This window comes from Massilia sp. MP_M2 (assembly GCF_039123635.1).
Lineage (GTDB): Bacteria > Pseudomonadota > Gammaproteobacteria > Burkholderiales > Burkholderiaceae_D > Telluria.
Map to the genome: position 1 here is coordinate 1 of NZ_JBCHJF010000006.1, position 57294 is coordinate 57294.

The 57294-nt window shown below is 62.9% G+C and carries 53 protein-coding genes and 1 tRNA gene (1 of these 54 only partly in view); 26 read left to right on the forward strand and 28 right to left on the reverse strand.

All coding sequences use genetic code 11. The features are described 5' to 3' along the window. The first annotated feature begins 390 nt into the window (after positions 1–390). Both RCH14_RS13995 and RCH14_RS14000 read left to right on the forward strand, forming a co-directional pair. Positions 391–882: a hypothetical protein gene (locus RCH14_RS13995; protein WP_343026708.1), complete on the forward strand. Its 492-nt coding sequence runs from the start codon at positions 391–393 to the stop codon at positions 880–882. 346 nt (positions 883–1228) lie between these two features. Continuing rightward, a complete protein-coding gene (locus RCH14_RS14000; RefSeq protein ID WP_343026709.1) occupies positions 1229–1552 on the forward strand; it encodes a hypothetical protein in 324 nt (107 codons plus the stop codon). A gap of 66 nt (positions 1553–1618) precedes the next feature. Here the strand turns inward: RCH14_RS14000 and RCH14_RS14005 are convergent, their stop codons facing one another. The 4 genes from RCH14_RS14005 to RCH14_RS14020 form a co-directional block, all read right to left on the reverse strand. After that, on the reverse strand, positions 1619–3184 hold the full coding sequence (locus RCH14_RS14005) for a GH39 family glycosyl hydrolase (protein WP_343026710.1): 1566 nt from the start codon (positions 3182–3184) through the stop codon (positions 1619–1621). 208 nt (positions 3185–3392) lie between these two features. Next, on the reverse strand, positions 3393–5621 hold the full coding sequence (locus RCH14_RS14010) for a beta-glucosidase (protein ID WP_343026711.1): 2229 nt from the start codon (positions 5619–5621) through the stop codon (positions 3393–3395). Between the two features lie 52 nt (positions 5622–5673). Further along, complete coding sequence (locus RCH14_RS14015) at positions 5674–7353, reverse strand: sodium:solute symporter family transporter (protein WP_343026712.1); 1680 nt, start codon at positions 7351–7353, stop codon at positions 5674–5676. An 88-nt stretch (positions 7354–7441) separates the two neighbouring features. Then, entirely contained in the window at positions 7442–10438 is a 2997-nt protein-coding gene (locus RCH14_RS14020) for a TonB-dependent receptor (protein ID WP_343026713.1), read from the reverse strand. A gap of 672 nt (positions 10439–11110) precedes the next feature. Between RCH14_RS14020 and RCH14_RS14025 the strand changes: the two genes are divergently transcribed. The 10 genes from RCH14_RS14025 (at position 11111) to RCH14_RS14070 (ending at position 21793) form a co-directional block, all read left to right on the forward strand. Next, on the forward strand, positions 11111–11461 hold the full coding sequence (locus RCH14_RS14025; protein ID WP_343026714.1) for a hypothetical protein: 351 nt from the start codon (positions 11111–11113) through the stop codon (positions 11459–11461). 141 nt (positions 11462–11602) lie between these two features. Next, the gene (gene fdnG / locus RCH14_RS14030) at positions 11603–14677 is read left to right on the forward strand and encodes a formate dehydrogenase-N subunit alpha (protein ID WP_343026715.1); all 3075 of its coding nucleotides are present in this window, start codon (positions 11603–11605) and stop codon (positions 14675–14677) included. A gap of 3 nt (positions 14678–14680) precedes the next feature. Beyond that, positions 14681–15610, forward strand: a complete 930-nt coding sequence (gene fdxH, locus RCH14_RS14035; RefSeq protein ID WP_343026716.1) for a formate dehydrogenase subunit beta — start codon at positions 14681–14683, stop codon at positions 15608–15610. A gap of 10 nt (positions 15611–15620) precedes the next feature. Beyond that, positions 15621–16250 carry a formate dehydrogenase subunit gamma gene (locus RCH14_RS14040; protein WP_343026717.1) on the forward strand — a complete coding sequence of 210 codons (630 nt, stop codon included), beginning with the start codon at positions 15621–15623 and terminating at the stop codon, positions 16248–16250. Positions 16251–16393: 143 nt separating this feature from the next. Then, complete coding sequence (gene fdhE / locus RCH14_RS14045) at positions 16394–17425, forward strand: formate dehydrogenase accessory protein FdhE (RefSeq protein WP_343026718.1); 1032 nt, start codon at positions 16394–16396, stop codon at positions 17423–17425. Between the two features lie 2 nt (positions 17426–17427). Continuing rightward, positions 17428–18885, forward strand: a complete 1458-nt coding sequence (gene selA / locus RCH14_RS14050) for an L-seryl-tRNA(Sec) selenium transferase (protein ID WP_343026719.1) — start codon at positions 17428–17430, stop codon at positions 18883–18885. After that, positions 18882–20801: a selenocysteine-specific translation elongation factor gene (gene selB / locus RCH14_RS14055; RefSeq protein ID WP_343026720.1), complete on the forward strand. Its 1920-nt coding sequence runs from the start codon at positions 18882–18884 to the stop codon at positions 20799–20801. The genes selA and selB overlap by 4 nt, the downstream gene beginning before the upstream one ends. Before the next feature lie 43 nt (positions 20802–20844). Next, a tRNA-Sec gene (locus RCH14_RS14060) sits at positions 20845–20940 on the forward strand. 23 nt (positions 20941–20963) lie between these two features. Then, positions 20964–21410, forward strand: a complete 447-nt coding sequence (locus tag RCH14_RS14065; protein WP_343026721.1) for a glycine cleavage system protein H — start codon at positions 20964–20966, stop codon at positions 21408–21410. Next, positions 21407–21793: a hypothetical protein gene (locus RCH14_RS14070; protein ID WP_343026722.1), complete on the forward strand. Its 387-nt coding sequence runs from the start codon at positions 21407–21409 to the stop codon at positions 21791–21793. The genes RCH14_RS14065 and RCH14_RS14070 overlap by 4 nt, the downstream gene beginning before the upstream one ends. Here the strand turns inward: RCH14_RS14070 and map are convergent. The 3 genes from map to RCH14_RS14085 form a co-directional block, all read right to left on the reverse strand. Then, a complete protein-coding gene (gene map / locus RCH14_RS14075; protein ID WP_343026723.1) occupies positions 21790–22563 on the reverse strand; it encodes a type I methionyl aminopeptidase in 774 nt (257 codons plus the stop codon). The genes RCH14_RS14070 and map overlap by 4 nt on opposite strands. After that, complete coding sequence (locus tag RCH14_RS14080; RefSeq protein WP_183552352.1) at positions 22560–22778, reverse strand: ParD-like family protein; 219 nt, start codon at positions 22776–22778, stop codon at positions 22560–22562. The genes map and RCH14_RS14080 overlap by 4 nt, the downstream gene beginning before the upstream one ends. Before the next feature lie 189 nt (positions 22779–22967). After that, positions 22968–26198 (reverse strand): di-heme oxidoredictase family protein, encoded by a 3231-nt coding sequence (locus tag RCH14_RS14085; protein ID WP_343026724.1) that lies wholly within the window; start codon positions 26196–26198, stop codon positions 22968–22970. A 306-nt stretch (positions 26199–26504) separates the two neighbouring features. On the opposite strand from RCH14_RS14085, the gene RCH14_RS14090 reads away from it, so the two are divergent. The 3 genes from RCH14_RS14090 to RCH14_RS14100 all read left to right on the forward strand — a co-directional run bounded on the left by RCH14_RS14090 (position 26505) and on the right by RCH14_RS14100 (position 28789). Further along, complete coding sequence (locus RCH14_RS14090; RefSeq protein ID WP_343026725.1) at positions 26505–27194, forward strand: hypothetical protein; 690 nt, start codon at positions 26505–26507, stop codon at positions 27192–27194. Positions 27195–27327: 133 nt separating this feature from the next. Further along, a complete protein-coding gene (gene cyoE / locus RCH14_RS14095) occupies positions 27328–28290 on the forward strand; it encodes a heme o synthase (RefSeq protein ID WP_343026726.1) in 963 nt (320 codons plus the stop codon). A 154-nt stretch (positions 28291–28444) separates the two neighbouring features. Beyond that, positions 28445–28789 (forward strand): hypothetical protein, encoded by a 345-nt coding sequence (locus RCH14_RS14100; protein WP_343026727.1) that lies wholly within the window; start codon positions 28445–28447, stop codon positions 28787–28789. A gap of 217 nt (positions 28790–29006) precedes the next feature. Here the strand turns inward: RCH14_RS14100 and RCH14_RS14105 are convergent, their stop codons facing one another. The 4 genes from RCH14_RS14105 to RCH14_RS14120 are packed head-to-tail and all read right to left on the reverse strand — an operon-like array spanning position 29007 to position 32101. Further along, entirely contained in the window at positions 29007–29720 is a 714-nt protein-coding gene (locus tag RCH14_RS14105) for a glycosyltransferase (protein ID WP_343026728.1), read from the reverse strand. Continuing rightward, a complete protein-coding gene (locus RCH14_RS14110; protein ID WP_343026729.1) occupies positions 29717–30322 on the reverse strand; it encodes an SAM-dependent methyltransferase in 606 nt (201 codons plus the stop codon). The genes RCH14_RS14105 and RCH14_RS14110 overlap by 4 nt, the downstream gene beginning before the upstream one ends. Beyond that, positions 30315–31088, reverse strand: coding sequence for a PIG-L family deacetylase (locus RCH14_RS14115; RefSeq protein ID WP_343026730.1), 774 nt, complete (start codon positions 31086–31088; stop codon positions 30315–30317). Before RCH14_RS14115 ends, RCH14_RS14110 begins: the two co-directional genes overlap by 8 nt. After that, entirely contained in the window at positions 31076–32101 is a 1026-nt protein-coding gene (locus RCH14_RS14120; RefSeq protein WP_343026731.1) for an acyl-CoA dehydrogenase, read from the reverse strand. Before RCH14_RS14120 ends, RCH14_RS14115 begins: the two co-directional genes overlap by 13 nt. Before the next feature lie 183 nt (positions 32102–32284). On the opposite strand from RCH14_RS14120, the gene RCH14_RS14125 reads away from it, so the two are divergent. Further along, complete coding sequence (locus RCH14_RS14125) at positions 32285–32743, forward strand: DUF2721 domain-containing protein (RefSeq protein ID WP_343026732.1); 459 nt, start codon at positions 32285–32287, stop codon at positions 32741–32743. 16 nt (positions 32744–32759) lie between these two features. On the opposite strand, the gene RCH14_RS14130 is transcribed toward RCH14_RS14125, so the two are convergent. Further along, positions 32760–33671 (reverse strand): alpha/beta hydrolase, encoded by a 912-nt coding sequence (locus tag RCH14_RS14130; protein WP_343026733.1) that lies wholly within the window; start codon positions 33669–33671, stop codon positions 32760–32762. Between the two features lie 167 nt (positions 33672–33838). Here RCH14_RS14130 and RCH14_RS14135 point away from each other — a divergent pair, with 167 nt between their 5' ends. Beyond that, on the forward strand, positions 33839–34387 hold the full coding sequence (locus RCH14_RS14135) for an ABATE domain-containing protein (RefSeq protein WP_343026734.1): 549 nt from the start codon (positions 33839–33841) through the stop codon (positions 34385–34387). Between the two features lie 114 nt (positions 34388–34501). On the opposite strand, the gene RCH14_RS14140 is transcribed toward RCH14_RS14135, so the two are convergent. After that, positions 34502–34882 (reverse strand): translational machinery protein, encoded by a 381-nt coding sequence (locus tag RCH14_RS14140; RefSeq protein ID WP_343026735.1) that lies wholly within the window; start codon positions 34880–34882, stop codon positions 34502–34504. Positions 34883–35062: 180 nt separating this feature from the next. On the opposite strand from RCH14_RS14140, the gene RCH14_RS14145 reads away from it, so the two are divergent. After that, positions 35063–35476, forward strand: a complete 414-nt coding sequence (locus tag RCH14_RS14145) for an Rrf2 family transcriptional regulator (protein ID WP_343026736.1) — start codon at positions 35063–35065, stop codon at positions 35474–35476. Between the two features lie 103 nt (positions 35477–35579). On the opposite strand, the gene RCH14_RS14150 is transcribed toward RCH14_RS14145, so the two are convergent. Beyond that, positions 35580–36590, reverse strand: a complete 1011-nt coding sequence (locus RCH14_RS14150; RefSeq protein ID WP_343026737.1) for a site-specific integrase — start codon at positions 36588–36590, stop codon at positions 35580–35582. A gap of 785 nt (positions 36591–37375) precedes the next feature. Here RCH14_RS14150 and RCH14_RS14155 point away from each other — a divergent pair. Both RCH14_RS14155 and RCH14_RS14160 read left to right on the forward strand, forming a co-directional pair. Further along, positions 37376–37963 carry a TMEM175 family protein gene (locus RCH14_RS14155; protein WP_343026738.1) on the forward strand — a complete coding sequence of 196 codons (588 nt, stop codon included), beginning with the start codon at positions 37376–37378 and terminating at the stop codon, positions 37961–37963. 55 nt (positions 37964–38018) lie between these two features. Then, on the forward strand, positions 38019–38726 hold the full coding sequence (locus tag RCH14_RS14160; protein ID WP_343026739.1) for an amidohydrolase family protein: 708 nt from the start codon (positions 38019–38021) through the stop codon (positions 38724–38726). Between the two features lie 142 nt (positions 38727–38868). Here the strand turns inward: RCH14_RS14160 and RCH14_RS14165 are convergent, their stop codons facing one another. The 3 genes from RCH14_RS14165 to RCH14_RS14175 all read right to left on the reverse strand — a co-directional run bounded on the left by RCH14_RS14165 (position 38869) and on the right by RCH14_RS14175 (position 42182). Next, positions 38869–39480, reverse strand: coding sequence for a 2-hydroxychromene-2-carboxylate isomerase (locus RCH14_RS14165; RefSeq protein WP_343026740.1), 612 nt, complete (start codon positions 39478–39480; stop codon positions 38869–38871). 669 nt (positions 39481–40149) lie between these two features. After that, positions 40150–41016 carry a hypothetical protein gene (locus RCH14_RS14170; protein WP_343026741.1) on the reverse strand — a complete coding sequence of 289 codons (867 nt, stop codon included), beginning with the start codon at positions 41014–41016 and terminating at the stop codon, positions 40150–40152. A gap of 620 nt (positions 41017–41636) precedes the next feature. After that, positions 41637–42182, reverse strand: a complete 546-nt coding sequence (locus tag RCH14_RS14175) for a hypothetical protein (protein WP_343026742.1) — start codon at positions 42180–42182, stop codon at positions 41637–41639. Between the two features lie 528 nt (positions 42183–42710). On the opposite strand from RCH14_RS14175, the gene RCH14_RS14180 reads away from it, so the two are divergent. Beyond that, positions 42711–42989: a hypothetical protein gene (locus RCH14_RS14180; protein ID WP_343026743.1), complete on the forward strand. Its 279-nt coding sequence runs from the start codon at positions 42711–42713 to the stop codon at positions 42987–42989. Between the two features lie 205 nt (positions 42990–43194). On the opposite strand, the gene RCH14_RS14185 is transcribed toward RCH14_RS14180, so the two are convergent. Next, positions 43195–44361 carry a site-specific integrase gene (locus RCH14_RS14185; protein WP_343026744.1) on the reverse strand — a complete coding sequence of 389 codons (1167 nt, stop codon included), beginning with the start codon at positions 44359–44361 and terminating at the stop codon, positions 43195–43197. Positions 44362–44557: 196 nt separating this feature from the next. Between RCH14_RS14185 and RCH14_RS14190 the strand changes: the two genes are divergently transcribed. Beyond that, a complete protein-coding gene (locus RCH14_RS14190) occupies positions 44558–44968 on the forward strand; it encodes a hypothetical protein (protein WP_343026745.1) in 411 nt (136 codons plus the stop codon). 68 nt (positions 44969–45036) lie between these two features. Here RCH14_RS14190 and pnuC read toward each other — a convergent pair whose 3' ends face one another. Beyond that, positions 45037–45651, reverse strand: a complete 615-nt coding sequence (gene pnuC, locus RCH14_RS14195) for a nicotinamide riboside transporter PnuC (protein ID WP_343026746.1) — start codon at positions 45649–45651, stop codon at positions 45037–45039. Between the two features lie 116 nt (positions 45652–45767). Then, entirely contained in the window at positions 45768–46262 is a 495-nt protein-coding gene (locus RCH14_RS14200; RefSeq protein ID WP_343026747.1) for a pyridoxamine 5'-phosphate oxidase family protein, read from the reverse strand. Positions 46263–46435: 173 nt separating this feature from the next. On the opposite strand from RCH14_RS14200, the gene nadB reads away from it, so the two are divergent. Genes nadB through RCH14_RS14215 form a run of 3 tightly spaced genes read left to right on the forward strand, consistent with a single transcriptional unit; the run spans position 46436 to position 49832 of the window. Further along, positions 46436–48046, forward strand: coding sequence for an L-aspartate oxidase (gene nadB / locus RCH14_RS14205; protein WP_343026748.1), 1611 nt, complete (start codon positions 46436–46438; stop codon positions 48044–48046). 1 nt (position 48047) lies between these two features. Beyond that, a complete protein-coding gene (locus RCH14_RS14210; RefSeq protein WP_343026749.1) occupies positions 48048–48947 on the forward strand; it encodes a DMT family transporter in 900 nt (299 codons plus the stop codon). 27 nt (positions 48948–48974) lie between these two features. After that, complete coding sequence (locus RCH14_RS14215) at positions 48975–49832, forward strand: NAD-dependent protein deacetylase (protein WP_343026750.1); 858 nt, start codon at positions 48975–48977, stop codon at positions 49830–49832. A gap of 95 nt (positions 49833–49927) precedes the next feature. Here the strand turns inward: RCH14_RS14215 and RCH14_RS14220 are convergent, their stop codons facing one another. The 8 genes from RCH14_RS14220 to queE all read right to left on the reverse strand — a co-directional run bounded on the left by RCH14_RS14220 (position 49928) and on the right by queE (position 56691). Beyond that, positions 49928–50248 carry a hypothetical protein gene (locus RCH14_RS14220; protein WP_183552409.1) on the reverse strand — a complete coding sequence of 107 codons (321 nt, stop codon included), beginning with the start codon at positions 50246–50248 and terminating at the stop codon, positions 49928–49930. A gap of 28 nt (positions 50249–50276) precedes the next feature. After that, positions 50277–51140 carry a carboxylating nicotinate-nucleotide diphosphorylase gene (gene nadC / locus RCH14_RS14225; RefSeq protein WP_343026751.1) on the reverse strand — a complete coding sequence of 288 codons (864 nt, stop codon included), beginning with the start codon at positions 51138–51140 and terminating at the stop codon, positions 50277–50279. After that, positions 51137–52270, reverse strand: a complete 1134-nt coding sequence (nadA, locus tag RCH14_RS14230; protein ID WP_343026752.1) for a quinolinate synthase NadA — start codon at positions 52268–52270, stop codon at positions 51137–51139. The genes nadC and nadA overlap by 4 nt, the downstream gene beginning before the upstream one ends. A 50-nt stretch (positions 52271–52320) precedes the next feature. Further along, positions 52321–53922: an ABC-F family ATPase gene (locus RCH14_RS14235; protein WP_343026753.1), complete on the reverse strand. Its 1602-nt coding sequence runs from the start codon at positions 53920–53922 to the stop codon at positions 52321–52323. Positions 53923–54025: 103 nt separating this feature from the next. Continuing rightward, the gene (gene ldcA / locus RCH14_RS14240) at positions 54026–54943 is read right to left on the reverse strand and encodes a muramoyltetrapeptide carboxypeptidase (RefSeq protein ID WP_343026754.1); all 918 of its coding nucleotides are present in this window, start codon (positions 54941–54943) and stop codon (positions 54026–54028) included. Positions 54944–55060: 117 nt separating this feature from the next. Further along, positions 55061–55579: a tRNA adenosine(34) deaminase TadA gene (gene tadA, locus RCH14_RS14245; RefSeq protein WP_343026755.1), complete on the reverse strand. Its 519-nt coding sequence runs from the start codon at positions 55577–55579 to the stop codon at positions 55061–55063. Further along, complete coding sequence (queD, locus tag RCH14_RS14250; RefSeq protein WP_183552419.1) at positions 55572–56018, reverse strand: 6-carboxytetrahydropterin synthase QueD; 447 nt, start codon at positions 56016–56018, stop codon at positions 55572–55574. Before queD ends, tadA begins: the two co-directional genes overlap by 8 nt. A 37-nt stretch (positions 56019–56055) precedes the next feature. Next, complete coding sequence (gene queE / locus RCH14_RS14255) at positions 56056–56691, reverse strand: 7-carboxy-7-deazaguanine synthase (RefSeq protein WP_343026756.1); 636 nt, start codon at positions 56689–56691, stop codon at positions 56056–56058. Positions 56692–56864: 173 nt separating this feature from the next. Between queE and RCH14_RS14260 the strand changes: the two genes are divergently transcribed. Beyond that, on the forward strand, positions 56865–57294 hold the 5' end (the start) of the coding sequence (locus tag RCH14_RS14260; protein ID WP_343026757.1) for a histidine kinase. It continues 521 nt past the right edge of the window; 430 of the gene's 951 nt are visible here — the first part of the coding sequence; the start codon lies at positions 56865–56867; its stop codon lies beyond the right edge, outside the window.

The following is a 57294-nucleotide window of genomic DNA, read 5'->3' on the forward strand; positions in this document are numbered from 1 at the left end:
CTCAATGGCACTCAGTCTGAACAGTGTCACCCCGACCGGCCACATCACCATTATTATCTACTGGTGCGCTGGCATCTTCAATATACGAGGTCTGATATTTAGACTCGAACTCTTCTTTAGTGCAGTCACCACGCATCCATCAGTGAACTTTTTATTCAGGTCGTGCCTGAATGTCACACTTGACCCTGCTCGCTGCTGTCGCCAGATTTTCAACCGAGCAAGCTGCCGCGCTGGGCCGACCCGCTGGCATCGGCCAAGGGCAGAATGTGACGAGGGGCTAGGAACCGAACCCGTTTGTATTTTCCTACGTGACAATCCGAGGATTTTCACGGAACGCCCTCTGTTACGCTTATTTCAATAAGCGCTTGATCTACACAAAGGAGTAAGCCGTTGAAGAACTGGCAGCGCCGTCTACTCGGCATATTGGCTCTCGGGGGCGGGGCAAGTGGCATCAGTTCAACCGTGAATGCAGTTGTTCAGGGTCAGGTTTTGGCAATAAGCGCCTTCATTCCTATCGTATTTGCCTTAGCGTTTTTTGTATGGGGCGTATGGTGTGGAGTGCTGATGCTCGAGGGCACTAAGAAAGCACTGTATCCGAATGCAGTCTTCTGGCTTGCTCAAACTCCTTTGTTGCAAACACCGGTTCTCGCCTACACTGCGTTTTGCGGTGCCCAGCTACAAGTCTTCGTTAAGCTGTCGCCGTTTGAAGCTGGAATCTCCAGCTCGCTACTAGGCGCGCAATTTGGCATGGGTATCGGGCAGCCAGGGGCGCGCATCACGGTCGGTGTGAACCTGTTCGCGCTTTGCGTTTCATTGTGGTTAATTCAAAAATGCAAACGCGCTGAGCAAAATTTGATCTTGGATGCCACCACATCAGCATGACGGCAACCAGATTTTTTGTGCAAATACTGGTTCTTAAGTTGCTGGTGAGCTTCTTCAAAATTGTACGTTACAGCAAGAGGTTAGCTATCAGTCAGCGGCTCGCTGGAACTTCTCAGATCAAAATGACTTGCTGAGGTAGACTGCTGCCGGTCGTAACAGCCCTTGACTTTCAGCCCGGCAATCGACGAAAGACTTTGTTTCTATTCCAATGCGAAACCACGTAAGACTACTTCTCCTTCTAGTCATAGTCTTATCTCCCTCATGCCGTGATTCGGACCGGATCGCTGAGGTTGAGCCCAAGCACTTAACGGCTGCCGAGCGTAGTGGCCAAGTATTTCGTGAACAGGTGCTCCAGCAATGGCACATTCGTCCGTCCGAATTTTTTCTGGAAATGGATAGCCTCTGCCGCAAGGCTTTTGTTGGAAAGTCTTTGCATGAAGTAAATTCAATGATGCGAGGTGCAGGGCAAGCCTTTGACCTTTCAAACACGAATCAGGCCGCAGCGTTGATACCCCCCGGCACGACTCCGTATGCTGGAGGGCTTGGTCTGCACAGTTCATTGATTTCAAGTGCGGGCTTTAACATCATGTTTTACACAGCCATCGCTGGCGTGCCTGAAAGGTTGGTTGTAAAAGACGTGACCTGTGGGATCCGACAGGTTTCACTCTAGCGATAGAAATGCAATCCACCAAAACGAGCGCGTGACTAATGGAGTCATCCAACACCGCACCACGCGTCACCGCACCGCGTTCAACTGCAGCAAATAGACATCATTCTCGCGCAGCGGCAATGCAGTAGCAAAGACGCCATCGCGCCCGACCGTCACTGCCTGCTGCGTCGACGGTTTCCCGGTCGCCGTCGTCTTCAACGCAGCGACCTGCGCACGAGTCAGCTGCTTCGGCGACCCCATGCCGATATACGCAGTGAACGCATCGTTCTGCTTGTAGCCGACCTGCGAGACCGTCATCGTGTAGGCTCCGGGCTTCAGGCCCCGCATTGCCACCTTGACCTGGCCTTTCGCCTTGGGCGGCAGGTCCTTGATGAAGTACTGCTGGTTGTTGATCCCCGCCGGCAGCGTGTGCGAGTAATCCCACAGCAGCACCTGTGCGTTGCCCTTTGCGTCGAGCGTCGCCGTCGAATCCTGGTCCGCGTTCTGTAGTTCACGATCGCCCAGCTGGTTGAGGAACTGGTAAGCAAAATAAGCCGGTTTCTTGATGCCCTGCGTGTTCATCAAACCGAACCCGCCATGGAAGGCCTCGAAGCGCGGACCGGCTTCTTCAAAAATGTCGGTAAACACCCAGTACGACATCGACTGCACGGCGCCAGTACTTTGTTTGAGCTTCTTCAGGATGTAGGCCGGCTGGTGGTAGCTGTCGTGGGTCGGATCGGACGGCGTGTACGACGAGCTCCATTCGGTGTAGTGCAGCTCGAGCTTCGGCATGCTGGACGCCGCGATCTCCTTGCGGTTCTTGAGCACGTCATTTGTCACGGCCATCGGGTCCTGGCTCAGGACCGTCCCGGTGGTGCCGAATTCGTCGAGGAAGCCCTGGTTCACGCCGTACGAGTGGGTGGAGACGAAATCGAGCGGGACGCCGTTCTTGCTGGCGTACCCGATCATCTCGGGAATCCAGGCGGCGCCGGCGGTGGCCGGGCCTCCCACACGGTACGACGCGTCGACGCTCTTGACGGCGCGCGCGGCGTGCGCGTACAGCTTGAAGTACTCGTCCTGCGTGCCGGCCCAGAAGCCGTCCAGGTTCGGTTCGTTCCAGACTTCGAAGTACCAGCTTGCCACTTCGGCCTTGCCGTAACGCTCGGTCCAGTGCGTCGTCAGCGCTTTGACCAGGCGTTCCCACTGCGCGTAGTCGCGCGGCGGCGTGACGTTGCCGCGCCACCAGAAGATGGTCTTGGTGCCGCTGGCCATCGCCGACGGCATGAAGCCCAGTTCCACGAACGGCTTGATGCCGACGCTCTGCAGGTAGTCGAACAGGACGTCGACGTACTGGAAGTTGTACTGCTCCTTGCCCTGCGCATCGATCCGGAACACGCCCATGTCGTCACTCAGCAGGCCATGCATGCGGATGTAGCGAAAGCCGGTGTCCCTGCGCAGTTCGGCCAGCTGCTGCTGCCAGTCGGCGCGCAAGCCCTCGTTGGCGCGGCCGGCGCCAACCGACAGGTTGAACATGCGATCGAGCTGGCCCTTGACCTGGGTGACATCGATGTCGATGTTGCGTTGCTGCGCATGGGCCACCGCTGGCAGGGCAAGCAGCGCCGCCAGCGTCATGGTGGTAATCGTCTGCTTCATGGGGTCTTTTCTCCGGATGTGGGCGAGGTTGCAGCCGACCGTGCAGGTGCCATGCGCAACAGCCCCCAGCGCGAGATCGGCATCGGCGAAACGGCTGGCGATCGTGTGCAGGATCGCCGACCTTTCGCGGTCGCGGTGCGGATCAGGCCACGCTGCTGGCAGGGCACGAGCGTTCAGTCTTACAGTCGTTGATCGCGTGGGTTTGCGATCAGCGCGCCCCGGCGGCAAACTCGCGCGCCGGCAGGCGCACCGTCACCGTGGATACCGGCGCATCGGCGGCCGTTGACAGGATCACGCGGTAGTCGCCGGCCGCGATCTTCCAGCGGTTGCTGGCGCCGTCGAACACTGCCAGCGTGCGCGGGTCGATCGTCACTTCGCTGGTGCGATTTGCGCCGGCGTCCAGTGCCAGCTTGTCCCAGCCACCGAGGCGCTTGGGCGCTTCCCAGCCGGCGCCCACTTTCGACACGTACACCTGCGGCACCGCCTTGCCGGCGCGCGCGCCGCTGTTGGCGACATTGAAGCGCACGCGGATACTGCCGCCCGTCGCGTCGGCCTTCAGGTTCGTGTAGGTGAAGCGCGTGTACGACAGGCCGTGACCGAACGCGAACAGCGGCTTGAGGCCTTTCAGGTCGAACCACTTGTAGCCGACGGCGGCGCCCTCGATGTCGTAGTCGACGTCAAAGCGCGTGTCCTTCGGCAGGTCGATGCCGTCAATTTTTGGTCGCGGCAGCTGGTTCTCGGCCAGCGGGAAGGTCTGCGGCAGGCGGCCCGACGCATCGACTTCGCCCGTGAGAACGCGCGCGATGGCTTCGGCGCCGTTCGTGCCCGGATACCAGGCTTCGACCACGCCGGCAACGTCGTTCACCCACGGCATCGTGACGGGCGTACCCGTTTGCAGCACGACGACGGTGCGGGCATTGGCCTTGGCCACTGCCGCGATCAGTGCGTCCTGCTTGTTCGGCAGCGCCAGCGTCGGCACATCGGCCGCTTCGGACGTCCACTGGGTCGCGAACACCAGCACCACGTCGGCACCCGCCGCGACTTTTGCGGCGGCGGCGGCGTCCTTGCCATCGTGCCAGGTGAGCTTGGCCTTGGTGCGCGCCGCCAGCGCCTTCATCGGGGAGCCTGGCAGGTAGACCATCGGGCCTGGCCACGCGGCCGGGCCTTCGTTCGGCACCGCCATGCCGCCGCGCGGATACACCTGCGCCGAGCCGCCGCCCGACAGCACGCCCTTGTTGGCGTGCCCGCCGATGATGGCGATGCGCTGTACGTCCTTTGCCAGCGGCAGCACGTTGCCCGTGTTCTTGAGCAGGACGATGGCCTCTTCGGCGTCAAGCTGAGAAATCTTGCCGTGGGCCGTGTAATCGATGTCCTCCGCCTGGACCTTGACCGGATGATCCAGCGCGCCGTGCGCGCCGAGCGCCCACAGGATGCGGGCCACCATGTCATCCAGACGCGCCTGCGGCACGTGGCCGTTTTCGACGGCTTCCTTCAGCGCGCCGTCGAAGTAGGGCGACTTGTCGAACGGGTAGCCCGACTGCTGATCCAGGCCCGCCAGCGCAGCCGGGATCGTCGAGTGGGCCGCGCCCCAGTCGGACATCACATAGCCCTTGTAGCCCCAGTCGCCCTTGAGCACCTTGTTGAGCAGGTGGTCGTTCTCGCAGCCATAGGGGCCGTTGATCCGGTTGTACGAGCACATGACCGAGCCGGGGTCGCCCCGTTCGATCGCGATCTGGAATGCCAGCAGGTCGGACATGCGGCCCGCGGCATCGTTGATCTTGACATTGAGGTGGTTGCGACCCGTCTCCTGGTCGTTGTACGCGTAGTGCTTGAGCGTCGAGACGATGTGGTTGGACTGCACGCCGCGAATCTGTTCGCCGGCCATGATCCCGGCCAGCAGCGGGTCTTCGCCCGTGTACTCGAAGTTGCGGCCGTTGCGCGGCTCGCGCGCCAGGTTCACGCTCCCGCCCAGCATCACGTTGAAGCCCGACAGGCGCGCTTCCTTGCCGATCATCGCTGCACCGTCGAACGCCAGTTGCGGATTCCAGGTAGCTGCCGTCGCAATCCCCGCCGGCAGCGACGTGCGCTCGCGCGCCTCCTTGCCCGGCTGCGAAGCCACGCCGATGCCGGCGTCGGTCAGCCACTGCGGCGTGATGCCCAGGCGTTCGATGCCCTTGATGAAACCGGCCGACTGGGGCAGGGCGCCTGCGGGCGCTTTCTGGCCCTTGAATTCGGTGCCGAAGTAGCCGAACACCATGCCGATCTTCTCATCGAGCGTCATCTGGCCCACCAGTTTGGCGGCGCGCTGTTGCGCCGCATCCGGTGCAGCAGTCGGCGTAACAGCCGGCGCAGCGGCCGGTGCCGCATGCGCCGCACCGAAGGCGAGGGCGGCGGCGAGGGCGATGGCCGAACGGCCGAAGGGCAAAGCTGGGTGCATGGGTATGTCTCCTTGAATTTTTTATGATGATGATGTTGGCAGCGCAGCGACCTTACCACCACGCGCTGTAGATCGCGGTCAAGGCGATGCAGATGACGGTCGCGCCGAACGCAAACCCCGGCTGCACCTTGAACATCGACGCTTCGACGACGACGCCCTTGCTTTGCTCGAGGCCGGCCTTTGGCCACAGTTTGCTGATGATGACCATGCCGATGATGACGGCGACGAACACGATCGCCATCCGGTCCACGAACGGGATCTCGTAGATGCCGGCGCTGTTCGGCACCGCGAAACCGATCGGCGCCAGCAGCGACAGGTCCATCAGGCCGGGCAAAAACTTGAGGATGATCGAGCCGATGAAGCCCCCGACCGTGGCAAACATCGCCGCGCTGGCCGTGGCCGGTGGCCAGAAGAAGCCCATCAGGAACATGGCCAGGATGCCGGGCGAGACGAAGCCCGTGTATTCCTGGATGTACTGGAAGCCGCCTTTCTTGTCGATGCCCATGAACGGCGCGATCAGCACCGCCAGCAGCATCGCCACGACCACGGTCACGCGCCCGATCCAGACCATGCGCTGCTCGGAGATCCCGTGGTTGAAGGCTTTCTTGTGGATGTCGAAGGTGTAGATGGTGGCGATGCTGTTGGCCTTGCCAGCCAGCGAAGCCACCACTGCCGCCGTCAGCGCGGCAAACGCAACGCCTTTGAGGCCCGTCGGCAGCAGCGTGAGCAGCACCGGGTAGGCGCGGTCGGGGTTGACGTCCGGGCCCACGCCCATCGATGCGCCCAGCACGCCCTGCTGGTGCAGCACAAAGGCCGCAATGCCTGGCAGGACGACGATCACCGGCATCAAGAGCTTGAGGCCGGCCGCGAACAGGATGCCCTTGCGCGCCGTGTGCAGGTCGGCGCCCAGCGCGCGCTGGATGATGTACTGGTTGCAGCCCCAGTAGTTCAGGTTCACGATCAGCATGCCGCCAATCAGGATCGAGATGCCTGGCAGGTCGAGGTAGTTCGGGTTGTCGCGCGTGAGCACCATGTCGAAGTGATCCGGCGCCACGCCCAGCAGGTGGTTGAAGCCGTCCATCACGCCCCCGCCGCCATTGTTCTGCGCGACCAGGTCGAGCGCGAGCCAGGTGGTCACCAGGCCGCCAAGCACCAGGCACAGCACCTGGATCACGTCGGTGTAGCCGATGACCTTCATGCCGCCCAGCGTGATGATGACGGCGAATACGGCCAGGAACACCATGCAGGTCCAGACGTCGATGCCGGCGATGGCGCCGATGGCCAGCGCGCCCAGGTACAGGATCGAGGTCAGGTTGACGATGACGTACAGCGACAGCCAGAACAGCGCCATGACGGTGGCAACGGTGCTGCCGTAACGCTGTTCGAGAAACTGGGGCATCGTGTAGATGCGGTTGCGGCGGTAGATCGGCATGAAGAACACCGCCACCAGTATCAGCGTGAAGGCGCCCATCAGCTCATAGACGGCAATCGCCATGCCCATCTTGAAGCCCGAGCCGCTCATGCCGATGAACTGTTCGGCCGAAATGTTCGACGCGATCATCGAGGCGCCAATGGCCCACCAGGTCAGTGAGCCTTCGGCCAGGAAGTAGTCGTGCGAGGCGGACGCGGAGCGCTGCTTGCGCTGGTAGACCCAGACGCCGTAGCCGGCCACGATGATGAAGTAGACGAAAAAGACGAACGTGTCCAGCGACGAGAAAGTCGAGCTTTGCATGAATCGGGTTTCCTGGAAAACAAACAGCCCGCTGACCTGCCGCGTGGGGCGGCAGGTCAGCGGGCGTCGGGATTACATCGGCATCGACTTAGAACGACATGCCCAGACGCACGCTGTAGCGGGGACCGCTGACGAACCATGCACGGCCCTTGTCGCCGATGTGGTGCGTCATGATCTGCTTGTACTTCGCGTCGGTCAGGTTGGTGCCCTGGAAGTCGAGGCGGAAGTTCTCGTTGAACTTGTAGCTGACGCCGCCATCAAGCTGGCCGTAGTCGTCGGCCCAGATCGGCAAGCCCCAGGCAATCACGTTCTGGCCGACGGTCGGGCTGTCCGGGTTGGTGTCGACGCCATTGGTGCCGTTGGTGCCGTTGTTGTTGTTACCCAGGAGGCTCTTCGAGCGCCAGCTGTAGGCCAGGCGCGCCGACCATGGGCCCTTGTCGTACAGCAGCGCCAGGTTGTACGAGTTGCGCGACAGGTATTCCAGCGGCAGGTCGCCGAAGGTGCGGCCATCGGTGTCGCAACCGTTCAGGTTCAGGTTCAGGTTGGCCGCGCCGCTCACGTTCGAGCAGTATTGCGAGAACACCGGGGTGTACAGGTCGCGCTTGCTCTTGACGTGCGTGTAGTTGGCCTGCACGCCAAAGCCCGACAGCCAGCCTGGCAGCCTGTCGAAGTACTGCTGGTACGCCATCTCGATGCCGCGCGCCGAACCCCGTGCGCCATTGACTGGCGTGGCTGTGTTGAAATCGATTACACGGCCGGCCGAGTCGGTCAGCTGGTAGGACGAATTCTGCTTGACGATGATGTCCTTCAGGCGCTTGTCGAACACGGCGAAGGTCAGCGAACCGGCCTGGGCGAAGTACCATTCGGCGGTCAGGTCCAGATTGCGCGAGGTAACCGGGCGCAAGAGCGGATTGCCGGCCGCTTCGCCGGTATGCGCGACCGAGGTCACGTTGGTGACCTGGCCGGCGCCGGTGCCGCTGGTCGTACTCTGAACACTCTGGCCCAGCGTGGTGTAGGCCTGCAACTGGCCGAAGTCCGGGCGCGACATCCCCTTGCCCAGTGCGAAGCGGAACTGCAGCTGGTCAGTCGCTTTCATGCGCAGGTTCAGACTCGGCAGCCAGTTGTGGTAGCTGTTCTCGTAATCCTGGCGACCCGCGAACGGGGCGATGGTCGGCACCCCCAGGCCCGTGGTGCCGCCTGGCGGGATGATGAAGGTCGAGTTGTACACGGTATAGCCGAACGACTTGTTGTCGGTCTTCACATAGCGCATGCCGATGTTACCGTCGATCGGCATCTTCAGGTCGTCAAACGCAAAGCGCAGCTGCGTGTAGAGCGCCTTGGTTTTTTCGGACTGCTCGTTGTCGCCCGATGGGTTGGCTTCGCCGAAGGCGGCGGCTTTCCATGGATCGCAGGTGTTGCCGGCCTGCGCGCACAGGACGTCGTGGTAGCTGTGCAGCTGGGCATAGGTGCTCGGGTAGCCGGCCACCAGCGACTGCGCAGGGAACACGACGGCAGGGACGCTGGCGTCACCGTTGAAGAAGTTCTTGAACTGGTTCACCGTCGTCGGTGCACTGAAGCGCGGGTCGCTCAGCGTTGCCAGCTGGTTGATCTGCCATGGCATCATCCAGCGCTGGGAAATGGCCGACCAGTTGTAGTTCGGGTTCGAGTTGATCGTCTTGGCATCGCGGTCGGTGAAGCGCACGCCGACGCGCAGGTCGCGCAGGACCGGGTGGTCGAAGTCATACTTGACGTCGCCCTTCCACGCGGTCTGCTCGGTGATGCTGCGGTCGCGGTGTTCCTGGGTGAAGGCCCAGAAGTAGTTGTTCGGGTCGCTCAGGCCGGCAGTCTGCGCCGCATCGAACATCAGTTTCGGGTAGCTGCCGGTCAGGTCCAGGTTCTGCTGCTGCATGATCGTGCCCAGCGCCACCGTCGAATCGAGACCCTCCGACTCGGCCTTCACGTGCTGGACGTCCGAGGTCAGCGTCCAGTTGCTTGCCGGCTTCCACTCGACGTTCCAGGCCACGTCGGTGGTCGACGAATCGCGGTTCGACGTGCGGGTATTGTTGCCGAACTCGATGCCGTTATTGGCCGGATTCGACAGGATGCCGCTCATGAACGCGCCGTTGGCATCGTACACGCCGTTGGTCACGCGCAGATTGGTCGGATTGCCTTCGGCCGAGAACAGCGCGTTCTCGTCCCACTGCATCTTGTACTTCGACTTGAAATAGGTCAGGTGGCTACGCAGCGAATTGTCCAGCTTCCACTGCAGCGCGGCGTAGGCGCCCTGGCGCTTGCGCTCGAAGTCCAGCGTGCGCCACTGCGCGCCTTTTGGAATCCATACCGTGCGGCCCGGCTCGGCATTGGCCACCGGGTAGTACGGCTCGACCTGGAACGCATCGGTGCGGGTATTGCTTTCGGAATTCGCGTAGTTCACGAGCACGCCGAATTCACCCATGTCGGTTTTCCAGCGATTCGAGTACATGAACGAGCCGGCCGGGTCCTTCTTTTTGTTCAGTTCGGTGTACGTGCCTTCGACGCTGCCCGAGATGCGCTGGCCCTTGATGTCGAACGGTAGTGCCGTGCGCAGGTTCACCAGGCCCGAGATGCCGCCTTCGATCTGTTCGGCGGACGGGTTCTTGTAGACGTCGACGCCGGCCATCAGTTCAGGCGGGACGTCCTCGAAGCTCAGTGCGCGGCCGCCATTGGACGAGAACGAGTCGCGGCCATTGAGTTCCGAGCGCACCCATGTCAGGCCACGGATCGACACGCCCGAGCCTTCGACCGAGAAATGTTCTGGGTCGGAGCGCGACATGGTGCGGTCGATGGTGACGCCGGGGATGCGTTCCAGGACTTCGGTGATCGATTTGTCGGGCAGCTTGCCGATGTCGTCGGCGACGATCGAATCGACGACCTCGTCCGAATTCCTCTTGAGTTGTTGCGCGCTATTGAGTGCTGCGCGCTGGCCGGTGATGGTCACGACCTGTGCGTCGGCAGGCGCCGGGGCGGCGTCCTGGGCAAACGCTGCGGACAACCAGCACAGGTGTGCCACGCCCACGGCAATCGCCGATCGATTCAACTGTTTCATTCTGTTGTCTCCGTCTTTGTTGTGAAGAGTCCGTCTATGGGACTCTTGTCTTGGTACGACCGTGCCTGGCAGGGGCGCAGGGGCGGCGTCCGTGCAAGCTGTAAAATAATATAACACCACATGTTATGCGCAACCATTTTTTGTTGGTGCATGTTGGTAAATACTATTTTTGCTATATCTCACTTGACGCGCGCCGGCGCAATTGATGCAAATGGGGTAGGGCGTTCGGTGGAATGACGCTGATGAAGGTCGCCGGCAAGCCGGCGGTGCAGCGGCAACGACGTCGCGCGCCATGAGGCAAGCGCGCTGCCAGTGCAGGGCTATCGCGTCGACGCGACGCACGAAGCCATGCCCAGCCTGTTGGCGTGCGAATCGCAGATTTGACGCTGCGCTGCACCGTGCACGAAGGCACGCTACACTAGCGCCCGCTTTTGTTGGTCCGGTAACTGACCGCAGCAATCTGGGGATGAGACAGGAAAGAAGTCGTTAAAACGGCCAAATTCGCGGTCGTGCAGTCTTTACATCCGCCTTTGACGAAAATTTTGTCTTATAAGCGGGTCAAAACTCACGGAAAATCACCCTTTGCGAACGGCTGTGCGTAAAATACTTATTCAAGTACTTCCGCATTTCCGCTATATTTTCAGTTGTATCTCTAAGTCAATGGATATTGCAATGATCTATATCAAACAAACTGCGCTTACCCTGCGCAATGCAGCCATTGTGGCGACGGCTGTATTCGCCCTGGCCGCGTGCCAGAAGAAGGAAGCGACTGCTCCGGTGCAGACGCCGGATGTCGCTGGTCCGAACGGCGCCGCCATCGATCCGCACGCGGGCCTCAAATCCGAATCGGCCAGCGCCCCTGCGGCAGTGGCAGAAACCGGGCCGGCCGAAGGCGGTACGGCGATTGGCGGCATGGTCGCCGGCCAGGATGCAGACTCGAACAAACCCCGCGACAGCGGTGCTTCAGAACCAACGGGTGGCGATGGCGCCACCACGCAGGCAGCGACCCCGCCGGCAAAATAATTGCCGGCGTGTCCAACGGCGCGCACACCGGCGCTGGCAATACGGGCACCGGTAACGGTCAGGATGGAAAGAAGGCCAGGGCGACGACCCTGGCCGACCCTATTCTGATGTGCGCAATCCATTACTAGTAGGAGAATCTAGATGGGCATGAACAGAAGGCAGTTCCTCCGCGTAAGCGGTGCGGGACTTGCCGCCTCCACCATCGTCGCGCTCGGCTTCTCGCCGTTGCCGGCGATGGCAGAAACGCGGCATTACAAATTGGCGAAAGCCAAGGAGACGCGCAACACGTGTCCCTACTGCTCGGTGGGCTGCGGCCTGCTGATGTACAGTCTGGGCGACGGCGCAAAGAACGTCACTGCGGACATCATCCACATTGAAGGCGACCCGGATCACCCGGTCAATCGCGGTACGCTGTGCCCGAAAGGCGCCGGCTTGCTCGACTTCGTCCATTCGCCGAACCGTCTCAAGTTCCCGGAAGTCCGCGAACCTGGCACCAACGAATGGAAACGCGTTTCGTGGGATGAGGCAATGACGCGCCTGGCCGGCCTGATGAAGGCTGACCGCGATGCGAATTTCATTCCGACCAACGCCGACGGCCAGCTGGTCAATCGCTGGACGAGCACGGGCATGCTGTGCGCGTCCGCGTCGAGCAACGAAACGGGCTACATCACGCACAAAGCGATGCGTTCGATGGGCATGCTCGTATTCGATAACCAGGCTCGCGTTTGACACGGACCTACGGTGGCCGGTCTGGCCCCGACGTTCGGACGAGGAGCGATGACCAACCATTGGGTTGACATCAAGAATGCCGATGTTGTACTGATCATGGGCGGCAATGCCGCTGAAGCACACCCATGCGGTTTTAAATGGGTTATCGAAGCAAAGCATCACAATAAAGCCAAGCTGGTCGTGGTCGACCCGCGCTTCACGCGTTCGGCCGCCATGAGCGACTATTACGCACCGATCCGCGCTGGCTCGGACATCGCCTTCCTGGGCGGCGTCCTGAACTATCTGCTGACCAACAACAAGATCCAGACCGAATACGTCCGGAGCTACACCAACGCCCCGTTCATCGTGAACGAAGGGTTTGACTTCCAGGATGGCCTGTTCTCGGGCTACGACGAAGCCAAGCGTCGCTACAGCAATGAAAGCTGGGGCTACGAGATGGGTGACGACGGTTACGCCAAGGTCGATCCGACCATGGAGCATCCGCGCTGCGTGCTGCAGGTGATGAAGCGCCACTATTCGCGCTACACGCCTGAGCAGGTCAGCAAGATCACCGGTACCCCGGTCAAGCAATTCCTGAAGGTCTGCGAATACATCGCCTCGACTGCCCAGCCGGGCCGTGCGATGACGATCCTGTACGCACTGGGCTGGACCCAGCACAGCCAGGGTAGCCAGATCATCCGTACCGGCGCGATCATGCAGCTGCTGTTGGGTAACGTCGGTATCGCCGGCGGTGGCCTGAACGCACTGCGCGGTCACTCGAACATCCAGGGTCTGACCGACCTGGGTCTGCTGTCGAACTCGCTGCCAGGCTATCTGTCGCTGGCAACCGACAAGGAGCAGGACCTCGAGACCTACTACAAGCCGCGCGCACTGAAGCCTTTGCGTCCGAACCAGATGAGCTACTGGCAGAACTATCCCAAGTTCTTCGTCAGCCTGCAAAAAGCCTGGTGGGGCGATGCCGCGACCAAAGAGAACAACTGGGCCTTCGACTACTTGCCGAAAATCGACAAGCTGTACGACGTGCTGCAGGCGTTTGAACTGATGGGTCAAGGTAAATTGAACGGTTACATCTGCCAGGGCTTCAACCCGGTCGGATCGTTCCCGAACAAGAAGAAGATCATCGCCGGTCTGTCGAAGCTGAAGTTCCTGGTGACAATGGATCCTTTGAACACCGAAACGTCCGAGTTCTGGAAGAACTTCGGCGAATCGAACGACGTCGATCCAAGCACCATCCAGACGACCGTGTTCCGCCTGCCAACCACGTGCTTCGCCGAAGAGGACGGTTCGCTGTCGAACTCGAGCCGCTGGCTGCAGTGGCACTGGAAGGGCGCCGACGCGCCGTACGAGTGCAAGCCGGACATCGAGATCATCGCTGACCTGTTTACGCGCATGAAGAACCTCTATCTGAAAGATGGCGGTGCATTCTCGGATCCGATCACCAAGCTGTCGTGGCCGTACAAGATTCCGCACAGCCCTTCTCCTGAAGAGCTGGCCAAGGAATTCAACGGCAAGGCGCTGGCCGATATCTATGATGCGAAAGATCCGACCAAGCTCATCCTGAAGGCTGGCGAGCAGGTGCCGGGCTTTGGCGTGCTGCGCGACGATGGCAGCACCGCGAGCGGTTGCTGGGTGTATGCCGGCGCCTGGACGCAGGCGGGCAACCAGATGGCGCGCCGCGACAATGCGGACCCGTACAATATCGGGCAAACGCTGGGTTGGGCCTGGGCCTGGCCAGCGAACCGCCGCGTGCTGTACAACGCTGCCTCGACCGATCCGAAGACGGGCAAGCCGTGGAATCCTGCGCTGAACCTGATCTCGTGGAATGGTAAGGCCTGGACTGGTTCGGATATTCCGGACATCCGTCCTGATGCCGATCCGGCCGAAGAGAACCGTACGCAGCCGTTCATCATGACGTCTGAAGGTGTGGCGCGTCTGTTCGCACCAACCGGCATGGCCGAAGGTCCGCTGCCGGAGCACTACGAGCCGTTCGAGTCGCCGTTCCCGGTCAATCCGATGCACCCGAAAAACCCGCTTGCCCGCGCCAATCCGGCGGCACGCGTGTTCAAGGGCGACATGGAAGCGTTCGGTACGGCCAAGGACTTCCCGTACGTCGCGACCAGCTACCGCTTGACCGAGCACTTCCACTACTGGACCAAGAACGTTGTCTCCAACGCGATCATCCAGCCGCAGCAGTTCGTGGAAATCGGTGAAGAGCTGGCCAAGGCCAAGGGCATCACGAATGGCGATATGGTCAAGGTGTCGTCGATGCGCGGCTTCATCAAGGCCAAGTGCCTGGTGACCAAGCGTATTCCGCAACTCGATTGCGATGGCATGAAGGTCGATACGGTGGGTCTGCCGAACCACTGGGGCTTTGTCGGTGTGGCCAAGCCGGGCTTCCTGGTCAATACGCTGACCCCGTTCGTGGGCGATGCAAATACCCAGACCCCGGAATTCAAGTCGTTCCTGGTCAATATCGAAAGGGTCTAACCAATGTCTTCATTACAATCTCTCGATATTGCGGCGCGTTCGGCAACGACCACGCCGTCGCCAGTGGCCCGTTCGCACAAGCCGGAAGTGGCCAAGCTGATCGACGTTTCCAGCTGCATCGGCTGCAAGGCATGCCAGGTGGCATGCATGCAGTGGAACGATCTGCGCGACGAAATCGGCGAAAACCACGGTACCTACGACAACCCGATCGACCTGACGCCACAGTCGTGGACCGTCATGAAGTTCTCGGAAGTCGTGACCAAGTCCGAGGAAGAAGGCGATCGTCTGGAGTGGCTGATCCGCAAGGACGGCTGCATGCACTGCGACGAGCCAGGCTGCCTGAAGGCCTGCCCGGCGCCGGGCGCGATCGTCAAGTACACGAACGGTATCGTTGACTTCATCAGCGAGAACTGCATCGGTTGCGGCTATTGCGTCGCCGGCTGCCCGTTCGACGTGCCACGCATCAGCAAGGTGGACTCGAAGGCCTACAAGTGTTCGCTGTGCGCCGACCGTGTTGCAGTGAACATGGAACCGGCCTGCGTGAAGATCTGTCCAACTGGCGCCATCCGGTTCGGCACCAAGGAAGACATGATCGACTACGCTGGTGACCGCGTGATCGACCTGAAGGAGCGCGGCTACAAGAACGCCGGTCTGTACAATCCGGCTGGTGTGGGCGGCACGCACGTGATGTACGTGCTGCAGCATGCAGACAAGCCGAACCTGTACGCCGGTCTGCCGGAAAATCCAACGATCAGCCCGACCGTGGCGCTGTGGAAGGGTATCGCCAAGCCACTGGGTGTGGCCGCGATGGTCGGTGCTGCTGTGGCCGGCTTCTTCCACTACATGAAGGTCGGTCCGATCGAGACGCATCACGACGAACCCGATGTTCAGCCGACGCCTGGTCCCGACCAGCGCGACGACGAACGGGTATAAGGAGAAGACCATGTTTATCACTCGCTATCGCGACATGACGCGCATGAACCACTGGGCCGTGGCCCTGTTGTTCATCTGCGCCGGATTGACTGGCTTGGCCTTGTTCCATCCGTCGATGTACTTCTTCTCCACGCTGTTTGGCGGTGGACAATGGACCCGCATCCTGCACCCGTTCTTTGGCGTGGTGATGGTGCTGGGCTTCGTGTTCCTGTTCTTCGCCGTGGTGCGCGACAACTACTGGACCAAGACCGATACGGCCTGGGTCAAGAAGGCGCCGGAACTCCTCAAGGGTAACGAGCACGCGATGCCGCCTGTACACAAGTACAATGCGGGCCAGAAAGCTGTGTTCTGGATCTTTGCCGTGAGCCTGGTGCTGCTGTTGATCACCGGTGTCATGTTCTGGCAACCATGGTTCGCGGACTTCTTCCCGATTCCGCTGCGTCGTTTCGCGATGCTGGTGCACGCGGCTGCGGCCCTGGCACTGGTGCTGAGCGTGATCATGCACGTGTACGCCGCTATCTGGGTCAAGGGCTCGTTCCGCGCCATGACCCGTGGCACGGTGCACGAAGACTGGGCCAAGGCGCACCATCCGCTGTGGTACAAGGAAGTGGCAGAGGACGCCAAGCGCAACAAGCACTAACGTAGTATTGTTCGGCTAAGCTGGCTGTCGAGACCGTCGTTTCCGCCACCCGGGGACGACGGTTTTTCCACTAAAGGGGGCAGCAAATTGCCCCGGCCGATCGGATTGACCATCGCACGAACCGAATAGGAAGCATCCTTTCCATGAGTATTACCAAAGCCACAAAGCTGCTCAGCCCCGAAGAAATCGCTGTCCGGGCTGGCGAGCAAATGCCGTATATCCAACTCCCGGTGCGCCGCGAGTTGTTCTCCGCCCGTGCCACCCGTCTGCGCCAGCTGGCGCCGGGTCATGCGATGCACGACTTTTTGCTGTTTGCCGCCGAACTGGCCGCTGTGCAGCACGAAGTGTTACAGGATTACCCGAGCGTCACGTTGCCAAGTCTGGACGACCTGACCGCCGCCGCGCGCGCTGCCCAGGCACCGGTGCCGGCGCCGCTGTGGCCGCGCGATCCGGTCTGGCGTGGCGCGATGCGCCGCATGCTCGAACTCCTGGCCCCGCGCCTGGCCGGCAGCCCGGCGCAAGCTGCCGTGCAGGCCCTGCTGGCCGCGGGCGACGACCATCTCGAAGGCCAGGCTGAACTGCTGCTGCAAGGCGCAGCAGGCCTGGACATGAGCGCCGCGCCCCTGGTGGCGGCCGGTCTGCAGGTGTACTGGACGAATATGGTCCTGGCAATCCAGGAAGCGTATGGCGCCGCGCGCCAGCAGCCTTACGGCCGCACGCTCGACATGACGACCTGCCCGTGCTGCGGCAGCCTGCCGACGTCGTCGATCACGCGGGTCGACCAGACCGGCAGCAACTTCCGCTATCTGCACTGCTCGCTGTGTTCGGCGCAGTGGCATATGGTGCGGGTCAAGTGCAGCCACTGCGAAGGCACCAAGGGCATCCACTACCATTCACTCGAAGCACTGGCCACCGATGGCGCCGTGCAAGACGCGTCGCAGGCGTCGGTGCAAGCCGAAACGTGCGACGAGTGCCACCATTACATCAAGATCGTGCGCATGGAGCGTGAGCTCAATGTCGATCCGGTGGCCGACGACCTGGCCTCGCTGACGCTGGACATCCTGGTGTCCGAAGCGGGCTACGAGGCGCATGGTGTGAATCTGCTGCTGTTGTCGGGCGGCGAGGAAGCACCGGGCGAACCGGATGGTGCACCACCATCGAACCGGAGTAATTGACCATGTCGCTCAGCGAGTCCGTGGTCCACGGCTCGAAGGCGACAGTCAAGGAGTTGCCTTCGATCGATAAAGTGCTGCGTCTGCCATCGGTGCAGGCGCAGATTTCTGCCCACGGCCACACGCTGGTCGCCGGGCAGGCCCGCGCGCTGGTCGACGACCTGCGCGCGCAGGCGCTGGCTGGCGTGCTGGCGCAGGGCGCCGTGGCCCCCGAATCGCTGGGCCAGGCGCTGGCCGGGCGCGTCGCCGCGCGCATCGCGCCGCGCATGCGCCGCGTGATCAACCTGACCGGTACGGTCATTCATACCAATCTGGGCCGCTCTGTGTTGCCGGACGTGGCGATCCGCCACCTGACGGCCATGATGGCTGGCCCGAACAATCTCGAATACAACCTCGACACTGGCTCACGGGGCGATCGCGACAGCATCGTCGAAGGCTTGCTGTGCGAAATCACCGGCGCCGAAGCGGCGACGGTGGTCAATAACAATGCCGCGGCGGTGCTGCTCTCGCTGGCCGCATTGAGCGGCGGGCGCGAAGCGATCATCTCGCGCGGCGAACTGGTGGAAATCGGCGGGGCCTTTCGCATGCCGGACGTGATGGACAGCGCCGGCGCGATCATGGTCGAAGTGGGCACCACCAACCGTACCCATCTGGCGGACTACGAGCGCGCCATCACCGAGCGCACGTCGATGCTGATCAAGGTTCACACCAGTAACTACATGGTGCAGGGCTTTACCAGTACGGTGTCCGAAGCCGAACTGGCGCCGTTGGCGCGCGCCCGCGGCGTGGCGCTCGTGTCGGACCTGGGCAGCGGCTCGCTGATCGACATGGGCAAGTACGGCTTGCCGCAGGAACCGACGCCGCAGCAGATACTGGCGGACGGCTGCGACGTGGTCATGTTCTCGGGCGACAAATTGCTGGGCGGGCCGCAGGCGGGCCTGATCGTCGGCACGCGCGAACACATCGGGCGCATCCGGAAGTTTCCGATGAAGCGCGCGCTGCGCCTGTCCAAGTTGCCCCTGGCGGCGCTGGAAGCGACCTTGCAGCTGTACCTGCAGCCCGAACTGCTCGTGCATGAATTGCCGACGCTGCGCTGGCTGACGCGCACGCAGGAACAGGTGGCGGTGGCCGCGAACGCGATTCTGGCGCCGCTGCGCGCCGCGCTGGCGCCCCGCTATACCGTTACGCTCGAACCGATGCTGAGCCAGATCGGCTCGGGCTCGCTGCCGATCGACCGCCTGCCATCGTGCGGGCTGGCGATCGCGCCGGTCTTGTCGGGCAAGCGCGGCATGGGCACCGCGCTCGATGCGCTGTCGGACGCGCTGCGCGGCCTGCCGGCGCCGATCATCGGCCGCATTGCCGAGGACCGCGTGCTGCTCGACTGCCGCTGCGTGGACGATCCGAACGACGTCATCCAGCAACTGGCCGGCCTGCGCCTGGCCGTCATCGGGGACGCAGCATGATCGTAGGCACTGCAGGGCATATTGACCACGGCAAGACGGCGCTGGTGCGCGCGTTGACGGGCATCGACGCCGACCGGCTGCCGGAAGAAAAACGGCGCGGCATCACCATCGAGCTGGGCTACGCCTGGATGCCGCTCGAAGACGGCCGCCGCATCGGTTTCGTCGACGTGCCGGGCCACGAAAAGCTGGTACGCACGATGGTGGCCGGTGCCAGTGGCATCGACTTCGGCTTGCTGCTCATTGCAGCGGACGACGGCCCGATGCCGCAGACAATCGAGCATGCGACTATCCTGTCGCTGCTGGGCGTGCGGCGCGGCGCTGCCGTCATCACCAAGATCGACCGCGCGGAGCCGGCGCGCGTCGCCGAAACCGAAGCGCGGGTGCGCGCGCTGCTGGCCAGCAGCGGGCTGGATGATTACCCGGTGCTGCACGTCTCGAGCGTGCGCGGTGACGGCATCGAGGCCTTGCGCGCGGACTTGATTGAAGCGCTGGCCGATGCGCCGGGCGACGAGGTGGCCGGCGCGGGCTTCCGCATGGGCCTGGACCGCGCGTTCACGCTCGACGGCGTCGGCACCGTGGTCGCCGGCAGCATCGCGGCGGGTGGCGTGACGATTGGCGACGCGTTGTCGCTGGCGTCCTCGCCGGATGACACCTACCGCGTGCGCAGCCTGCAAGTGCACAGCCGCGCGGCGCAGGCGGCGCAAGCAGGCCAGCGCTGCGCCGTCGGCCTGGCGGGTCTGGAACGCACGGATGAACTACGCGGCCAGGTGCTGTGCGATCCGGCGATTGCCCTGACCACGCAGCGGATCGATGTCTGGCTGCAGGTTGCCGCCACCGAAGACAAGGTGCTCCGTTCGGGTACGCTCGTGCACCTGCACGCGGCGACCCAGGATTGCCTGGCGACGGTGGCCGTACTGGGCCAGCCGTCGATCGCCCCGGGTGCCGGCGCACCGGCCCAGCTCGTGCTGCACAAGAGCGCCAATGTCTGGCATGGCGACCGTTTTATCTTGCGCGACGCGTCGGCGCTGCGCACGGTGGCCGGTGGCCAGGTGCTCGATCCGCTGGGCCCGATCCGTTACCGGCAGACGCCCGAGCGCCTGGCTTATCTGGAAACGCAGCGCGCCGATGAGCCTCTCACGCGCCTGCTGGGCGCGCTGGCGCAGGCGCAGTATGGCGTCAATGGCGCCACCTGGCTGCGCAGCAGTGGTCTGGCGCGCTGGCCGTTCGATCTCGCAAGCGTGCCGGATATTGTCGTCGGTGCAGGCGGTGAGTGGCTGATCGCCCGCGCTCGCCTGGATGAGGCGCAGGCCGGCCTGCTGGCGGCCCTGCGCGACTTCCACGATCAATATCCGGACGAGATCGGCCCCGATGTACAGCGCGCCCGCCGTCTGGCTGCGCCGCGCATGCCCGAGGCGCTGTGGCTGCAACTCACAAGCCACATGATCGAGGCCAGTGTGCTCGCCCGCCGGAATGGCTTCCTGCATCTGCCCGAGCACGGCGTGGCCTTGCGCGCGGCCGAACAGATCGTGGCCGAACACGCGCTGCCGATGCTGCGCGAAGGGCGCTTCGATCCGCCGTGGGTGCGCGACATCGCGCTGCAGGCGCGCCTGCCCGAAGCGCAGGTGCGCCAGGTGCTGGGCCGCATGGCGCGCGGCGGCGACGTGTATCAGGTGGTCAAGGACCTGTTCTATCACCCGGCTGTGATGCACGAGCTGGCAGGGCTGGCGAGGAAGCTGGCGGCGCAAGAACCGGATGGCCAGGTCACGGCCGCACGGTTTCGCGACCTGACCGGCCTGGGGCGCAAGCGCGCGATCCAGATTCTGGAGTTCTTTGATCGCATCGGTCTGCTGCGCCGCGTGGGTGACGCGCACTTGCTGCGGCCAGGAACGTTGCTGTTTTCCGAGAAATCACCGTGAGCCTGACGCAATTTTTCAGTACAAGGTAAAATCGCGGCTCAACGGAAGGAAATCGTCCCTGGTGGGGCGGCTGGGCTTCAAACCCAGTTGGTGGCGCCATGCGTCGCCGGGTGGGTTCGACTCCCGCATCCTTCCGCCATCTTTTCTGTTTGACACACTCCTATGATCATCCTCGGCTTCGACTATCCGGACGACTGTTACTTCGACCTCGACAACGATATGTGGTGCCGCCCGCTGGGCGATGGCCGCATGCAGGTGGGCGTGAGCGCCTTCGGCGTCCAGATCAGCGGCAATCATTTCTACATGTGCCGCCCCAAACCGGTGGGTAACGAGGTCGAGCAGGGCAAGACCGTGGGTGTCGTGGAGCTGAGCAAGACGGTCGTGACGATCAAGACGCCGGTGGCCGGCACCATCGTCGAGATCAACACGGCGCTGGAAGAAACCCCCGAACTGATCCACCAGGACCCGTATGGCGCCGGCTGGATTTCCGTGATCCAGGCCAGCGACTGGGAGCGCGACCGCGCGCAACTGGCGCATGGCACCAATCTGGTCGAGCAGGCCGAGCGGCGCATGCGGCTCGAGCCGGTCGATGACTGGATCAAGCCGTGAATTCAGCGCCGGCGGGCCTGGCGATCATGGTCTGGTCGTGCGACCTGACGCGGCCTGAAGCCTTGACGACGCCGTTCATGACGGCGCAGGCTGCAGCGGCGCTCGACATGCCCGTCAAGATGTTATTTACCAACCAGTCCGTTGCCTGGCTGCTGCGCGAGAACCTCACGCGTCTGACCGGCTTCGGCGCCGACCGCTGGACGATCGCGCGGCATCTGGATGCGACGCTTGACCTGGGTGTCGAGATCCGTGCCTGCAGTCAGGCATTGAGTGCCCTTGATGCAGGCAGGGCGTTGCTGGTGCCCCAATGCGCCGGCGTCGAAGGCATGGTGACGTTCGTCGAACAGGGCAGCGCGCCCGGCTGGCGCATGCTGGTGTTTTAAGTTTCCAGCATTGCAGTTTCTTCAGGCCGCAGCGTCAACACTGCTACGCCATTCTTTGTGACCGCCACCGTGTGCTCGAACTGCGCCGACAGCGAACCGTCGCGCGTCACCACCGTCCAGCCATCTGCTTCGGTACGCACGCTGCGCCCGCCGCGATTGAGCATCGGTTCAATGGTAAACACCATGCCTTCGACCAGTTTCAGCCCCGTGCCCTTGGCACCGAAGTGCAGCACCTGCGGTTCTTCATGCATCTCGCGACCAATGCCGTGGCCGCAGTATTCGCGCACCACCGAACAGCCATTGCGCTTCGCATGGCGCTCGATCGCCGCGCCAATGTCGCCCAGGCGCGCGCCCGGCCGCACGGCGCGGATGCCTTTCCATAGTGCCTCGTAGGTCGTATGCACGAGGCGCTTTGCCGCCAGGTCGACGTCGCCGACCAGGTACGTCTTGCTGGAGTCGGCAATGAAGCCGTTCTTTTCCAGCGTGATGTCGAAGTTGACGATGTCGCCGTCCTTGAGCACATCGCGCGTGTTCGGCACGCCATGGCAGACCACGTGGTTGATCGAGGCATTGAGCACGAAGCCATAGTCGTACTGGCCCTTGCTGGCCGGCCGCGCGTGCAGGTCGTCAATAATGAAACGTTCGACCAGTGTATCGACATCGAGTGTGGTCATGCCCGCCAGGGACAAGCCGTCGAGCATGCCGAACACTGACGCCAGCAGGCGCCCCGATTCGGCCATCAGCGCCAGTTCATGCGGTTGCTTGGTCATGCGACGCGCAGCCCGGTGACGAGTGGCGGCACCGCCACGCCGGCGGCTGCCAGTTCACGCGCCATGATCTCGTTGAAACTGAGCGATGGATTGGTCTCAGCCAGCATGCCGACCTTGAGCCAGAACGCCGCCTGCGCGTTGATGGAGCGGCACGACACCTTGGTGGCCAGCCGGACCTGATCGTGCAGGTCGCCATCGATATTGACAATGCCCATGGAATAACTCCGGTATATGAAACGTATACGAAGTATATATTCTGGCCGCAGAATATGCCAGCCAAAAAAAAATGCGCCGGGCTGAGAACCCGGCGCCTTCGTTATATCAGAGCGCACATTACATTGGCGTAGGGTGGGCGGCTACGCCGTCCACGCGTTAACCCCGCACGGTATTCGCCCGGCAAACTCTTACAATGACCGCAGGAACGCCAGCAGAGCCTCGCGTTCAACGGTCGCCAGCTTCTCGAAGCGCTTGCGCGCGGCGGCTGCTTCGCCGTCGTGCCACAGGATCGCTTCGCTCAAGGTGCGTGCGCGGCCGTCATGCAGGTAGCCGACCTTGCCGTCCTTGCCCATCACCTTCTCGCTGTAGCCGATGCCCCACAGCGGTGCGGTGCGCCACATGCTGCCGGTGGCCTGGCCTTCGACGTAGTTGTCCGCCAGTCCCGGACCCATATCGTGCAGCAGCAGATCGGTGTACGGCCGGATGGTCTGGTCGCGCAGCTCGGCAAACTGGTGGTTCGGGCCAGTTTTCATCGACGCCGTGTGGCAAGCCACGCAGCGCATCGCCTCGAACAGTTTCTGGCCAGTGGCGACCTGGCGCGTGTCGACCCGGTGTTCGTCCAGCGGCGCGACGCCTTTGGGGAACCCGCTGGCCAGGCTGCGCTGGGCCGGTACGGCCAGCAGCGCCAGATAGTTGGAGATCGATTGCAGCTCCGCTTCCGAGATCCCGCGCTGGCGGGGCGCCGTGGTGCATGCGGCCGGGTTGGCGTCGCAGGAGCGGCTCGGGTAGACGGGCGAGGTCACTGCCATGTCGGCCAGCAGCGCCGACGCCGCCTGGTGGCGCAGCGTGGCCTTCGATGCTTTCCAGCCAAAGCGGCCCAGGCGCACGGCGCCGGTCTCGGGATCGAACACGAAGTTGGCCGTGCCGCGCACGCCGTCGCCGTCCGGGTTCACACGCACGCGCGCCAGGATGTCGGCTTCGGGAATGGCTTCGAGCAGGCCGGTGCCGATCATCGGCTGGGCCGCGCGCAGCGAGACGGTCTCGGGTACCGGGCCGTCAAACGCGATGGTCGGCTTGCGCAGTTCGACCGATGTGCCATCGGCCAGTTGCACCACGCGGGTGTCGAAGCCCGTCACGCGTACCCCGGTGCCCCAGTTCTGCGGCGTGCCGTTGCCGGACACCGCATTCATCTGCACCGTGGTGCCAAAGGTCGGATGCGGCAGTTGCTGGCCCTGCGGACCAACGCGCGCCACGCGCACCGCCATGCCATCGAGGCGCTGGTTAATCGCCGCCGGAGCCGGGCTGCGACCGTTGCCGACGTGGCAGGCGATACAGGCCGACTGGTTGAAGCGCCCGCCCTGCAGACCCACCGCCGCAGCGTAGCGGTCGTTGCCTGCTTCGTTGTGCTCGCCCGTGGTGAAGTTGGTGTGCAGCAGGCGCCGGCCTTCGACGAAGCGCTGCATGTTCTGCATGCCGACGTTGTTGTGCGGCTGCTGGAACATGAACAGGCCATTGTCGCTGTAGTTGTACGACACCGATCCCAGCCCGCCCGACAGCACCTCATCTGGCAGCGGCACCGAGTTCAGGCGCGGCTGCACGCCATACCATGGGCGCAGACCCTGGCCGACCACATAGCTCCATTCCTGCGAGTAGTAGCGGATGCCGCCGGTGTCGCCCAGCGCGCCCAGTGCCTCGCGCGTGGTGAAGTACGAGGGCGAGACTTCGATGATGTCGCCCTTGACGAGCGGCCGGCCCGGCACGCCCCGGCCAGTCTTGAAGCCGTCACTATTGAGCTCGCTGTGGCCCGGGTAATCCTTGACCAGCAAGGTGCACCCGCCATTGATGCCGTTGGCGCTGGCCAGCCGGTTGTTCTGCGGGTAGGGCGTGGGCTTGCAGATCGGGATATCGTTGTTGACCAGTTCGCCGGGCCGCATCCAGCCGTAGCCGGTCGAGTGTGGCTCGTCGAACTGGCGGAAGAACGCGACGCCGCCCTTGAGGAAATCGACCGTCGTATACTGGTTCACGACCAGCATCGGTTGCGTGACGCCGGCGACGCGGCTGTTGTCGATGATCTCGACGCCCCAGGTGCGGTTCTTGTGGTACTGCGGCACGAACGTCAGGTAGTTGCCCGGGCCTTTATCGAGCGGCAGGCCGCTGGCCGGGTCGATCGTGTCGTTCGGGCCGTAGCCGATCTCGTTCCAGTCTTCGCCACGTTCGCGGCCATGGCGCGCCAGGCCGCGGGCGCCGAAGCGCGTTACCAGCGTACCGTCCGCCAGCGTAAATTGCAGCGATTCGATCGGCTCCGCCGTGCCCGGCAGCGGGCTCAGCGCGGCGCCATTGGCCGGGAATGCCACGGCAGACGTCGGCGCATCGGGCAGCGTGTTGTCGCTGCCCGGCGTCTTGAACTCGACTTCGAACAGCGAGTAGCCGTACTGCGTGGCGCGCGCCACGCCCTGCAGGCGCAGGTAGCGGGCCTGAAAGCCCAGGTTGAAAAATTCCTCGACGCCGCCCTTGCCGGTACCGACATCGCGCAACTGCGTCCATGCGACGCCGTCGCTTGACGTGAGCACCGTGTACACCTTGCCGTACGATTGTTCCCAGGTCAGCTTCAGGTAGCCGACTGCGGTGGGCGCGCCGAAATCAAAGCTGATCCAGGCGCCGTCTTCCGGCCGGCTCGACCAGCGCGTGCCGGGCTTGCCGTCGATGGCCATGCCGGCCGCCATGCCGCCGTTCTCGGGTGTCGACGACGTCGCCGCGACGGGCTTGACGGTCAGGCCGGGGCGCGTCAGGTCGATTGGCAGCTGTGGCGCTGGCAGGTCGGGGCTGGGGCTGGGCGCGGCTGGGGTGCCGGTAAATGCCTGGATCTCGAGGATCGAATAACCATACTGGCCGGCGCGCTTGACGCCCTTCATGCGCAGATAGCGACCTTGGGCATTTAAATTCGTGAAATCCTCGGTGCCGCCGACGCTGTCGGTGACGGTCTTGATCGTGCTCCAGCTGCCGCCGTCCTCGGACACCTGCAGCAGGTAGGCGCTGGCATGGGCGGCTTCCCAGTCGATGCGCACACGGGTGATCGTCTGCGTCGCACCGTAGTCCAGCGTCAGCGATTCATCGTCGGTAAAGCGGCTGCCCCAGCGCGTGCCGGCGTCATGGTCGATCGCTGCCGGGCCATCGAGATCGGGCCGCTCGGCCGAGCTGGCCTGGGCTTTGAGCGGGGTCAGCGCTGTTTCGGTGCTGGCGACGACGCCGGCCACCGTCCTGAACAGGCTGGCGCTGGCGTTTTGCATAACGGCAGCAGGCGACTCGCCATTGCCGCCACCGCAACCGGTCAGCAGTGCCGACAGCAGCAGGGTTGGCGCGAGCGGCAGGCCGGGCATGCGGATGCGGCGTGACGACTGCCCGCGAGGCAGTTGATCCATGGTGAAACTCCTTGGTATGAACGTCGATGGGTGAACTGCACAGGTACATTCCGCATGCCCCGATCATGTGTGCCGACCGGGATCGATATAATTGCTCTATGGCAATTGTTAGCCATAAGGTAACCGAGCGGCTCAAGAAGTGTCAAGGGATCTCCACGGATGTGACACTTTGGTCGCGTTCGCAACCGATAAATACATCCCCCGCGCGTCGCATTTCTCCAAAAACCAATCGTGCGCGACATGCCAATTCGTACAATTGCGGGTTAGCCCAACCGGATGGGCAACAATTTTGCGAACGGAGAGACGATGGGGCGATTATTTATGTGGGCGAAGACGCGCCCGGCGCAGTGGGCGCTGTTGGCGGCACTCGTGGCTTGCTACCCTTTGAGCCTTGTCCTGCCGCTGGCGTGGGGCCGCGAGGCGGGGATCCTGGAAAGCCTGCAGGTGCTGGTCTTGCTGAGCGGCTTCGTGTGGGCGGTGGTGGTGTTCGTGCGCCTGCGGCCTGAACGCACCGCGATGCTGGCGCTGTGGACCGCGCCTGTCTGGCTGCTGCTGGCGGGCCGCGAACTCAGCTGGGGCCGGGCCTGGCGCGCCGTCCCCGGATTCGATGCGGCTGGCAGGGCGCTGCCGCCCGAACCGCTGTGGTTCCAGCCGCTCGTCTGGCCGGGCGCCGCGCTGCTCATTGCCTGGCTCGTCTACAGCGCCTGGCATTACCGCATCGACGAAGTTGTGCGCGTCGCGTTCGTGCGCAGCGCCCCCTGGCTGTTGCTGTTCGTAGCGCTCGGCGCGGCCGTGGGATCGACCTGCGCCGAAGGCCATATGTCGTGCCATATCGATCTGGTCGCGTCGCGGGCGCAGGTCTTCGAAGAACTGGTCGAACTGCTGGCCTACGTGGCGCTGTGCAGTCTGCAAGCGGTCGTCCTGAGGCAGCGGGTGCCGGCCTTGCGCCCACGCCATGAACACGCTGTCGATGCCCGGGCAAAGGAAGTGCGCTGAAGGCCGTTGCGCCTGCGCCGCGCAGGTAGCCAGCTTGGCAACTGGGACAAATTGCCCGTTGGTCGCGCCGCCATTTTCCACTAGCATGATGGGTTCTGTGAACTGACCAACTGCCTGCAGCGGTCGCCCGATCATGTTGAATTCAAAAGTTGTCGAAATCCAGCCAGCCCGCCTGGCCATCCCTGATGTCGTTGCCGGCGCGTCGCCCGCCCGTGGCCTGGTGCAGCGTGCCGGCCAGTACTGGACGTTGACCAAGCCGCGCGTGACGCTGCTGACCGTGTTCTGCGCCGTGATCGGCAGCCTGCTGGCCACCGATGGCGCACCGGGTTGGCCCGTATTGCTCTACAGCGCCGCCGGTATCTGGATGCTCGCCGGCGCCGCCTTTGCTGTTAATTGCCTGCTGGAAGCGCGGGTCGATGCACGCATGACCCGCACGGCGCGCCGCGCGACGGCAAGCGGTGACCTGGGGACAGTCCAGACCGTGGTGTTCTCGCTGATGCTGGGCGGCGCCGGCGCGGCGTTGCTGTATACCCAGGTCAATCCGCTGACGATGTGGCTGACACTCGCCACGTTCGTGGGCTACGCCTTTATCTATACCTTGCTGCTCAAGCCAGCGACCCCGCAAAACATCGTGATCGGCGGTTTCGCCGGCGCGATGCCGCCAGCACTTGGCTGGGCGGCAGTGGCGGATGGCGTGCCGCTGGAGGCCTGGCTGCTGGTGTTGATCATCTTCCTGTGGACGCCGCCGCATTTCTGGGCCTTGGCAATGGCGCGGCGCGACGACTATGCGCGCTCCGGCCTGCCGATGCTGCCCATCACCCATGGCATGGCCCACACCGGCCAGCAGGTGTGGCGCTACAGCGTGGCGCTAACGCTCGGGACTGCGCTGCCATGGGCGGTCGGGATGAGCGGGCTGTTTTATCTGGCTTGCGCGTGCGCGCTGAATGCGGTGTTCCTGCGCCATGGCTGGCTGGTGCACAAGCACTACAGCGACGCGATCGCCCGCAAGGCATTCGCCTGGTCGATCGTGTATCTGGCGCTGCTGTTCGGCGCGCTGCTGGCCGACCATTATCTGAACCTGCTATTGGCACCTTGAGGGCGGCGCAGTTGTGAACGAACAATAAAGTTCGACACAAAACAATAAAGTTTGACACAACACGCACGGGCGAACATGCTCTGGCAACTTCCGCTTTCGGCCAGGAGCAGACATTCAGTCAACATCGAGCCTGTCGCCTACTTGAAAATCAAACATGCAAAACCTTCAGGAACAGCAGCGTCTAATCGATGCTGAGCTAGTTAAAGCCATGATCGAAAGCACCCCTGAGTCATGGGAGCAAATCGTATTAGCGCTAACCAGGTTGCCATCGAGTGCGTCGGTTGGGGTGCCGAGGCTCGAAGCTTTTGGAAATTTCCACCATGAGCTATCAAGTCCCCAGGGACATGCTCCCGTTGGGCCTGCCGACAGTCTTTACGCAGCGACGTACACACTTGATGAACTTCTGCAGGGCGCTCGAGGCTCGCTGGTGAAAGCGGTTTACGTCGCAAAACAACAGGGTGACAACTGGACGTTTAAAGCTGATTTCGAGTACGAATAGGCGCTCCAGCTATGTCCGCTTCGGGTCGAAAGCGGTCGGTCGAATAGGTCGTAGAAACCCGGAGGTTGTGTCAAACTTTATTGTTTGTGCACAGCAGTTGCTGGCCGATGGCATGTGCATCTGGGCAAGGACAAGGGCAATGCGCAGCCAGTCTCTTGCCGATCCGCGTTGACCTGCATTGACCGCTTTGCAGCACGCCCCTCGAACTTTCTAACGCTCAGGTCGTCGGCAGGGGCGCTTCCATCTCGCACGTCACGGCCAACAAGGTGTCGCCAAAGCCGCCGCGTGCCCGCGCATCGAGCCTGGCGCTGGTGAACACCCGTGGCAGCGCGCTCCAGGCGAAGCGCGCGCCCGACCGTTCCAGTGCCCGCACCAGCAGCACGTCCTCGTGGCAGGCCACTGCGGCAAAGCCACCGGCGGCCTGATAAGCCAGCGCACAGACGCCCAGATTCGCCCCGTGGATGTGGCGGTGATCTTCGCGGTCGTGGTAGGTGCGCGCAAAATGCTCGCGCAGAAGTTGGGCCTTGTCGGCATGGGGCGACCAGTCGTCGACCGCTACCGAGCCACAGACCACGTCGGCGCCAAGCGCGACCTGCACGGCCAGCCATTGCGGCGAGACGCGCGTATCGGCATCGGTGAACGCCAGCCAGCGCGCCTCGGCGGCAATCAGGTGCAGCGCGCCGGCCGCGCGTGCGCTACCCACCTGGCGCGCCGAGATGTCGAATGCGTCGAGCCGGCAGCCGGCCAGCGTGAACGCCGCCTGCCATGCGCGCACGACAGCGGCGGTACCGTCGTCGCAGGCGTCGAGCACGACGCACACCAGCACCGGTTCGCCCGCCAGCTGCGGATGCGTTGCCGCGTGCAGGACCGCCTGCAGGCAGGCGCCCAGGCACGCTTCTTCGTTGTGGGCCGGGATCGCGACGCCAATCATGCGTGTTCTCCCTCGGACGACGCGACCGGGCGCCAGACGTCGAGCACGAATGCCTCGTCGCGGTGGTGTAGCGCGCGGCGCAGGCCAGGCAGCGCGTCAGCCAGAGCGTGCACGGTCATGGTTGGCGTAATGCGGTCGTCGAAGTCATGCAGGTAGTGGCACAGCACCAGCTCGCCGTCCGGCGCCAGGTTCGCTGTTGCGCTTGCCAGCATCGCGGCGAGCGCGGCTTCGTCGAAGTAATACGCCAGTTCGCTCAGCACGATCAGGTCGAAGGTCTCAGCGCGCGGCCAGTCCGTCGGCAGGCGGCGCGCTTCAAAACGGATGCCGCGCGAGGCAGCATCCGGCACGCGGCGCCGTGCAGCCTCCAACGCACTGGCGGCGCCGTCGCAGGCCAGCAGGCGCTCGCAGCGCGCGGCCAGCGCGATGCTCATTTCACCGTTGCCGCAGCCAGGCTCGAACGCGCTGCGGTAGCGCGGCTTGCCCAGGCTGGCGAGCAGGATCCCGCGCTTGCGTTGTTCATACCAGGCGCCGCGCACGTCCCAGGGGTCATCCGATGCGGCGTACAGGGTTTCAAAATGGGCCAGTGGTTGGGCGTCACGCATGGTCGGGGAAGTAAAGCTCAAAGGGGTGCAGGAGGCGTTCCATGGCAAACGCGGGCAGGATGGGCGCCGCGCCGCTGCTGGCGTCGCCCTCGATCTGGCTGTGGAAGCACCCGAGGGCGGCGCGCTTGCGCGCCAGCGCGTCGGCCGGCGTCGGCAATTTGCGCGCCTGCCCGAGCGGCATCGCACCGTCGCCCGGCGCGCTCCAGTGCCAGCCCCAGACCGGCGCCTGCAACACGCGCGCTCCGCGCTGGCGCGCAACCGTGCTGCAGGCCAGCGCCGTCGATTCATGGTCGGGATGCCCATCGAAGCGCCAGGTGGTAACGACGATGTCGCCCGGCTCTATGATGGTGGCCAACTGGCGCTCAAGTTCAGGCGCGGCGGCCGTGACGCCGCCATCGGGGATGTGCAGGCGCCGCACGCGGCCCACCTCGATGCCCAGTTGGGCCAGGGCGGCCTTGGTTTCGTCGCTGCGAGCCTGACGCAGGCGTGCCTGCGGCCATGCCGGCGAACCGGGATGACTGCCTTCACCATCGGTGACCGCCACGATCAGCGGCGCGTCGCCCCGCGCGGCGACCATTTGCAGCAAGGCGCCGCAGGTCAGGATTTCGTCATCGGGATGGGGCGCCACCACGACCACGCGCGCGCCGGTCGGCACCAATGCGTCGAGCGTGATTGACGGCACCGCGATCAGCGCGGCGTCGCGCGCCCAGTCGGCCGCTGCCGGGCCGGTGCCGCCAATGTGCCGCGAGCGGTTCACAAGTTCCATGGCGCGTCCTCCAGGGCGGCGACAAGTTTGCCGACGGTTTCCAGATCACGTTCGGCGTGGCTCTGGCGCAGGAAGACCGGAAGATCGGCATACAGCTGCGCGAGGGCGGCGTCCTTGCACAGCGGACCGGCGCCCAGTGCGCGCCCCACGGCGTGCAATACCGTGTTGGCGGTGGCTTCGGCGCTCAGGCGGACCGTCATCGCGCTGCGCATCGCGTTGGCTTCAGGTGCGCTGTCGATGGCGGCCGCCGCTTCGCGCATCAGGGCCGCGCACCCTTGCAATGCCACCGTGACTTCGCCCAGCTGGGCCAGGCGATGCGGGTCGCTGCGTTCGGCCAACCGTTCGCGCAGCCCGTCGGCCAGACGCGTGGCGGCGCCGAACCAGCATGCGGCCACACCAGCGCCGCCGTGCCAGAAACCGGCGCGCTCGACATAAAAACCCGGGCCCGCCAGCGGCGTTGCCACCACATCGTCGAACCAGACGTCGACGCTGGCCGTCGCGCGCATGCCCACGGCGTTCCAGCCGTCATCGGTGACGCGCACGCCGCGCTGGTGCAGCGCGACCGCGGCCAGCATCGGCGCGCCGTCTGGATCCCAGCAACTGACCACCGCGTGCGTGAGGCCATGGGCGCCGGAGCACCAGGCCTTGCGGCCGCGCAGAATATGGCCGTGAGCAACGGGCAGCAGGGCCAGGCGTGCATCCGGTGGTTCCGCGCACCAGGTTCCCCAGGTAGCGTGTGGCATGTCCGCCAGCGCGTGCGCTCTCGCTTCGTGCAGGATGGCCACGGCGTCCGTGTGGCCTTCGAACACCTTGGCCAGGGGCAGGTCATGGGCGCCGACAGCGGCCAACGCCTGCCAGCGGGCGAGCGTCGCGCCACGGCCGGGCAGGGCAAGCCGTGCGTGGCCGCGCTGGACAAGTTTGGCAAGCGCATCTAGCGGGGGCAGGCCAGCGAGACTGGCCAGACTGCTGCGTAGCATGGTCAGTGCAAGGGTGGTTGGCGCGGAAATCTGCATGGCATTGACGTGTTTTTATGGCAACGCTTTGATGCTAGCAGGCGACAAGCCACTCTGCCTGTTCGCCATGTCACACAGTCTGGCACTATTTAGTCGAGGCCTCGCAGGCCTATCCGACACGCGTGCCTTGCAGATCGATGCTGCTACACTGCCGCCATCTTCCCCTCCATGGACAGCGTTGCAATGAACATCCAGATCGGCGATGTTGGTCAGGTCATCCAGCTGGCGACTGCGCCCGTGTTCCTGCTGGCCGGTGTCAGCATTCTTCTCATCGTGCTGACCAACCGGCTCGGGCGCATCATTGACCAGATGCGCCTGCTCGAGGAGCGCGCCGTCAAATGCGTGGATGCCGAGTGTGTGGCGGCGCTGAGCAATCTGCACCGCCGCTCCAGCCTGATCAATATCGCGATTGCCACCAGTACCCTGTGTGGCCTGCTGGTCTGCATGGTGATCGCGATGCTGTTCCTCGGCGACGCCACCGGCCTGCCGCTCGTCCATCTGATCGCTGGCAGCTTCATCGGTGCGATGCTGGCCCTGACGACCAGTTTTATCAGCCTGATGTGCGAGATATCGCTGGCGTACCGCCTGATGCGCGAGCAGCAGCTGTTGGCGCTGGCCATGTGCGCGGGGCGCCCGACCTGAGCACGACGTCTTGTCGTTACGCCTGGTGTGCGCGCTTGCCCATCACATGCCGGTCGAGAAAACCGTGCATCGCACTGGCGATCTCGGGCGCGTGGGTTTCCAGCGCAAAGTGACCGGTATCGACGAAGCGCACCTCCGCCTGCGGCAGGTCGCCCGTGAACGCGTGGGCGCCCGCCGGCAGGAAGAACGGATCGTTCTTGCCCCAGATCGCCATGAGTGGCGGCTGGTACTGGCGGAAGTAGGCGTGCAGCTGCCCGTACTGCACGATGTTCTGCCCGTAATCGACCAGCAGGTCCAGCTGCGCATCCACCCCAATGCGTTCGGTGGCGCCGAACGCCAGCGCGTAGCCGTCGGGCGCGACGCGCGACAGATCCTGAACACCTTCCGTGTACTGCCACTTCGTCATTTCGAACGAGTTGAATTTGCGCAGCGCCTCGCGGTTCGCGGCGCTCGGATCGGCCCACGCGGCGCGCATCGGCGCCCAGCCCGGGCTCAGGCCTTCTTCGTAGCCATTGCCGTTCTGGCTCACGATGGCCGTGATGCGCTCCGGATGGCGCACTGCCAGACGCCAGCCAACCGGGGCGCCGTAGTCAAACACATACAGCGCATAGGTGTCGAGGCCCACGGCAGTCGTGAAGGCATCGATGACGTCCGCAAGATGCTCGAACGTGAAGGTGAAGTCCGGGTCGGTGCGCGTCATGCCGAAGCCCGGCAGATCCGGCGCCACGACGCGATAGTTGTCGGCCAGCGCCGGGATCAGGTCGCGGAACATGTACGACGACGCGCCGAAACCATGCAGCAGCAGCACGGCGGGGGTGTCCGCCCGGCCGGCTTCGCGGTAGAACACGTCGACGCCATCGATGTCGATCGTGGTGTAGCGCACCGTAGGGGAGATGACGGCGGGTGATGGGGAATGTGCATGAGGCATGAAGGTTCTCCTTGGTGATGTGGGTTGAATAACCTTCTAAAAGTATTTTTGCAGGTTATGAATGCATTGTTGCATGACCGGAGTAACCTTTCAAGTATAATCTTCATGGTTATTAAATCGGAGGCAGCATGGTAGGTACGTCGCACACTGAACTCAACGCGGCGCCATTGATCGCCGATCATCTGGCACTCGATATGCTTAATACCGAAGCAGGCATGGGCGAGGCGCAGCAGGATTTTTGGCGCAGCAGCGATGCGCTGCTTGACTGGCTGGGACGCTGCGGAATCGATGCGGGATCGCAGAGCGCACTCAGCGCGGACGACTTCCTGGGTGACGCGAAGGCACTGCGCACCGCAGCGCGCGAGCTGATCGCACGCCGCATGCAGGGTGAGCACGGCGATCCTGCGCTGCTCAATCGATATCTGGCGGCGATGGCCTCGAGGCCCGTCCTGGTCTGGGACGATGCGCAACCGCAGCTCGTGCGGCAGGGCGCAGCGCCATCCCCGGCGACAGCATTGGGAACCCTGGCTGAGGCGGTGGCGACATTGCTGGCCGATGGTGATTTCGCGCTGATAAGGCAGTGCGAGCATCCTGAATGCGTGCTGTGGTTCTATGACCGCACGAAGTCGCACCGGAGGCGCTGGTGCAGCATGGCGCTGTGTGGAAATCGCCACAAGGCAGCGCAGTTTCGCGCGCGCAACCGGCCGGCGGCGTAGGCAAGGGAATTGATACTGCTGAAGTTGCGATTTAGTCGCAGGTGTTAAAAAACCCGCTTTGCCGTGAAGGCAAGCGGGTTCGTTGCGCGCTGGCGCTGAACAACTCTCAGCGAATTACTGCATGCCGCCGCTGCTGATGAAATGCTCGCGTGCGTAGGCGAGCAACTGGCCTTCCGACGGATGATCCACGGTTTCGACGGACTTGATCTTGTCGGCAATCGCCGGCATTTTGCTCGTCAGGTAGCTCACGAACGCAGTCTTTTCTTCGGCTGGGCCGACTACCAGGATCTGCTCGCTGTCGGCCAATGCCGCAGCGATGTCCTTGTAGAACAGCGTGTTGTCGTCGCCGTTGACGTGGTTGTCACCGTGCTTCTGGTGAGGATGCGGATGGGTCGAGTGCGTTTTCATCGACTCCGATTCCGACGCGTTTTTGTCAAAATGGATGACTTGGGCTTTGGTGTGGTCGAGCCAGACGACGGCGTTATTCAAGGACATGGTTGCTTTCGTAATGAAGTGTGATCCGAGCATAGCGCATGTGCCGCGATGGCTGGGTGCGCTACCACACGCACGTCCAATCACCGTCCTCTAAACTGAAACTCGACGAATTGCGTTCAAGTGCTGACGATATCGATACTCCTGAAGTTTCGGTATTATGATGCCAGGAGGATTTCAACGATGAGAGCAGATTTCAGACTGGCGCGCATGCTGCACGTCCTGAGCCATATTCACGGTCGCACCAACACCACGAGTTCCGAGGAACTCGCGGTCATGCTCAATACCAATCCGGTGCTGGTACGCCGGATGATGGGTGGCTTGCGCGCGGCCGGCTATGTGACGTCGACCTCGGGCCGCAATGGTGGCTGGGTAGTGGCGGTCGATCCCGACGCGATTACGGTGCTCGATGTGTATCAGGCGCTGGAAGAACCCGTGATCTTCGCCATCGGCGCGAATGTCGATCATCCTGGCTGCCCGCAGGAACAGGCGATCAATGGCGCGCTCGAAGTGGCGATGGCCCAGGCGGCCGGGACGCTGCTGCGTGAATTCGGGCAGGTGCGCCTGTCGGCGTTCATCACGTCTGCGGCGACATAACAATGGGGATGATCGAGCGCCAGGTGGTGGCGGCGGACAAGCGCGCGCCATTCCGGGGCAGTTCGTGGCGCTGTTTTGGCCCGTATAAAGTGAGCCGGTCCGATCATCCTTTGTCGTCGATGTTTTCGCCCGGATCCGGCTTGACGCGCGTGAGCTTGTAATCGGCTGCAGAGCGCTCGAGAGCCAGGCCGAGCACGTCCTTGAGCTCGTCAGGACTTGCACCGTTGTCGAGTTGCTGCTTGGCGAACGTGTTGCGCAGTGTGCGGCCGCCCGAGCGTGCTAGATCCATCCCGGCGCGCTCGAACGTGGCGCGCATCTGCACGTACACCGTCTTTCTTGTCATCCTGGCGCCGGCTGCATTGGCCGGGAAGACGAACTGGCCAGGGATCGCCAGCGTCTCGCGCTCGGCAAGCCACGGCAACAACTCATCGGCACCGTCGCGGGGCAGGGTGATCGTGTGTTCGTGGCTGGTGTCATGTTTTTCGTCCGGCGTGATCGTCAGCACGATCGAGCCGTCGAGGGCGACCTGGCGCCCGATCTCGGACACCAGCAAGCCAATCGCCTCCGATACACGCAAGCCCGCCAGTGCAATGACGACCTGCATGGCGCGATCCCGCCGGCGCTTCCAGCCTTCGAACGGCGTACTGGTACGGCGCATCGGTGCCTCGGCTGGCAAGGCCGCGAAGAACCGCACCAATTGCTCGTCAGACAGGGTGCGGCCGGCGTCGTCGCGCGTCATGTGGGCGCGATCGATGTTGAGGATCGCCAGCTGCGCCGGGTTGGGGTTGGCGTCCAAGTACTCGTAGCAGCGTTCCAGAAGACGCAGGTAGCGGTAGGCGATCTTGCTGTTGAGTATGAGCTTGCCCTTGGTCGTGCGCCCGATGAAACGGGCCAGGTCGGCGTGGGTGACCTTGGAGAAGGCGAGGCCTTGCTCAAGCATCCAGCCCGCCACGTTGGCGAACATGAAGTTGTAGATCTTGGCAGATTCGGCTGACGGGATGCGTAGTGTGCCATCGGCAGGCAAGCGACGGCCGGTTTCGGCAAATGCTGTCGTGGCGACAAATTCCTTGAATGCTTTGATGGGATCACGGTCCCATGAAGTTGGTGTGGGCATGAATGATCGGGTCAGATGGAGATGTGCCAGACTACCATAAAAGGTAACTAACCCACATAAAAATAAGGCACAGCCACCATATTAACATATTCGACTACATTGAAGACAGCAACTCAACAGGCAGCCTGCAGAAGGGAGGCTTGATGGTGCCTCAAGCGGTGGGGGAAAGTCCGTAATCTGGCGGATCGACGCAATCCACTTCTGAACAGGCAAGTCAGGTCAGGCAAGCTGATGCAGGAGGAGGGAGCGATCAGTGAGGTCTCTGGCCAAGTGTGACATTCTGTGAGGTTAGCGCGATTTTTTTGCGATACCATCAAATCGAAGCAGGCGTTCATCTAATCTGGAGGAAATATGTATCGATGTCCTCACTGTCACGATCTCTCTATTTCCGCTTCCTCGACGTTGTTTACTACGCTCAGCAGCACAGTGGCCTGTCCGACATGCATGACTGCACTGCGCATCAAGCGAAAGTCGACAAACTACCTGGTGATCGCATATATGTGTCTTCGCGCAATCCTGTCGTCAGTACTGCCAGGGGGCTATCACGTCGAGATACTCATCGAGGCGAACGTGATCATCGCCTTGACCGTGATTCAATTCCTATTGGTTGAATACGAAGTTGTCAGCGGCAAAAGCTCGCAAACTTCTTCACCGAGTTAGTTGCTGCGAGACCGCTTCAAACCGGAACTCCAGCAATTACGAAAAATTTTTATGCACAGCCAGGCGACCAGCACCACTATCCCTTGGTAGGGGACGCGTGTCGCCTTGCGCGCTAAGGTGGCGGCATGGACAAGAACCGCACCGAGGCATTCAGCGATGGCGTCATCGCCATCATCATCACCATCATGGTACTCGAGCTGCATGCGCCCGCATCCAGCAGCCTGGCCGCCGTAGCCGATGCCGGGCCGGCCCTGGCGCGCTACCTGCTCAGCTTTGTTTACGTCGGGATTTACTGGGTCAACCACCATGCCTTGCTGGACCGGGTGCGCCGCATCGATGCGCCGGCCCTGTGGGCCAACCTGCACCTGCTGTTCTGGATGTCGCTGATTCCCTACGTGACGGCGTGGGCCGGCCAGCACCCGATGGATCCGGTACCGGTGGCACTCTACGGCGTGATTCTGATGAACTGCGCGCTGGCCTTGACGCTGTTGTCGTGGTGCCTGCAGCGCGGTAGCGGTGCGTCAGGTACCACCTGGGCCAGCGACAAAAACCGCTTCTCGGTGCTGATGTACGCACTGGCCGTTTTGCTGTCGCTGTGGTCCACGCAGGCCGGCGCCCTGGTCCACATGCTGCTCGCACTCATTTGGTTACGCCCGGACGTTCGCCGACCGGCCTCGGAAGCGGCAGACAGGACCGAGGCCCGAAACAGATAAGGAGAAGGCCGTGCTCGAGCACGTGGAAATCCAGGTCTCTACCTAGGTCGAATGGATGCGGATGCTGGTAGAGGCGCTCGGCGCGCTCGTGATCGCCGCCGGGGTACTGGTGGCACTGGCCGGGCTGGTCCGTCACGCGTTGAACGCGAAAACACCGCTGAACGGGCTGCGCTTCATTGTCGACCACGCGGAGACCGTCACCGACGCCCAACTCGCGCGCATCAAGAACCTGGGCGGGGGCATCGTGGTCCAGGACCGCATGCACTTCCAGGGCGAAACCTACTGGAAGCGCTATGGCGCGCAGGCGCGCCAGATGCCGCCGATTCGCAAGATGCTGGAGATGAAGATCCCGGTCGGCCTGGGCACCGACGGCACCCGGGTGTCGAGCTATAACCCCTGGCCTTCGCTGTATTGGGCGGCCACTGGCAAGACCGCTGGCGGCATGCCGACCTGGCAGGCGAGGGATGTACCGAGCCGCTACCAGGCCTTGAGGCTGATGACCATGGGCTCGGCCTGGATGAGCGGCGAAGAGAAGCTCAAGGGAACGATCCGGCGCGGCCAGTACGCCGACTTCGTGGTCATGCCCCAGGACTACTTCACGATGGAGGCGGAAGGCATCAAGCGCCTGGAGAGCCTGTTGACCGTGGTGAACGGCAGGGTGGTCTACGGCGCCGGCCCCTATTCGCCCCTGAATCCGCAACTGCCGCCGGTGTCACCGGGCTGGAGTCCGGTGGCTGTCTACGGCGGCTACCAGAACCGTTGAAGCTTGGTAGCCGCAGTTCTTGTGAGGATGGCATTCCTACGATCGCCAATCAAAAGTCATCGCGTACAGGGAGATATCAAATGGATATCGTCACGCATAACGGGGAAGGCAGGCTGCAGCAGATCGACGCCACGGCACTCAATCATGCTGCTGCCGCCGTTACCATTGTCATAGCGTAAGCGATCGCATCCTCGAGACGGTCATTCCCCCAGAACATCTCGTCGCCAACGAAAAACATTGGCGCGCCAAAGATGCCGCGGGCCTGGGCATCGGCTGTGCGCGCATGCAGCGCGGCCTTGCACGCATCCGTTTTAGCTGCCGCGATGATCTCTGCACTGTCAGCGCCAAGTCCGGCGAGAATCCCGGCCAGCACCGCCTCGTCGCCAATTTCGCGGTCGTCCGCGAAATTGGCCAGCATGACCTGTTCACAGAAACCTTCAAGCCAGGACGTGCCTTCGCCCTGTAGTGCGATGCGCGCGGCAAGCAGCGCATTCCGGGGAAATACGGAAGGGCGTTGCCAGCGCAAGCCGTATTTGACGCACTGGCGGCGCATGTCGCGCCATACGTAATCGCCTTTCAGCGTCTGCAGCACGAATGGCGACGTCTCCCACCCGAGCGACTTGAAGATCGGGCCGAGCATGAACGGCTTCAGCTCGACACGCAGGTTAGCAGCGGCCGCTGCGCGCCGTATCCGCATCATGCTCAGGTAACTGTAGTTGCTGCCGAAATCGAACCAGAATTCGATAATGTTCATTTAGCGTGGATCCTGTCAGTCGACGATGAGGAGGCAACGGATCTCGATACGCTCGCGGGGAGGAGTACCGGTCTGCGTGGCCGGATGGGTGAATGCCACGTGGGGCGTATGGCATGGCATGTCGGTGGCCGAGTCGTAATGCTTGAGAAGCAGAGCCTCATCGAACTGCAACCCATGGAAACAGGTCCAGGCTGCTGACGAGTCGATCAATGTGTTGCGACGGTCCGCAACAGTCTAACGCGACGCTGCATCGGCCGAAAAGGACCGACTGGAGGATTACATCGGTCAACTGTCTACCCAGCTCAAGGACGGCCGTGACGAGCTAGCAGCAGCTGAGGGCAAGATCGTAAAACAGCGGGAAAAACTTGACGCCGGCCATGTTCATTCTACGCAAAGCCTACGATTTCAGGTGGCGCACCGTTGGAAACGACCGATTCACTGAAGCTCGCGGGTAGAACTAGGAAAGCCGATATTTCCATTTCCCAGTCAAGACCAGGTTAAATTTCTCGCTATTTTCAGGTTAGAGCGCTGAGAGCTTCAGAACTCAATCTGTGGGGATGGGCAGCCGTCAATACCAAACACCGCATAATCTATATTATGTTAAATCCGGTATCTGAATGAACCGCGCTTGCATGTCAGGTGACCGTAATACCTCCCCGTCACTGCCAGCTACGCTGCAGTCCACAGCACCGCAGATGCATCATCCGCTGGTTTCACCGATGCCGCTCCCGTGCTCACGCCGGTCGATTCGAATTTTCGCAACTCGTCGAGTTGCGCTGCGAGCCCACGATCGAGGCACGCCTCCATCAGCGTCGTATCGGTGTAGATGCTATAGGTATCGACCAGTCGATAAAAGCCGTCCGTCATCACGAGCAGACTGGCGTCGTGCGCCAGCGTGGTGTTACGGGTCCGCGCCTGGAACGGTCCACGCGGTTCGAGACAAAGTACCCCAGGCGCGGGCGTGGTGTTCTGGAATTCGCGCCGCGCACGCAGCATGGGCAGCATGCGTTCGCGCCGGCACGCCGGATCGTCGACGCCGTCGTTTGTCAATGCGGCAATGGCATCTTTCAGAACGGCCTCCTGAGGATTGACGAATGGATCCAGATCGATACAGCCTGCAGATATCGTGTGCAGCAAGGTCTTGCAGTCACCAAGGCTGTACAACGCTGCCTGCACGGCGCCTTCTTGCTCCGACAGTCTCAGCCAGGTCATCGCTGCGATCGGCCACGCATGCAGCGGTATGTCCCGGTCGGCCGCGGCGTGCCTGAACTGGGCACGCACAGCGGCGATCGCCAGCCAGACGCAGTCCTCCTGGCTTCGCTCGGGCGTCAGCGCTTTCTCGACTGCGTCCGTAAACGCGTGGACGAACCAGGCGACATCACCCTGGTTGTCATCGATATAGTTACGATGGGCGACGGACGTTGCGCCGTCGATCACGATGATGTCGGTACGGTTGGTAGACGTGAACACAACGATCCGGTCGTCATTCTGCGTCGAGTCAGGGTCAGCGCCGGCGCAGATGTGTGCAAGCTTCATTGGACAATGTTCAGTTCGGTCATGGTCTGAACTCTACCCCCACGTAGCGCAAAGGACAAGCCGCCGCTCACTGGCTCGTCTTTAAATTCGCTTTTCACTCGACAATATATTCTCTAATGTCGATTGAGATTTCGGTGATCCTGTTCGGTGGCTGACGCACCTCAGCGCAGAACGCTCGAACCCAAAAAACTACCCTGACCGGCAAATACCTTGCTGGACCTTTCCCACGCGCCGCTGCGGCTATATGCCTTTTGCTGGACTTGTTTACCGCAGTTACCTTGTGGATCACGTTTCTGGCTCGCCTTCGTTTCGCTTCCATATCGCGCTATCCCTTTGGGCCGTTGACCGGCTCGAGCCCACTCCCCGTCTGCCTGGCGTAGGCTCACCTCTGGAGCGGTGTCCAGGATGGCCGACAACGTGTCAAGGCTTGCCGGCTTGGTGATGTGACCGTCAAATCAGGCGGCAGAGGATTTAGCGCATTCGTGTGCCCCGCCCTAACCGGTCAGTGCAATCGGGCCCGATATTGCCGTCGTAATGATGTGCCCACTGGCCTCTATCGTGGGTTCAAGGATTGGATCGGTCACTTGTTGCCCTGCTATCGGGCGAAAAGCACCAGGCACTCAGCTGACTGCAATGCGCTTTTTACCGCAGCAATACATGCCTTGATAATGCTTGGAATTTACACCGCAGACGACGCAACCGTACTGCAGCGCGCCAGCCGGCTTCGGCTTGTAGGCTTTGACCTGCACGCCGCTGATGTCCCAGGTCGTCCCGACCAGTTCAAGGCCGGCAGCAATCGCCTGTGCCTCCGAGACGGACTGATATGCCAGAAACAGCACGGCACCGCGGTCATCGTTGGCTGCGTTTTCCGCCACCCTTGCCTGCCATAACGCGAAACTTTCCATTTTTATTACCGTTCCTTTTGAAGTTGGTGTTGCCTGCGAGCTTGATCCGACCGCGGGTGCGTGAAAGCCGGCGCTTGCATTGCGCTTGCTCCCAGCGCGCCGCACGACGCGCCACAACTTCCAGAGTGGTGTCGCGAGCGCCCCCAGCATCGCTGCGGCCAGGTAGAACGGGAAAAAAACCAGCTGCCATACCGTATAAGCCGTCGGCGGTTGTCGGGCGGCGCGTGGTGCGCTCGGTTCTTCGATGTGCTGAATCGGCATTGCCTGTAATGCTCGCGAGAATTGCTTCGGCGTGCAAACGTGGCACGACATGGTTAGACAGGCCAGCGAACTACCGAGGGACAGTGACCATCTGGAGGCCGAAGTTGGGAAGCTGGGCAAGGCGTTGGCCGAAGTGACGATGCAAAGGGATATTGTGAAAAAGGCTGCAACGTATTTTGTGCGTCAGTGCCGGCCCGAACTATCGCACGTATCTGTTCCGGCGACACGAATCGTTTCCTCTTTCTGTCGATCTTTCGTTCAAGACGCGCCTCCCCATGCCAGATGAACCTGTTGGACGCTACTGGCTTGGCGCATCACACCAACTGGCAGGTTCAGAACAGTACCCCTCAACCTTGCTACCAATCGCAGACATGGCACTTCAGGCCGGCACGGCTGGCAAGGGTGTATCGATGGACAGGGTCGGTTTCCTACGGCTCTCGGCGCGCACGGCACGTGACCGGCGATTTGCGCGCAACCGATGACTGCGTGACAATGGAACGACACTAACTGAACACTCAAAGGTAGATCATGAACATCACCGTCCAGAATACCGTCCCGGCCACGACACGCATCACTCTTGTTGGCGAAATGCACGATAGCAGCTTTGCCGCCAAGGTCATGACCGAAACCGCCGTTCCCTACACGCCCTATTGGGACAATCTTCTCGAACAGCGGATCGTGTATATCCAGCCGGATGACGAACAACTCGGCGCCATCATCACGGCGTTGAACGAACGTCGTCTGACACTCGACGAGTTGCAGAATTACGGCAGCGCTGAAGGTGGTACCTCGTCGATCCCGGTGTAATCAAGTGGCGGTGTCACAAGGGAGCGGCGCGACCTCCTCTGCTGACTTCCGCTCGCAACCGTCAGCCCAGACCCGCTCGCTTTCCTGCCAGCTTGTTGGTTTGGTGTTGTCATTTCCGAAGTCGTTAGCGCCTGAGTTTTACTGGTTACTTAAGCCCTAAGTTGGTTAGTTACGTTTTCCCTGGGAGGCCGTGCATCCCGCGACATCATTTGATGCCCCTGTCACCGTCCGAGCGCAGGATTTCGTCATGCCGCTCGTGGTCAGTCTTGTGAAGATAGGCTGCCGTCGTCGCGATATTCGCGTGCCCCGCCGTATCCTGCAGCGTCTTGAGCTGCACCCCGCTGTTGGCATGGTTGGTCAGCATGCTATGGCGCAGCCAGTGAGGCGATGCCAGGCGCAGTGTCGATGCGCTGTCGCCATCCCCTTTTCCCGCTGCATCGTCCGCTGCGAGCTGGAAGATCGCCTTGAGCGCTTCGGATGCGGCCTCGTCAGTGATCCCCACGTAATCTTTCGTGCGGCTCGACAGCACCAGGGGCATCCGATCGCCCCTGCTCGTCTGTTCGAGCAGGCCGAACGCGCGTCGGTAGTCTCGGTAGGCGCCGATCGTGGCTGGTGGCGCCGGCAGGCGGCGCGGCTTGTTGCCCTTTCCCAGCACGTCGAGCCACCAGCGCCCGTCGCCCTCGCTGTAGACGGCGCCCATCGAGGCGCTGACGATTTCGTTCAGGCGCGCGCCGGTCTGGGCGAACGCGATCAGCAGGAAGCGGTCACGGGCGCGCTGGCGCGCCGTCGCTTCGGTGTCGCCAGTGCGTGCTTCGGCTGCGGCCAGCGCATAGGCAATTGCATCCGGGCTCAGGTAGCGGGTGATGCGGCTCGCATGTGCGGCGCGAACATTGCGCACCAGCCGCGCAGGATTGCGGCGCAGGTAACCGGTCTGCTCGGCAAACGTCAGCACACCCTTGATCGCAATCATCGCCTGGCGCCGGCTGGTGTCGGACAGTGGCCCGGTGAACGGCCGGTAACGCGGATCGTTGCGTGGCCACTTGGTGGTGCAGATCCAGGCGGGTGGTGGCTGGCGAATGAATTCCTTGTACAGATTGAGGTCGCCGACATTGAGCTGCTGGAATGTCTTTCCCGCTTCTTCGCGGCACCACGTCAGGAAACGATACAGCTCCTTTTGCAGATTCGCGACCGACTTGGGACTGAGCTCGCCATGAGAAATGTATTCGCGCGCCAGCTCGGCATCGCTCGTGGCCGACGTGGCGGGTTCGTCGTACATGCTGGAGAAGCTGCCCGCCCCGAGCCGGCTGGCAGCGGCCCGATCAGGATCGGCTGGTGGCAGTGGGTCAAGATCGATCGGTACGAAAACAGGCATGAGCGCTAAACAAGATAACTGTATGGATATACAGTATAACACCGTGCCGCCGCGCGCCGTAAGGGCTGATGCCGGGATTTTTCTCCAATTGCCCTTCAGAGGCGCTCTCGTCCTACAGCGCCATGCCCTGTGCGCCGATACGTGCGCGCTCTGCCCTGCACGACAATGGTTCATCCATTTCATACAGGGGACGACCATGAACAGCAACGCATCCGCATCGACGAACGCAAGCCAGGGCCAGGGATCGGACGGCGCCACCGTCGGTATTGGCGGCCAGACCAGCGGCCAGAAAGGCGCTACGCCATCGCATGAGTCGCAGACGGAAACCGGCGGCAATGGCGGCCCGGGGCTGACACGCAATCAATCTGGCCCCTACGTGAATGCGCCCGACGGCGCCGGGCGCAATGAGCCGCCAATCACCGACGGCAGCGCCGCGCCGCAGCCGGAAGCGCCAGGCACCGTCGCGCTCGATACGGCAGCGACGCACGCCAATCCAGGCGCGCAAGACACCCGCCCGGACCAGGCTGGCCCGAAAGTGACGGGAATGGGTACGCCGGAAACCGGAGGCAATCAGAACGCAGGTGATCTGCCGCCATTCACACGCTGATGCGTGCAGCGCCCGCCGCTCATGCTGTCGCGTGCGCCTGGCCAACCACGCGTTCGCGCATGAAAGCATCATGGCGGGCCTGCTGCAGCGGCGTACGCGCCGCCTGAAACCTGCGTCGCCACGCGCTCCTGTTGCGCCAACCTGCGCCACCAGATCCACGACACGATCGCGTTGACCCAGAAGCACCCATACAGGAACGCCGTCAGATACAGGCCGCGGCTAAAGTACAGCGGCACCGCAATCGTATTAACCAGCAGCCACACCGGCCAGCTCTCGATGCGCCGTCCCATCATCAGCAACTGCGCAATGACGGAAAAGACCAGCACCGCCGAATCGATGAACGGCGCATACGCGTTGGTATAAAAGTGGAGTGCAGCGCCATACGCGCCAGTGGCAATGAGCCCGACAGGCGTCATCCATGCCATGGTACGCCAGCCGGCATGGGTGATCGGCAGTGGTGCCCCGCCGTTGCCATGCAGCCAGCGCCACCAGCCGACGACACCCGTCACCACGAAAAAGGCCTGCAGCACGACGTCTGCGTACAGCTGCGTGTGCATGAATAACAGGCCAAATAGCGTGCAGCCGACAATGCCGGTCCACCATGTGTGGACATTGTTGCGGCCAGCCAGAAGAATCGCTGCGGCCGTAAAGACGTTCGCGGCCAGTTCGAGGCGGGATGTCATCGGGCGCGGCGGGCCCAGGGTGGGAACATGGCATGCTTCCTGTGAATGAGAGCGGCTACTCTACGCCACTCTCATCCCCTGCCGCAAGGTGCGCAGAAGTTCGCGCAGAAAACTGCTTACAGCTTGATCGTGCCGTGCTCCGCATCCAGATCCGGCTGCTTGCCGGTCACGGCTGCCTTGGCGACGGCGAACATGCGCACCATCTTGCTGTCGTTCGAATCCCAGTATTCGGCTGCGTGCGGGACCACGCGCACGAGCACGGCGTGCTGGTCTTCCGGGCCGGCCGGGAACCAGGCCTGGACCATTGGATTCCACATGCTGCGAATCTTGTCGCGGTCGACGATGCGCTCGGCAGTGCCGCTGACCGAGACATACGTGCTGTCATCGATGTCCGAGAAACTGATGTTTACTTCAGGCTGGTGCGCGATGCTGTCCCACAGATCGCTGGCCGAGTGCACGAAGAACCAGATGCCGCCTTCGGCATCGACGTCCTGCTTGGTCATCGGCTGGCTGGCCAGGTGATCGTGCTGGTCACGGAACGTGAACATGGCAAAGCGCAGGGAACCGATACGGTCTTCGAGGGCTGCTACGTGGGTGCGGTCTGCGGTCATGGTGAATCCTTGATTGGGTGAGTGATACACCATCCTAGCGCGCCCGACGCCGCTCTTCGGTGCGCGGGCGTACATTCGCGACCCGCCAACGATGACGTTGGCCTGGTCAGGCTGTCCCGCAGCCGCTGGCAAATCGCTTATAGTATTGCCTCTGTAAACATTTCAACCATCCCATGAAATTCGACGTCGCGATCGTCGGCAGCGGCCTGGCCGGCCTGTCGGTAGCCCTGCACCTGGCCCAGACCCGCAAGGTTGCCATCATTTCAAAGCGCACCCTGCTCGATGGCGCCAGCAGCTGGGCCCAGGGCGGTATTGCCGCCGTGCTCGATTCGGGCGACAGCCACGACCAGCACGTGGCCGATACCCTCGTCGCCGGCGCGGGCCTGTGCGACGAAACCGCTACCCGCTACATCGTCGAACACGGGCGCGAAGCGATCGAATGGCTGATCGAGCAAGGCGTGCCGTTCACGCGTGACGCCACCGCCGAAATGGGCTTTCACCTGACCCGCGAAGGCGGCCATGGCCAGCGACGGATCATCCATGCGGCCGACGCCACCGGTTACGCTGTCCAGGTCACGCTGGAACAGAAGGTGCGCGCCCATCCGAATATCACGCTGTTCGAGCACCATCTCGCGATCGACGTCATCACGTCGGACAAGCTGCGGCCCAAGCTCGCGCATGGCGGCCAGCCCCGCTGCTATGGCCTGCACGTGCAGGATGTGAACAGCGGCGACGTGCTCACCTTCGAGGCCGAACACACGGTGCTGGCCACGGGCGGCGCCGGCAAGGTGTATCTGTACACGACGAACCCGGACACCGCCACCGGCGACGGCATCGCGATGGCCTGGCGCGCCGGCTGCCGCGTGTCGAACATGGAGTTCATCCAGTTCCACCCGACCTGCCTGTACCACCCGTATGCGAAATCATTCCTGATCACCGAGGCGATTCGCGGCGAAGGTGGTCTTCTCAAGCTGCCGCTTGAGGCGGGCGCGCAGGCCGGCGAGCGCTTCATGCCCGCGCACGACGAGCGCGGCGAACTGGCGCCACGCGACGTCGTGGCACGCGCCATCGACTTCGAGATGAAAAAACGGGGCCTGGATTACGTCAACCTCGACATCAGCCACCAGTCCCCCGAATTTTTGATGGAGCACTTCCCGACCATCTACGCGCGCTGCCTCGAACTGGGCATCGACATCACGCAGCAGCCGATCCCCGTCGTGCCGGCCGTGCACTTTACCTGCGGCGGCGTGGTCACCGACCTGGCCGGGCGCACCGATATCCCCGGCCTGTACGCGGTGGGCGAAGTCGCCTGCACCGGCCTGCATGGCGCCAACCGGCTGGCCAGCAATTCGCTGCTTGAATGCGTCGTCGTCGGACGTGCCTGTGCGCAGCAGATCGCTGCCAGTGTGGCGATTGCCAACCCTGCGCTGCCAGACTGGGACGCCAGCCGCGTGACGAATGCCGACGAAGAAGTGGTGATCGCCCACAACTGGGACGAGCTGCGCCGCTTCATGTGGAATTACGTCGGCATCGTGCGCACCACCAAACGCCTCGAACGCGCGCTGCACCGGATCAAGCTGCTCAAGGAAGAGATCGACGAGTACTACCGCAATTTCCGCATCACGCCTGATTTGCTCGAGCTGCGCAACCTGGTCGAAGTGGCGCACCTGATCGTGAAAAGCGCCATGTCGCGCCATGAAAGTCGCGGCCTGCACTATTCGCGCGACTTCCCGGACACGTTGCCAAAGGCGCTCCCGAGCGTGCTCACGCCGCGCCGGCGTTAGCATGGAACGGCAGCGACTTTCACTCACTACCGTCCTGCTGCTGAGCATCCCGCCCGTACTGTGGGCGGGCAATGCCATCATCGGCCGTCTCGTGCGCGATGCCATGCCGCCGATGACGCTCAACCTCTTGCGCTGGTCGATCGCCCTAGTGATCCTGCTGGTGCTGGGCCGCGCCGCGCTGCGCCCTGGCAGCGGCATGCTGCGCAACTGGCGCCGCTATGCCCTGCTCGGCCTTCTTGGCATCGGACTGTACAACTCGATGCAATACCTGGCGCTGACCACATCGTCGCCGCTGAACGTCACGCTCGTCGCGTCCGGCGTACCGGTCTGGATGTTGCTGGTGGGCCGCCTGTTCTACAACGTGCCGGTCAAGGGCCGCCAGATTGCCGGCGCCGTGCTGTCGATTGCCGGCGTGCTGGTCGTCATGTGCCGGGGTAGCCTGACCGAGCTGGCCGCGCTGCGCCTGGTGGCGGGCGACCTGATCATGATCGTGGCGACGATCGTCTGGTCGTTCTATAGCTGGTCGCTGATGCAGAAACACGATGTGCCGGCCCTGCGTGCAGACTGGGCTGCCTTTTTGCTGGCCCAGGTGGCCTATGGCGTGCTGTGGTCGGCCGCGCTGGCCGGCGGCGAGTGGGCGCTGGGCACGCCGCAGATCACCTGGAGCTGGCCGATTGCGTTGGCACTGCTGTACCTGGCGATCGGGCCGGCGATCATCGCCATGCGCTGCTGGGGCGCGGGCGTCCAGCGCGCGGGGCCCGGCATCAGTGCGTTCTTCATCAATCTGACGCCGTTGTTTACTGCATTGCTGTCGGCCGCATTCCTGGGCGAACTGCCGCAGTTGTACCACGTGGCGGCGTTCGGCTTGATTGTCGGCGGGATTGTCGTGTCGGCGCGGTAAATGCAGACCGGTGGTACGATTCCACCCATGAACGACGAACTTGGCCAACAACCTGGCGAACATCACGCAGCCACGCAGCTGGCCGCGTTTCTCGACCAGTATCCACGTGCGCTGGTGCTGACCGGCGCTGGCCTGTCGACGGCGTCCGGCATTCCCGATTACCGCGACCGTGACGGTGTACGACGCGGCCGGCTACCGATCCAGGGGCCAGAATTCCGGCGCGACCCGGCGATCCAGCAGCGCTATTGGGCGCGCAGCATGGTCGGCTGGCAGATGATGTCCGGCGCCGCGCCCAATGCTGGCCACCGCGCGCTGGCCGCGCTTGGTGCAGACCAGCGGTTCGGCTCGATCCTGACGCAAAACGTCGATGGCCTGCACACGCAGGCAGGCAGCCGCGATGTGCTCGAATTGCATGGCAATATCCACCACGTGGCATGCCTCGGTTGTGGGGCGACCTTCACGCGCGCTGCACTGCAGGTGCAGCTGGAGGCGGCCAATCCCGCGCTGCGCGACGTGCTGGCGCAACCCCTGCCCGATGGCGACGCCGAGATCGATCCGGATGCAGTGACGGGCTTTACGGCCCCCGCATGCGTGCACTGTGGCGGCATGCTGATGCCCGATGTCGTGTTCTTTGGTGACAATGTGCCGGCGGCGCGCACGGCGGCGGCGCTGGCACGGATGGAAGCGGCCGACGCACTGCTCGTGGTCGGCTCGTCGCTGATGGTGTATTCAGGGTTTCGCTTCTGCCGTCTGGCTGCAGCGGCGGCTAAACCGATTGCTGCCCTGAACCTTGGGCACACGCGCGCCGACGATATGCTCACGCTGAAAATCGAAGCGTCCGCTGAGCGGGTCTTGCCGATCGTGGCCGGGTTGCTTAGGACGTAGGGTGGGCGGGTTTCCCGTCCACGCGTTCAAACTAAGCTGATTTTGTGGCGCGCAACAAATGGTGGAACGCGTGGACGGCACAGCCGTCCACCCTACTAATTATTGCTGAACTTAATCACCAAGCCCGTGATCAGCGCCGCCGCCATCGCGATCGACAGCACGCCGTGCAAAACGGGCGAGCCGATCGACGCATCGGACGCTGCAGCGTCACGTTGCATCGCCATCGCCCGGCTCAGCACGACCGGACGCAGGAAGCCGCGAATACCGACCAGCAGCATGCCGATGCCGAAGAACAGTTCGCCCTTCATATTGTAGAGAATACCGTCCATCAACTGGGGCACGCCCAGCAGCAGGCCGAAGCCGAGCCAGAACAGGCGGAACACGAGCGAACGTTTCAATTTGGTGGTGATCGACATGAGGTGGTCTAAAAATAAAGCAATGGGATCAGACAATGCGCAGCGAATAATCGGTCGCGCGCACGTCCTTGGTCAGGCTGCCAATCGAGATGCGGTCCACGCCCGTTTCGGCAATCGCGCGCACGGTCTCCAGATTGATACCGCCCGAGGCTTCCAGCAGCGCGAGACCGGCGTTGACCCGCACCGCCTCGCGCATCATGGCCAGGTCGAAGTTATCAAGCAGGACCGACTTGACGCCGGCAGCCAGCGCTTCTTCGAGCTGGACAATCGTTTCGACTTCGATCTGCACCGGCGCACCGGCATTGAGGCTGGCGGCCGCCGCCAGCGCGGACGTGACGCCCCCGGCAGCGGCGATGTGATTTTCCTTGATCAGGATGCCGTCGTACAGCGCCATGCGCTGGTTCTTGCCACCGCCGACCCGCACCGCGTACTTCTGCGCCTGGCGCAGGCCGGGCAGCGTCTTGCGGGTGTCGAGGATCGCAGCGCTCGTGCCTGCAATGACGTCGACGTAGCGGCGCGTGGCAGTGGCCACACCGGAGAGCAACTGCAGAAAGTTCAGCGCGGCGCGCTCGGCCGTGAGCAACGCGCGCGGGTTCGCGGTGATGCTGCAGACGGTGCTGTTGGCAGGCATCAGGTCGCCTTCCGCGAACTGCCAGGCGATGTCGGTGTCGTGGTCGACCGCGAGCATGACGCCCTCGAACCAGGGCGCGCCGCACAGCACGGCCGCTTCGCGCACGATCACGCGCGCCGTGACGCGGATATCGTTTGGCACCAGCTTGCCGGTCAGGTCGCCGCTGCCGATGTCTTCCAGCAGCGCGGCCAAGATATTCTGTTCGAACGCGGCCTGCAGCTTGGCGTCGAACTGGGCGTGGGGATTGTGCAGACTGGTCATGCGGGGCCGACTCCGGAAAACATGGGGGCATTCTGTTCGAGCGCGCCGGTTGGCAGCGCCTTGGCGCGTTTGGCGGCAGCAAAATCGAGCATGCGGTCGATCGCGCGTTTGGCTTGCAGGCCGACGGCAGGATCGACATGGACTTCGTTGCCGCCCGCTTCGAGCACCTCCGCCAGATTGCGCAGGCCGTTCATCGCCATCCACGGGCAATGTGCGCAGCTCTTGCAGGTCGCGCTGTTGCCGGCGGTCGGCGCTTCGATGAAGGTCTTGCCCGGTGCGGCCAGCTTCATCTTGTGCAGGATGCCATTGTCGGTGGCGACGATGAAGTGGGTGGCGTCCAGCGTCTGCGCGGCATTGATCAGCTGGGTGGTTGAGCCGACCACGTCGGCCTGCGCGACAACGTTCGCCGGCGACTCCGGGTGCACCAGCACCTTGGCCAGCGGGTATTCGGCGCGCAGCAAGTCGAGTTCAATGCCCTTGAATTCGTCATGCACGAGGCACGAACCCTGCCAGAGCAGCATGTCGGCGCCGGTCTTGGCCTGGATGTACGAGCCCAGGTGGCGGTCGGGCGCCCACAGGATTTTCTTGCCCTGCGCGTGCAGCTCGGCCACGATGTCCAGACCGATGGACGACGTCACCATCCAGTCGGCGCGCGCTTTGACGGCGGCGCTCGTATTGGCATAAACGACGACGGTGCGGTCGGGATGCTGGTCGCAGAACGCCGCAAACTCGTCGGCCGGGCAGCCGAGGTCGAGCGAACAGGTCGCGTCGAGATCGGGCATCAGGATGGTTTTTTCGGGGCTGAGGATCTTGGCGGTCTCACCCATGAACCGCACACCGGCCACGACGAGCGTCTGCGCAGCGTGGTCACGGCCAAAGCGCGCCATCTCGAGCGAGTCGGACACGCAGCCGCCGGTTTCTTCGGCCAGGTCCTGCAGGTCGGCGTCCACGTAATAGTGGGCGACGAGGACTGCGCTTTTTTCTTTCAGCAGGCGCCGGATTTTGTCCTTGAGCACGTTGCGTTCGGCCAGTTCGGGCGCGCTGGGAATGCGTGCCCAGGCCTCGGCGGTGCAGGCCAGACCGGCCTGGGGCCGGTCGTATTCGTAGGTCTTGATCGGTACGGTGTGCATACTTTTCTCGGTCTCCTTGGCAGGGCCGCGCGGGCCCTGCCTTTCCTGCATTACGCGTCGATGCCCTGGCTCGCCAGGTATTCCTCGTAGTTACCACGGAAATCGACGATCTCGTTTTCGCGGATTTCCAGCACGCGCGTGGCCAGCGACGAGACAAACTCGCGGTCGTGCGAGACGAAGATCAGGGTACCGGCGTATTTGTCCAGCGCGATGTTCAGCGACTCGATCGACTCCATGTCCATGTGGTTGGTCGGCTCGTCGAGCAGCAGCACATTGTGACGGCCCAGCATCAGCTTGCCGTACATCATGCGGCCCTTTTCACCACCGGACAGCACGTTGACCGACTTCTTGACTTCGTCGCCGCCAAACAGCAGGCGACCCAGAATCGAGCGCACGGCCTGGTCGTCGTCACCTTCTTGCGTCCACTGGCCCATCCAGTCGGTCAGGTTGTCGCCCACCGCGAATTCTTCGGTTGGATCCTGCGGCATGTAGCCAGGATTGGCGTTCTCGGCCCACTTGACGCGGCCGCCATCCGGCTGCAGTGCGCACAGCTCGCCACCGATCGTGCGCAGCAGCGTGGTCTTGCCGGCACCGTTGGCGCCGATGATCGCGATGCGCTCGCCGGCCTCGACCATGATCGAGAAATTCTTGAACAGCTGACGGTCGTAGGCTTTCGAGATGTTCTCGGCTTCCACCGCCAGGCGGTGCAGCTTCTTCTCGCCTTCGAAGCGCACGAACGGATAGGCGCGCGAGGATGGCTTGAACTCTTCGATCTTGATCTTGTCGATCTGCTTGGCGCGCGACGTGGCCTGGCGCGCCTTGGACTTGTTGGCCGAGAAGCGGCGCACGAAGTCCTGCAGTTCCGCGACCTTCTCTTTGGCCTTGGCATTGTTCGACAGCTGCTGGTTGCGCGCCTGGGTCGAGGCCAGCATGTATTCGTCGTAATTGCCCGGATACACCTTTAGCGTGCCGTAATCCATGTCGGCCACGTGCGTGCAGACCTGGTTCAGGAAGTGGCGATCGTGGGAAATGATGATCATCGTGGAATTACGCTCGTTGAGCATGTCTTCCAGCCAGCGGATCGTGTTGATGTCCAGGTTGTTGGTCGGCTCGTCGAGCAGCAGGATGTCCGGATTCGAGAACAAGGCCTGCGCCAGCAGCACGCGCAGCTTCCAGCCCGGTGCCACGGCGCTCATCGCGCCCTGGTGCAGCTCGGTGCCGATGCCCAGGCCCAGCAGCAGTTCGCCGGCGCGCGCTTCGGCCGAATAGCCGTCGTATTCGGCGACCTTGCCTTCGAGCTCGGCGGCTTTCATGTAGTCGTCGTCCGTGGCCTCGAGGTTCGCATAGATTGCATCGCGTTCGGCGATCGCGTTCCACAGCTCGGTGTGGCCCATCATGACGACGTCGAGCACGCGCGTGTCTTCGTAGGCGAACTGGTCCTGGCGCAGCTTGCCCAGGCGCTCGCCCGGATCGAGGCTGACGTTACCGGCGGACGGCTCGAGGTCGCCGCCCAGGATCTTCATGAACGTCGACTTGCCGCAGCCGTTGGCGCCGATCAGGCCGTAGCGGTTGCCGTCGCCGAAGCGCACGGAAATGTTCTCGAAGAGCGGCTTGGCGCCGAATTGCATCGTGATGTTGGCTGTGGATAGCACTGTATGACCCCAAAAAGCGTATTTGATTAACCGACTATTTTACCATCGCATGCCCTCCAGGGCGAATGGCCTGGATTGGCGGGCGCCGTTAGCCGATGCGGGTTCAGGCGCGGCGCACGGTCGGGTAATCCGACAGCAGCAGGCTGAAACCGTCGGCATCCGACTGCAGGCGGCCTTGCGCGCCAAACGGAATCGTCACGCGCCGTGGAATATGCCCAAAACTCAGGCCCGTCAGCACGGGGACCGGCAAGGTGCGGCGCGCATAGTCGAGCATGGTGTCGAAATCGTACCCATTGTCGAGCGGCCCCAGCCGGTAGCCGGAAAAATCGCCCAGCACCACCGCCTGCTGGCGTTCCAGCACGCCCGCCTGCATCAATTGCAGCAGCAGGCGCTCGACGCGGTACGGGTGTTCGCTGATGTCCTCGAGCCACAGGATGCCGCCGTCGATCTGCGGAAAGTACGGCGTGCCGATGAGCGAGCCGATCATCGCGAGATTGCCGCCCCAGACCGTCCCGCGTACATCGAGTTGCGGGTTGCCAATAACGGTTTCGCGAATCGTATGTGTGGGGCCGGCCAGGCAGGCCCAGAAGTCGTCGAGCGTGAATGGCACCGGCTCTTGTGCGCCGAAGTCGCCGGCGACCATCGGACCGGCGTAGCTGAGCGCGCCTGTCCTGGCCATCAGGCCCATGTGCAACGCCGTGACATCGGAAAAGCCGACGATGATCTTGCCGCTGGCGGCAATCGCCTCGAAATCGATGGCCGGCAGCAGGCGGCTGATGCCGTAGCCGCCGCGCAGCGCGATGATCAGGTGGATGTCGGGGTCCAGCACCGCTGCATGAAGTTGCGCGAGGCGGGCGGCGTCGGTGCCGCCGAAGCGCTGGTGGATGCAGTCGTGATCGTAGTAATTGCGGACCAGGCAGCCCTGCGCTTCAAAGCGTGCGATGGCGCGCTCGACGGCGAGCGGATCGTTGGTACAGCCGGCAGGCGCCACGATGGCGATGCCGAGACGGGAAGTGATCACGGATGGGCGACGGGGCGGTGTGTGGAATCTGGAAACATCTTACCGCGCCAACCGGTGCCGATCAAGGTCGGCCGCCAGCGCCAGCCTGACAATGCCGACCTGCTTGCCCACGCAGCATCAGACTGCGCTGGCCTTCTTCGCAAGTCGCCGCCGCTCGGCAAAAAAGGCGCGCAGAAGACTGCTTGCCTGATCGGCCAGCACGCCACCGACCACCTCGGTATGGTGATTGAGCGAAGGATGGTCGAACGGATTCACGACCGAGCCGCAGGCACCGGTCTTCGGGTCGGTTGCCGCATAGATGACACGCGCCAGACGCGCGTGCATCATCGCGCCCGAGCACATGATGCATGGCTCGAGCGTCACGTACAGCTCGCAACCCGGCAGCCGGTAGTTGCCAAGCTTGTCGGCGGCGGCGCGCAGCGCCACGATTTCGGCATGCGCCGTGGGGTCGTGGCCGCTGATCGGCTGATTGAAACCCGTCGCAATCACTTCGCCGTTCTTGACCACGACAGCGCCAACAGGCACCTCGCCACGATCCCACGCCAGTTGCGCCTGAGCCAGGGCGAGCGCCATGAATGGCTCGTGCGCCGCATCCGCAGCATGGTCAGGCACGACTGCGGACGATATCTCAGGCATCGGTGATCTCGGCCCAGCAGTTCGGGGTTTCGTGCAGCACCAGCTTGTGCAGGCGCAGGCCCGTACCGAAGCGGTCGATGAAGACGGTCTTGAGGATCGTGAAGGCCACCTGCGCCAGGTTTTCCACGGTGGGGATGCGATCGATGACCACGGTCTTGTGGTCGGGCAGCGATGACAGGAAGTCGAGCACCTTGTCATCTTTTTCGTACACGATGAAGGCATGGTCCCACACGTCGACCAGATGCTGCTTGGCCAGGGCCTTGACGTCAGAGAAATCCATGATCATGCCGTTGTCGGAATTTCCGTCAGCGTCGATGACTTCGCCGGTCAGGGTGATTTCGAGGGTATAGCGGTGGCCGTGCAGGTTGCGGCACTGGCTCTTGTGGTCGGGAATCCGGTGTCCGGCATCGAATTCGAGCTTGCGGGTAATGGTCAACATTGCTGCTTTACTGGGTAATTGAATGAAATTGCGTAAATTAGGGAATCTGGAGCAGCTTGTGCGTCTGCAGGCTGAGCTTCCATGTCGGATTGGCGCGACACGTCTCGATCGCCAGGCGGAGATTCTGCGCTGCAAGCGGCCCATCCATCGCCTGCACGAAGAAGTGCTCGAAGTCGAGCCGCTCGTACGTGGCCAGGTCTTGGCCGATTTGCGGGATGACCACCTTGATCTCGCTGCCTTTTTCCACCACCAGCGTCGAGCCCATCTTGGGACTGACGCAGATCCAGTCGACGCCGTCGGGCACCGGCAGCGTGCCATTGGTTTCAATGGCGATGGTAAAGCCCCGTGCGTGCATGGCATCGATCAGCGCGGGGTCGAGCTGCAGCAGCGGCTCGCCGCCGGTGAACACGACGTATTTGCTGGCCGGGTAGGTGGCCGGCCACAGGCCGTCGATCTCGGCCGCCAACAGCGCGGCCTCCTTGAACTTGCCGCCGCGCTCGCCGTCAGTGCCGACGAAATCGGTATCGCAGAACTGGCAGATCGACGTGGCGCGATCCTGCTCGCGGCCGCTCCACAGATTGCAACCGGAAAAACGGCAGAATACGGCCGGCCGGCCCGCGTGGGCACCCTCTCCCTGCAAAGTGTAGAAGATCTCTTTAATGCTGTAAGTCACGTTAAGCCTCTCGTCAACCTTCCATTATAGCGCGGCGCATTCACTGGCGCAGCAGATCTGGGGCGGACGCTGAACTTGTGTCGGAAACGTCAGGTTTGAGGCCGAACAATATTCCTACATGAGCCGAGCGGTAAGTTCTTACGGAAACTTCCTACACCGTCAAGAGGGCAATCATGAACAAACGGATTTTTTTGCTGGTGACCTTGCCCTTCGTCGCCTGCAGCGCCAGGGCCAGTGATGCGCATTTCATGGTGCCCCCGCTACTGCGCAGCGCAGCACCTGAACTCCTGATCTGCATCCTCGTGACGATGGCGGCCCTGGTGCTGGCATGCCTGAGCCTGCGCCGCAGCGTGGGCCTGGAAGAACGGGCCCGGACCCTCCACGGGCAACTGGCCGCCGAGCGCGAGTCGCGCGCGCAGTCCGAGCAGGCATTGGCGGACAACCACGACGTCGTCTATCGCCTGGTGCGCCAGAACGAAGATGTGCGCGACAGCGAACGTACGCGCATCGCGCGCGAGCTGCAAAGCGAGCTGGGGCGCCGCCTGCTGACATTGCGCACCGACCTGTCGAACCTGCATGACAGCGCCACCTCGGCCCAGGCAC

Coding starts and splice junctions, on each gene's coding strand:
- RCH14_RS14005 (WP_343026710.1), bottom strand. CDS start 3,184: ATGAAGCAGACGATTACCACCATGACGCTGGCGGCGCTGCTTGCCCTG.
- RCH14_RS14010 (WP_343026711.1), bottom strand. CDS start 5,621: ATGCACCCAGCTTTGCCCTTCGGCCGTTCGGCCATCGCCCTCGCCGCC.
- RCH14_RS14015 (WP_343026712.1), bottom strand. CDS start 7,353: ATGCAAAGCTCGACTTTCTCGTCGCTGGACACGTTCGTCTTTTTCGTC.
- RCH14_RS14020 (WP_343026713.1), bottom strand. CDS start 10,438: ATGAAACAGTTGAATCGATCGGCGATTGCCGTGGGCGTGGCACACCTG.
- RCH14_RS14025 (WP_343026714.1), top strand. CDS start 11,111: ATGATCTATATCAAACAAACTGCGCTTACCCTGCGCAATGCAGCCATT.
- fdxH (WP_343026716.1), top strand. CDS start 14,681: ATGTCTTCATTACAATCTCTCGATATTGCGGCGCGTTCGGCAACGACC.
- RCH14_RS14040 (WP_343026717.1), top strand. CDS start 15,621: ATGTTTATCACTCGCTATCGCGACATGACGCGCATGAACCACTGGGCC.
- fdhE (WP_343026718.1), top strand. CDS start 16,394: ATGAGTATTACCAAAGCCACAAAGCTGCTCAGCCCCGAAGAAATCGCT.
- selA (WP_343026719.1), top strand. CDS start 17,428: ATGTCGCTCAGCGAGTCCGTGGTCCACGGCTCGAAGGCGACAGTCAAG.
- selB (WP_343026720.1), top strand. CDS start 18,882: ATGATCGTAGGCACTGCAGGGCATATTGACCACGGCAAGACGGCGCTG.
- RCH14_RS14065 (WP_343026721.1), top strand. CDS start 20,964: ATGATCATCCTCGGCTTCGACTATCCGGACGACTGTTACTTCGACCTC.
- map (WP_343026723.1), bottom strand. CDS start 22,563: ATGACCAAGCAACCGCATGAACTGGCGCTGATGGCCGAATCGGGGCGC.
- RCH14_RS14080 (WP_183552352.1), bottom strand. CDS start 22,778: ATGGGCATTGTCAATATCGATGGCGACCTGCACGATCAGGTCCGGCTG.
- RCH14_RS14085 (WP_343026724.1), bottom strand. CDS start 26,198: ATGGATCAACTGCCTCGCGGGCAGTCGTCACGCCGCATCCGCATGCCC.
- RCH14_RS14090 (WP_343026725.1), top strand. CDS start 26,505: ATGGGGCGATTATTTATGTGGGCGAAGACGCGCCCGGCGCAGTGGGCG.
- cyoE (WP_343026726.1), top strand. CDS start 27,328: ATGTTGAATTCAAAAGTTGTCGAAATCCAGCCAGCCCGCCTGGCCATC.
- RCH14_RS14100 (WP_343026727.1), top strand. CDS start 28,445: ATGCAAAACCTTCAGGAACAGCAGCGTCTAATCGATGCTGAGCTAGTT.
- RCH14_RS14105 (WP_343026728.1), bottom strand. CDS start 29,720: ATGATTGGCGTCGCGATCCCGGCCCACAACGAAGAAGCGTGCCTGGGC.
- RCH14_RS14110 (WP_343026729.1), bottom strand. CDS start 30,322: ATGCGTGACGCCCAACCACTGGCCCATTTTGAAACCCTGTACGCCGCA.
- RCH14_RS14115 (WP_343026730.1), bottom strand. CDS start 31,088: ATGGAACTTGTGAACCGCTCGCGGCACATTGGCGGCACCGGCCCGGCA.
- RCH14_RS14120 (WP_343026731.1), bottom strand. CDS start 32,101: ATGCAGATTTCCGCGCCAACCACCCTTGCACTGACCATGCTACGCAGC.
- RCH14_RS14125 (WP_343026732.1), top strand. CDS start 32,285: ATGAACATCCAGATCGGCGATGTTGGTCAGGTCATCCAGCTGGCGACT.
- RCH14_RS14130 (WP_343026733.1), bottom strand. CDS start 33,671: ATGCCTCATGCACATTCCCCATCACCCGCCGTCATCTCCCCTACGGTG.
- RCH14_RS14140 (WP_343026735.1), bottom strand. CDS start 34,882: ATGTCCTTGAATAACGCCGTCGTCTGGCTCGACCACACCAAAGCCCAA.
- RCH14_RS14145 (WP_343026736.1), top strand. CDS start 35,063: ATGAGAGCAGATTTCAGACTGGCGCGCATGCTGCACGTCCTGAGCCAT.
- RCH14_RS14150 (WP_343026737.1), bottom strand. CDS start 36,590: ATGCCCACACCAACTTCATGGGACCGTGATCCCATCAAAGCATTCAAG.
- RCH14_RS14155 (WP_343026738.1), top strand. CDS start 37,376: ATGGACAAGAACCGCACCGAGGCATTCAGCGATGGCGTCATCGCCATC.
- RCH14_RS14160 (WP_343026739.1), top strand. CDS start 38,019: ATGCGGATGCTGGTAGAGGCGCTCGGCGCGCTCGTGATCGCCGCCGGG.
- RCH14_RS14165 (WP_343026740.1), bottom strand. CDS start 39,480: ATGAACATTATCGAATTCTGGTTCGATTTCGGCAGCAACTACAGTTAC.
- RCH14_RS14170 (WP_343026741.1), bottom strand. CDS start 41,016: ATGAAGCTTGCACACATCTGCGCCGGCGCTGACCCTGACTCGACGCAG.
- RCH14_RS14175 (WP_343026742.1), bottom strand. CDS start 42,182: ATGCCGATTCAGCACATCGAAGAACCGAGCGCACCACGCGCCGCCCGA.
- RCH14_RS14180 (WP_343026743.1), top strand. CDS start 42,711: ATGAACATCACCGTCCAGAATACCGTCCCGGCCACGACACGCATCACT.
- RCH14_RS14185 (WP_343026744.1), bottom strand. CDS start 44,361: ATGCCTGTTTTCGTACCGATCGATCTTGACCCACTGCCACCAGCCGAT.
- RCH14_RS14190 (WP_343026745.1), top strand. CDS start 44,558: ATGAACAGCAACGCATCCGCATCGACGAACGCAAGCCAGGGCCAGGGA.
- pnuC (WP_343026746.1), bottom strand. CDS start 45,651: ATGACATCCCGCCTCGAACTGGCCGCGAACGTCTTTACGGCCGCAGCG.
- RCH14_RS14200 (WP_343026747.1), bottom strand. CDS start 46,262: ATGACCGCAGACCGCACCCACGTAGCAGCCCTCGAAGACCGTATCGGT.
- nadB (WP_343026748.1), top strand. CDS start 46,436: ATGAAATTCGACGTCGCGATCGTCGGCAGCGGCCTGGCCGGCCTGTCG.
- RCH14_RS14210 (WP_343026749.1), top strand. CDS start 48,048: ATGGAACGGCAGCGACTTTCACTCACTACCGTCCTGCTGCTGAGCATC.
- RCH14_RS14215 (WP_343026750.1), top strand. CDS start 48,975: ATGAACGACGAACTTGGCCAACAACCTGGCGAACATCACGCAGCCACG.
- RCH14_RS14220 (WP_183552409.1), bottom strand. CDS start 50,248: ATGTCGATCACCACCAAATTGAAACGTTCGCTCGTGTTCCGCCTGTTC.
- nadC (WP_343026751.1), bottom strand. CDS start 51,140: ATGACCAGTCTGCACAATCCCCACGCCCAGTTCGACGCCAAGCTGCAG.
- nadA (WP_343026752.1), bottom strand. CDS start 52,270: ATGCACACCGTACCGATCAAGACCTACGAATACGACCGGCCCCAGGCC.
- tadA (WP_343026755.1), bottom strand. CDS start 55,579: ATGCCTGAGATATCGTCCGCAGTCGTGCCTGACCATGCTGCGGATGCG.
- queD (WP_183552419.1), bottom strand. CDS start 56,018: ATGTTGACCATTACCCGCAAGCTCGAATTCGATGCCGGACACCGGATT.